At 55.7% G+C, this 57,671-nt stretch carries 55 protein-coding genes, 2 tRNA genes and 1 pseudogene (2 of these 58 cut by a window edge); 17 read left to right on the top strand and 41 right to left on the bottom strand.

Annotated elements, in window-relative coordinates:
• The 7 genes and pseudogenes from KI811_RS04090 to KI811_RS04060 form a co-directional block, all read right to left on the bottom strand.
• Positions 1-109 carry the beginning of a lysophospholipid acyltransferase family protein gene (locus KI811_RS04090; RefSeq protein ID WP_246551352.1) on the bottom strand. The gene continues 845 nt to the left of window position 1, outside the view, so the window shows 109 of its 954 coding nt (coding positions 1-109); it begins with the start codon at positions 107-109; the stop codon falls past the left edge of the window.
• Between the two features lie 208 nt (positions 110-317).
• Positions 318-1,076: pseudogene (locus KI811_RS18535) on the bottom strand (radical SAM/SPASM domain-containing protein); the annotation flags it as partial.
• Between the two features lie 363 nt (positions 1,077-1,439).
• Positions 1,440-2,102 (bottom strand): glycosyltransferase family 2 protein, encoded by a 663-nt coding sequence (locus tag KI811_RS04080; protein WP_214185222.1) that lies wholly within the window; start codon positions 2,100-2,102, stop codon positions 1,440-1,442.
• Positions 2,087-2,908 carry a polysaccharide deacetylase family protein gene (locus KI811_RS04075; protein WP_214185221.1) on the bottom strand — a complete coding sequence of 274 codons (822 nt, stop codon included), beginning with the start codon at positions 2,906-2,908 and terminating at the stop codon, positions 2,087-2,089. Before KI811_RS04075 ends, KI811_RS04080 begins: the two co-directional genes overlap by 16 nt.
• 169 nt (positions 2,909-3,077) lie before the next feature.
• Complete coding sequence (locus tag KI811_RS04070; RefSeq protein WP_214185220.1) at positions 3,078-3,518, bottom strand: DUF2721 domain-containing protein; 441 nt, start codon at positions 3,516-3,518, stop codon at positions 3,078-3,080.
• 33 nt (positions 3,519-3,551) lie between these two features.
• Positions 3,552-4,511: a signal peptide peptidase SppA gene (sppA, locus tag KI811_RS04065; protein WP_214185219.1), complete on the bottom strand. Its 960-nt coding sequence runs from the start codon at positions 4,509-4,511 to the stop codon at positions 3,552-3,554.
• A gap of 105 nt (positions 4,512-4,616) precedes the next feature.
• Positions 4,617-5,501, bottom strand: a complete 885-nt coding sequence (locus KI811_RS04060) for a LysR family transcriptional regulator (RefSeq protein WP_214185544.1) — start codon at positions 5,499-5,501, stop codon at positions 4,617-4,619.
• 213 nt (positions 5,502-5,714) lie between these two features.
• Between KI811_RS04060 and KI811_RS04055 the strand changes: the two genes are divergently transcribed.
• Positions 5,715-6,920, top strand: a complete 1,206-nt coding sequence (locus tag KI811_RS04055; RefSeq protein ID WP_246551349.1) for a multidrug effflux MFS transporter — start codon at positions 5,715-5,717, stop codon at positions 6,918-6,920.
• Between the two features lie 44 nt (positions 6,921-6,964).
• Here the strand turns inward: KI811_RS04055 and cls are convergent, their stop codons facing one another.
• On the bottom strand, positions 6,965-8,353 hold the full coding sequence (gene cls / locus KI811_RS04050; protein WP_214185217.1) for a cardiolipin synthase: 1,389 nt from the start codon (positions 8,351-8,353) through the stop codon (positions 6,965-6,967).
• 219 nt (positions 8,354-8,572) lie between these two features.
• Between cls and KI811_RS04045 the strand changes: the two genes are divergently transcribed.
• Positions 8,573-9,886, top strand: a complete 1,314-nt coding sequence (locus KI811_RS04045; protein WP_214185216.1) for an ATP-binding protein — start codon at positions 8,573-8,575, stop codon at positions 9,884-9,886.
• 17 nt (positions 9,887-9,903) lie between these two features.
• Here the strand turns inward: KI811_RS04045 and KI811_RS04040 are convergent, their stop codons facing one another.
• The 8 genes from KI811_RS04040 to KI811_RS04005 form a co-directional block, all read right to left on the bottom strand.
• Positions 9,904-10,500 (bottom strand): hypothetical protein, encoded by a 597-nt coding sequence (locus KI811_RS04040; protein ID WP_246551347.1) that lies wholly within the window; start codon positions 10,498-10,500, stop codon positions 9,904-9,906.
• A 372-nt stretch (positions 10,501-10,872) separates the two neighbouring features.
• Positions 10,873-10,949: transfer RNA gene (locus KI811_RS04035), tRNA-Met, on the bottom strand.
• A gap of 60 nt (positions 10,950-11,009) precedes the next feature.
• On the bottom strand, positions 11,010-11,801 hold the full coding sequence (locus tag KI811_RS04030; protein ID WP_214185215.1) for an SPOR domain-containing protein: 792 nt from the start codon (positions 11,799-11,801) through the stop codon (positions 11,010-11,012).
• A 12-nt stretch (positions 11,802-11,813) separates the two neighbouring features.
• Positions 11,814-13,502 (bottom strand): arginine--tRNA ligase, encoded by a 1,689-nt coding sequence (argS, locus tag KI811_RS04025; protein ID WP_214185214.1) that lies wholly within the window; start codon positions 13,500-13,502, stop codon positions 11,814-11,816.
• 17 nt (positions 13,503-13,519) lie between these two features.
• Positions 13,520-13,675 (bottom strand): hypothetical protein, encoded by a 156-nt coding sequence (locus KI811_RS04020; protein WP_214185213.1) that lies wholly within the window; start codon positions 13,673-13,675, stop codon positions 13,520-13,522.
• A 51-nt stretch (positions 13,676-13,726) separates the two neighbouring features.
• Complete coding sequence (locus tag KI811_RS04015) at positions 13,727-14,059, bottom strand: FtsB family cell division protein (RefSeq protein WP_214185212.1); 333 nt, start codon at positions 14,057-14,059, stop codon at positions 13,727-13,729.
• A gap of 14 nt (positions 14,060-14,073) precedes the next feature.
• Positions 14,074-15,015 carry a UDP-glucuronic acid decarboxylase family protein gene (locus KI811_RS04010; RefSeq protein WP_214185211.1) on the bottom strand — a complete coding sequence of 314 codons (942 nt, stop codon included), beginning with the start codon at positions 15,013-15,015 and terminating at the stop codon, positions 14,074-14,076.
• A gap of 12 nt (positions 15,016-15,027) precedes the next feature.
• Positions 15,028-16,380: a UDP-glucose dehydrogenase family protein gene (locus KI811_RS04005; RefSeq protein ID WP_214185210.1), complete on the bottom strand. Its 1,353-nt coding sequence runs from the start codon at positions 16,378-16,380 to the stop codon at positions 15,028-15,030.
• Between the two features lie 241 nt (positions 16,381-16,621).
• On the opposite strand from KI811_RS04005, the gene KI811_RS04000 reads away from it, so the two are divergent.
• Positions 16,622-17,188: a Slp family lipoprotein gene (locus tag KI811_RS04000; RefSeq protein ID WP_214185209.1), complete on the top strand. Its 567-nt coding sequence runs from the start codon at positions 16,622-16,624 to the stop codon at positions 17,186-17,188.
• A 68-nt stretch (positions 17,189-17,256) separates the two neighbouring features.
• Here the strand turns inward: KI811_RS04000 and KI811_RS03995 are convergent, their stop codons facing one another.
• The 6 genes from KI811_RS03995 to KI811_RS03970 all read right to left on the bottom strand — a co-directional run bounded on the left by KI811_RS03995 (position 17,257) and on the right by KI811_RS03970 (position 26,217).
• Positions 17,257-18,456 (bottom strand): cofactor-independent phosphoglycerate mutase, encoded by a 1,200-nt coding sequence (locus KI811_RS03995; protein WP_214185208.1) that lies wholly within the window; start codon positions 18,454-18,456, stop codon positions 17,257-17,259.
• A gap of 47 nt (positions 18,457-18,503) precedes the next feature.
• Entirely contained in the window at positions 18,504-19,391 is an 888-nt protein-coding gene (xerD, locus tag KI811_RS03990; RefSeq protein ID WP_214185207.1) for a site-specific tyrosine recombinase XerD, read from the bottom strand.
• Between the two features lie 7 nt (positions 19,392-19,398).
• Complete coding sequence (gene glnD, locus KI811_RS03985; protein WP_214185206.1) at positions 19,399-22,098, bottom strand: [protein-PII] uridylyltransferase; 2,700 nt, start codon at positions 22,096-22,098, stop codon at positions 19,399-19,401.
• A 12-nt stretch (positions 22,099-22,110) separates the two neighbouring features.
• Positions 22,111-23,382: an N-acetylmuramoyl-L-alanine amidase gene (locus KI811_RS03980; RefSeq protein ID WP_214185205.1), complete on the bottom strand. Its 1,272-nt coding sequence runs from the start codon at positions 23,380-23,382 to the stop codon at positions 22,111-22,113.
• A gap of 1 nt (position 23,383) precedes the next feature.
• A complete protein-coding gene (gene mutS, locus KI811_RS03975) occupies positions 23,384-26,002 on the bottom strand; it encodes a DNA mismatch repair protein MutS (protein WP_214185204.1) in 2,619 nt (872 codons plus the stop codon).
• A 140-nt stretch (positions 26,003-26,142) separates the two neighbouring features.
• Positions 26,143-26,217, bottom strand: a tRNA-Cys gene (locus KI811_RS03970).
• A gap of 166 nt (positions 26,218-26,383) precedes the next feature.
• Here KI811_RS03970 and KI811_RS03965 point away from each other — a divergent pair.
• Positions 26,384-26,572 (top strand): hypothetical protein, encoded by a 189-nt coding sequence (locus KI811_RS03965; RefSeq protein ID WP_214185203.1) that lies wholly within the window; start codon positions 26,384-26,386, stop codon positions 26,570-26,572.
• A gap of 15 nt (positions 26,573-26,587) precedes the next feature.
• Here the strand turns inward: KI811_RS03965 and pgsA are convergent, their stop codons facing one another.
• Both pgsA and KI811_RS03955 read right to left on the bottom strand, forming a co-directional pair.
• Entirely contained in the window at positions 26,588-27,181 is a 594-nt protein-coding gene (pgsA, locus tag KI811_RS03960; RefSeq protein ID WP_214185202.1) for a CDP-diacylglycerol--glycerol-3-phosphate 3-phosphatidyltransferase, read from the bottom strand.
• A 14-nt stretch (positions 27,182-27,195) separates the two neighbouring features.
• The gene (locus KI811_RS03955) at positions 27,196-27,807 is read right to left on the bottom strand and encodes a lytic transglycosylase domain-containing protein (RefSeq protein ID WP_214185201.1); all 612 of its coding nucleotides are present in this window, start codon (positions 27,805-27,807) and stop codon (positions 27,196-27,198) included.
• 203 nt (positions 27,808-28,010) lie between these two features.
• On the opposite strand from KI811_RS03955, the gene nadB reads away from it, so the two are divergent.
• The 3 genes from nadB to KI811_RS03940 are packed head-to-tail and all read left to right on the top strand — an operon-like array spanning position 28,011 to position 30,124.
• On the top strand, positions 28,011-29,606 hold the full coding sequence (gene nadB, locus KI811_RS03950; RefSeq protein ID WP_214185200.1) for an L-aspartate oxidase: 1,596 nt from the start codon (positions 28,011-28,013) through the stop codon (positions 29,604-29,606).
• A 12-nt stretch (positions 29,607-29,618) separates the two neighbouring features.
• Entirely contained in the window at positions 29,619-29,915 is a 297-nt protein-coding gene (locus tag KI811_RS03945; protein ID WP_214185199.1) for a chorismate mutase, read from the top strand.
• A complete protein-coding gene (locus KI811_RS03940; protein ID WP_214185198.1) occupies positions 29,915-30,124 on the top strand; it encodes a hypothetical protein in 210 nt (69 codons plus the stop codon). Before KI811_RS03945 ends, KI811_RS03940 begins: the two co-directional genes overlap by 1 nt.
• Positions 30,125-30,166: 42 nt before the next feature.
• Here KI811_RS03940 and amrB read toward each other — a convergent pair whose 3' ends face one another.
• From amrB to KI811_RS03915, 5 genes are all read right to left on the bottom strand, one after another.
• Positions 30,167-30,970, bottom strand: coding sequence for an AmmeMemoRadiSam system protein B (amrB, locus tag KI811_RS03935; protein WP_214185197.1), 804 nt, complete (start codon positions 30,968-30,970; stop codon positions 30,167-30,169).
• Positions 30,971-31,037: 67 nt separating this feature from the next.
• Complete coding sequence (gene scpB, locus KI811_RS03930; protein ID WP_214185196.1) at positions 31,038-31,625, bottom strand: SMC-Scp complex subunit ScpB; 588 nt, start codon at positions 31,623-31,625, stop codon at positions 31,038-31,040.
• Complete coding sequence (locus KI811_RS03925; protein ID WP_214185195.1) at positions 31,612-32,412, bottom strand: segregation and condensation protein A; 801 nt, start codon at positions 32,410-32,412, stop codon at positions 31,612-31,614. The genes scpB and KI811_RS03925 overlap by 14 nt, the downstream gene beginning before the upstream one ends.
• Positions 32,409-33,395 (bottom strand): tryptophan--tRNA ligase, encoded by a 987-nt coding sequence (gene trpS, locus KI811_RS03920; protein WP_214185194.1) that lies wholly within the window; start codon positions 33,393-33,395, stop codon positions 32,409-32,411. Before trpS ends, KI811_RS03925 begins: the two co-directional genes overlap by 4 nt.
• Positions 33,396-33,426: 31 nt before the next feature.
• Positions 33,427-34,107 carry a site-2 protease family protein gene (locus KI811_RS03915; protein ID WP_214185193.1) on the bottom strand — a complete coding sequence of 227 codons (681 nt, stop codon included), beginning with the start codon at positions 34,105-34,107 and terminating at the stop codon, positions 33,427-33,429.
• Between the two features lie 200 nt (positions 34,108-34,307).
• Between KI811_RS03915 and KI811_RS03910 the strand changes: the two genes are divergently transcribed.
• From KI811_RS03910 to rlmD, 6 genes are read left to right on the top strand one after another with little or no spacing between them, the layout of a single operon-like run.
• Complete coding sequence (locus KI811_RS03910; protein ID WP_214185192.1) at positions 34,308-35,687, top strand: hypothetical protein; 1,380 nt, start codon at positions 34,308-34,310, stop codon at positions 35,685-35,687.
• Positions 35,668-38,358: a tetratricopeptide repeat protein gene (locus KI811_RS03905; RefSeq protein ID WP_214185191.1), complete on the top strand. Its 2,691-nt coding sequence runs from the start codon at positions 35,668-35,670 to the stop codon at positions 38,356-38,358. The genes KI811_RS03910 and KI811_RS03905 overlap by 20 nt, the downstream gene beginning before the upstream one ends.
• 1 nt (position 38,359) lies before the next feature.
• On the top strand, positions 38,360-39,469 hold the full coding sequence (locus KI811_RS03900) for a HEAT repeat domain-containing protein (RefSeq protein WP_214185190.1): 1,110 nt from the start codon (positions 38,360-38,362) through the stop codon (positions 39,467-39,469).
• Complete coding sequence (locus KI811_RS03895; protein ID WP_214185189.1) at positions 39,469-40,887, top strand: glycosyltransferase family 2 protein; 1,419 nt, start codon at positions 39,469-39,471, stop codon at positions 40,885-40,887. The genes KI811_RS03900 and KI811_RS03895 overlap by 1 nt, the downstream gene beginning before the upstream one ends.
• Positions 40,862-41,383, top strand: a complete 522-nt coding sequence (locus KI811_RS03890; protein ID WP_214185188.1) for a protein-tyrosine phosphatase family protein — start codon at positions 40,862-40,864, stop codon at positions 41,381-41,383. The genes KI811_RS03895 and KI811_RS03890 overlap by 26 nt, the downstream gene beginning before the upstream one ends.
• A 40-nt stretch (positions 41,384-41,423) precedes the next feature.
• A complete protein-coding gene (gene rlmD / locus KI811_RS03885) occupies positions 41,424-42,926 on the top strand; it encodes a 23S rRNA (uracil(1939)-C(5))-methyltransferase RlmD (protein WP_246551345.1) in 1,503 nt (500 codons plus the stop codon).
• Between the two features lie 40 nt (positions 42,927-42,966).
• Here rlmD and KI811_RS03880 read toward each other — a convergent pair whose 3' ends face one another.
• The 3 genes from KI811_RS03880 to KI811_RS03870 form a co-directional block, all read right to left on the bottom strand.
• A complete protein-coding gene (locus KI811_RS03880; RefSeq protein WP_004511872.1) occupies positions 42,967-43,833 on the bottom strand; it encodes an NAD(P)-dependent oxidoreductase in 867 nt (288 codons plus the stop codon).
• Between the two features lie 111 nt (positions 43,834-43,944).
• A complete protein-coding gene (locus KI811_RS03875) occupies positions 43,945-44,601 on the bottom strand; it encodes an endonuclease III domain-containing protein (RefSeq protein WP_214185186.1) in 657 nt (218 codons plus the stop codon).
• Positions 44,598-44,828 carry a hypothetical protein gene (locus tag KI811_RS03870; protein ID WP_214185185.1) on the bottom strand — a complete coding sequence of 77 codons (231 nt, stop codon included), beginning with the start codon at positions 44,826-44,828 and terminating at the stop codon, positions 44,598-44,600. Before KI811_RS03870 ends, KI811_RS03875 begins: the two co-directional genes overlap by 4 nt.
• A gap of 201 nt (positions 44,829-45,029) precedes the next feature.
• On the opposite strand from KI811_RS03870, the gene KI811_RS03865 reads away from it, so the two are divergent.
• Both KI811_RS03865 and KI811_RS03860 read left to right on the top strand, forming a co-directional pair.
• Positions 45,030-45,911 (top strand): PHP domain-containing protein, encoded by an 882-nt coding sequence (locus KI811_RS03865; RefSeq protein WP_214185184.1) that lies wholly within the window; start codon positions 45,030-45,032, stop codon positions 45,909-45,911.
• Positions 45,912-45,922: 11 nt separating this feature from the next.
• Positions 45,923-46,129, top strand: a complete 207-nt coding sequence (locus KI811_RS03860) for a hypothetical protein (RefSeq protein ID WP_214185183.1) — start codon at positions 45,923-45,925, stop codon at positions 46,127-46,129.
• Positions 46,130-46,246: 117 nt separating this feature from the next.
• Here KI811_RS03860 and KI811_RS03855 read toward each other — a convergent pair whose 3' ends face one another.
• Entirely contained in the window at positions 46,247-47,068 is an 822-nt protein-coding gene (locus KI811_RS03855) for a cytidylate kinase family protein (RefSeq protein WP_214185182.1), read from the bottom strand.
• A gap of 127 nt (positions 47,069-47,195) precedes the next feature.
• Here KI811_RS03855 and KI811_RS03850 point away from each other — a divergent pair, with 127 nt between their 5' ends.
• Entirely contained in the window at positions 47,196-47,786 is a 591-nt protein-coding gene (locus KI811_RS03850) for a methyltransferase family protein (protein ID WP_214185181.1), read from the top strand.
• Between the two features lie 43 nt (positions 47,787-47,829).
• On the opposite strand, the gene KI811_RS03845 is transcribed toward KI811_RS03850, so the two are convergent.
• From KI811_RS03845 to nadC, 8 genes are all read right to left on the bottom strand, one after another.
• A complete protein-coding gene (locus KI811_RS03845; RefSeq protein ID WP_214185180.1) occupies positions 47,830-48,507 on the bottom strand; it encodes an MgtC/SapB family protein in 678 nt (225 codons plus the stop codon).
• A 60-nt stretch (positions 48,508-48,567) separates the two neighbouring features.
• A complete protein-coding gene (locus tag KI811_RS03840; RefSeq protein ID WP_214185179.1) occupies positions 48,568-49,443 on the bottom strand; it encodes a GTP-binding protein in 876 nt (291 codons plus the stop codon).
• Between the two features lie 13 nt (positions 49,444-49,456).
• Complete coding sequence (locus KI811_RS03835) at positions 49,457-50,260, bottom strand: hypothetical protein (RefSeq protein ID WP_214185178.1); 804 nt, start codon at positions 50,258-50,260, stop codon at positions 49,457-49,459.
• Positions 50,261-50,351: 91 nt separating this feature from the next.
• Positions 50,352-51,464 carry an SPOR domain-containing protein gene (locus tag KI811_RS03830; RefSeq protein WP_214185177.1) on the bottom strand — a complete coding sequence of 371 codons (1,113 nt, stop codon included), beginning with the start codon at positions 51,462-51,464 and terminating at the stop codon, positions 50,352-50,354.
• A gap of 29 nt (positions 51,465-51,493) precedes the next feature.
• Complete coding sequence (gene fusA, locus KI811_RS03825) at positions 51,494-53,587, bottom strand: elongation factor G (RefSeq protein ID WP_214185176.1); 2,094 nt, start codon at positions 53,585-53,587, stop codon at positions 51,494-51,496.
• Positions 53,588-53,652: 65 nt separating this feature from the next.
• A complete protein-coding gene (locus KI811_RS03820) occupies positions 53,653-54,420 on the bottom strand; it encodes a type III pantothenate kinase (protein ID WP_214185175.1) in 768 nt (255 codons plus the stop codon).
• 35 nt (positions 54,421-54,455) lie between these two features.
• The gene (locus tag KI811_RS03815; RefSeq protein ID WP_214185174.1) at positions 54,456-55,472 is read right to left on the bottom strand and encodes a biotin--[acetyl-CoA-carboxylase] ligase; all 1,017 of its coding nucleotides are present in this window, start codon (positions 55,470-55,472) and stop codon (positions 54,456-54,458) included.
• Positions 55,469-56,299, bottom strand: a complete 831-nt coding sequence (gene nadC, locus KI811_RS03810) for a carboxylating nicotinate-nucleotide diphosphorylase (RefSeq protein WP_214185173.1) — start codon at positions 56,297-56,299, stop codon at positions 55,469-55,471. The genes KI811_RS03815 and nadC overlap by 4 nt, the downstream gene beginning before the upstream one ends.
• 177 nt (positions 56,300-56,476) lie before the next feature.
• Between nadC and KI811_RS03805 the strand changes: the two genes are divergently transcribed.
• Positions 56,477-57,671, top strand: partial view of a GGDEF domain-containing protein gene (locus KI811_RS03805; RefSeq protein WP_214185172.1) — the 5' portion only. The gene runs 134 nt beyond the window's last position; 1,195 of the gene's 1,329 nt are visible here — the first part of the coding sequence; the start codon lies at positions 56,477-56,479; its stop codon lies off the right edge, out of view.

Genomic DNA, 57,671 nt, shown 5'->3' with positions numbered 1-57,671 from the left:
GGGTGAACAGGTTGATAAGGAACAGGTTGACGCTGCTGTACAAAGTCACCGCTTGAGGTTCCGGGCTTTCTTCCCGGACCGGCCGGTATCGACGAATTCCCGCTCCCATGCGGGATCGGCAATCCCGGCATACTCTGCGGCGAGGCATCCACCTGCCCGGCAAGGCCGGAAAAAATATCGGCAGCGCCCTCATGGGTCGGATAGACCCCTTCGGAGTTGAAGAGTTCCCGCCCCACTTCGGGGTGGTCAATCAGCATGCAGGGACGGAGGAGATTCTCATGCTCCCCCTGCTGTTGGCGAATCTTCTGGAAGAGCGGCGACCGGAGCGCTTCCTTGAGGGAAGTGCGGCGGATGTTGTCCACGGCGAAGTGACAGAAAACGCACGGTTCGATGTCGCCGTTGGCGTTGATATGGAAATACTTTCGACCGCCGGCGATGCAGCCGCTGATGATGGGGCCGTCGTTCCAGAAATCGATGAAGAGCATCGGCTTGGTGGCGCGGAACTCGGCGACCCTCGTTCGCAGCAGGTCCCGCTGCTCGGGCGTGGCCATCAGCTCCAGGTTCGGCTCCCGCCCCACCGGCACGTAGGTGAAGAGCCAGAGGGCGAAGACCCCCTTCTCCAGGAGCATGTCGATAAAGCTTCCGTCGGTGATGACGGGAGTGTTCCTGCTGGTCTGGGTGAAGGAGCCGCAGAAGGAGAGCCCTGCCTCCCGCAGAAGATCCATGGCCCGCATGACCTTGCGGAAGTGGCCGGGACCGCGCCGCTCATCGGTCTCCTGTTCATACCCCTCAAGGGAGAAGGCGGGCATCACGTTCCCCACCTCGATCAGCCGCTCCACCATGGCCTCGTCAATGAGTCCGCCGTGGGTGAAGACCAGGAAGGCCATATCAGAATGCTTGCGGAAAATTTCGAAAATATTCTGCATGAAAAACGGCTCGCCGCCGGAGATGACCGCGAAGTAGACCCCCATCTCCTTCATCTGCGTCAGAACCGAGTCCACCTCCTCCAGCGAAAGCTCCAATCCCTTGCCGTAATCGCCGGCATAACAGCCATAGCAGGAAAGGTTGCATTTCATGGTGGGGCTGATGACCACCGTGGAGGGGGGATAGTACCCTTCCCGGTCGGCCCAGGCCTTCCGCTTATTGGTACCTATCAGGAGGTGGTTCATCGCCAGGTTGGTGATCCACTTGTCGCGCTGGTTGGGGTGGAGGTCGCGGAGGATCCGGCGGGGAAACTCGATACTCGGATGGTTTTCCCGGATGAGCTGCCTGATCCACCGTATCCGCTCCCGGTAGTAGTCCTTTTTCGGGATCAGCTCCATCAGGTGGGTCATCCGGGCCAGGGTCTCGTTGGACGAGTTGGTGGCCAGGGAGAGCAGCAGCGAAACGATCTTTTCCGTTGAATAGTTTTTAAGGCTTTGCAGCATGGCTAGAGTTCCCTACATGTACCGAAGAAATGTCATGCAAATGTTCCAGGTGTCGCGCACCGGCCGGAAATGGCTGGTGGCCCGGCCGTCAGCCACCCGGGCCGGTACCGGCAGCGAGCCGATAGTGCAGCCGGCCTGCCAGGCCTTCATCAGGATTTCCATTTCCAGGTCGTAACCGTCATTCCCGAGAGACACCATCCGCAGGAGACGGGCCGAGTAATAGCGGAAGCCCGACTGACTGTCGTCGATCTGAAAGCCGGTCCGCTTCTTCATGCACCAGGCACCGAACCGGTTCCAGTGGCGCCGCAGCCCCGCCATCTGATCGAACTGGGCGAAGCGGGAAGCCACGAGGATGTCCCATCTGCCGCTCTTGGCCGTTTCGGCCAGAAGATGAATGGCCGTGGGGTCGTGCTGTCCATCCGAATCCAGGGTGATCACGCCGGAAAAACCGTGATCCAACGCCCATGCGAAGCCTGTCTTCAGGGCTGCCCCTTTGCCGCGATTTCTCCCGTGGCTGATCAGGTTCACCGGCAGCCCCCTGACGCAGTCTACCGTGCCGTCCTCGGAGCCGTCATCGACGACCACGAGGGGCAATCCCTGCTCCAGGGTCTCCCGAACAACTGCTTCGATTGTCAAAGCAGCATTGAATGCCGGTATAACTACGCAGATTCCCACTGATCCACCAGACTGCCCAAAGAAGTAAAACGAAACCGCTTCATGAGCGGAACCAGCCGTTCCAACGCATCGGTCCGCGGGCCATAGGCCACGAACTGTCGAAAGAGCGACAACGGAAGGCGCGGACCACTGGGGTCAATCTCCCGGGGATGAAGATAGAAAACAGCCGATTGTCCCTCTTCATTGAGACGCATCACGGTCCGCTCGATCATCTGCTGCGGAAAGAACCTGAACCCCCACCCCCCGCCGGTCGGCAGGTTTCCCAGCATCGACGGTGTTACCATCGGGGGAATCTCCCAGAGACTTTTCCCAGCCATCCCGATTTTGTAAGGAACGCGGGAACCAGACCGCTCCCCCACAAAAGGGAGCGGGTTGCAGCTGGAATCGTAGCGGAATCCCTCTTCATGCAGAATCTCGAATGCCCACGGTGTCACAGTACGCGAAAGAGACCACTGGGGGGCACGAAACCCCATGGGCCGTTTGCCCGACTGACTAGAGAGAATATCATTGGTGCGGCGCAGTTCGTCACGGAATGCGGCCGGTGACAACACTGTAATCATCGTGTGGGAGAATCCGTGCGATGCAACCTCGTGGCCGGCCGCGGCTATTGCAGGGACCAGCGACGGCAAGGCTTCGGCAACCGAACCGAGCACGAAGAAGGTGGCCGTGACGCCCGACGCTGCGAAACACTCGAGCAGCCTGTCAACATTCCGCAGGACGTGCGACGGGTAAGTTCCGTAACCGCAACCTGCAACACCACAGACATGAAACCATTCCTCCACGTCAATGGTTAGAGCATTATCCATTCCCAGGCTTGTTCCCCTCACCTAAATCATCAAGTTTGCAAAAATATCAATTTTACATTGGTGAAGTCAAGAGCCGGGACCTTGGCGCGGCCTACCCTGGTGAGACAGCTTGAAGGAATTCATGAACGCCGGGAATGAATGTTTCTTCGGTGAGACATTGCCCAGAGCGTCAATGCATCCCCATTCGGGCAATTGCAATTGCCAGGTATATCTCCCGGAGAAAGCTCAGCAATCCACCGATCAGAGCGAGCATAGCAACGACGAATAATATGGCAGCAGCATAAGATACGTTCATATTGATAAAAAAACTTACAAAGAGCATAGCGATAACCAAGCATACAAGGAGAGCACAGGTTATACACAAGCTGATGGCCCAATTGATCAGCCGCATCCGCCGGCCGAGCGTCGTCAGCTCAAACCGTAGCGATGCTTTGTCATCCCTGGCTGAAGCGATAAGTTTCTGATCGACCACGCGTATGCGGTCTACAATGCGCCCGAGTCGGTTGATAAGCACAGAAAGAATTGATCCTACCCCGGTGAGGAGAAAGACCGGGGCAACTGACAGTTGAATGACATGGGATATGTTCGAAATGACCGGTTCGGGTTGCATGATGCTGTTCTCCGTGAAACGTCACCCTTGCAGTTACGGCTTCCAGAGGTACATGAACTGCCCACTGCTCGCTGCCTCGAATCCCCCAAACAGATCTGCCATGGACGGTTCGTCGGCTGCTTCGGCATAGATGCTCCCCCTGTAGCTGCCAGGACGGTGGTAGGTAACTACCCGGGCATCGGGGTCGCCAACCTGCTGGCGCATGGAGGAGATCACATCGTCCAAGTAGCCGATCCGGTCAATAAGCCCGGACTTCACAGCATCTCCGGCCGAGAAGACGCGGCCGTCGGCCAGGGAAAGCAACTCCTCTCGCGTGAGCCGATTGCCCTTCCGCTCCAGGATCATTTCAACGAAGCGCCCCTGGAACTGATCGATGATCCCCTGCACCAGCCTCTCCTCGTCAGGTGTCGCCCGCCGGAACGGCGAAAGGAGGTCCTTCCGCTCCCCTGACTTGATGGTCTTCTCCTCGACGCCGATCTTCCCCAGAAGTCCCTCGACGTTAAAGGTCATGAGCATCACCCCGATGCTGCCGGTGACAGCCGTGGGGTGGGCGATTATCTCGTCTGCAGCGGTGGCTACGTAGTATCCTCCCGATGCGCCGAGCCCCATGATGCAGGCGAAGACCGGAAGGTTACGGCGCTTCCTGAACTCGGAGATGTCGTGGCGTATGATGTCGCTGGCCGTAACCGTTCCCCCCGGTGAATTGATCCGCAAGATCAGGCCAGCCACCTTCGGGTCCCGCTCGGCCTTATGCAGCGATTCCCGCACTTGTGAAACTGTGGAGGGGATTCCCTGCCCCAGAAGGCCACTCCCCTTGGCCTGCTCACCGATGGTACCGCTAATGTCAACAATCAGGAGTTTCTTTGTTCCCTTCCCTTCCAGCACCTTCTCAGCCAAGGGCTCCGGCGCTCTCAACAGGGATACGTTCACATGGGCGCACCCCGTCACCATGGCAGCCACAAGGAAACTGACCAGAAAAACGGTAATTCTCATGAATCCTCCTTGGTGCACGATGAAAGACAGTTCTCCCATTGAAACTGTAGCATAATCAGATCTCAGCCGCTCGGGCGTCATCGATACCACAAAACAAACCGCTTGTTACATTGCCGCATGTGAACCCTTCTCAAGGAGGAAATCGGCAAAGGCGCGGTTTGCCCGAGACAGATATCCATGCTTTTTCCAGGCGATGAGAAGATCGAGATACAGCGGTGGGTCCAGGGATATTGCCGTGAGATCGTCATCTTCAGCAACCACCATCTTCAAGAAGACCGAAATTCCCATACCCTTCTGGACCAGCGACTTGACCAGAGTGTAGAGGTTTGTTTCAAATTTGATAGCGGGGCTGAGGCCTGCCCCTCTCAGAACATCAAGGATGAGTTCCCTCAGATAGTACCCCTCCCGGTAGAAAATCAGCGGGTGCCCGGCGAACTCGTGCAGCGTCAGGCTCCCCTTTGACGCCAGCGGGTGGTTCCTGGGCACGCAGACAATCACCTCTTCCCGCAGGAACCTTCTCACCTCAAGCGTTTCGGGGAAGCTCGCGCCGGCTATGACCCCCATGTCCAGTTCCCCGTCAATGATCATCTTCTGAATTTTTGAGGCTCCCTCACCCGACACCGTAAGGTGCAAGTCGGGATAGCGGTTAGAGAAGTCACGGATGATCTGCGGGAAGAAATACGCACTCATCATCGGAGGGATTCCCACCCGCACCTCGCCCTTGGCAAGCCCCCGAAGTTCTTCCATTTCCGTCTCCGTCGATTTCACCTCATCCAGTATCTTCTCCGCATGTCGCAGAAAGATCTCTCCTTCGGCGGTCAGGGAAATCCTCCGCTCCTGACGGTTGAAGAGTACAAGGTCAAGCTCCTCTTCCAACTTCTTCATCGCCATGCTCACTGCCGGTTGGGCTACGTGCAACCGTTCCGCAGCCTTGGTGAAGCTGCCGTATCTGACGATCTCGGCAAAAAATTGCAACTGGCGGATATCCACTTGAAACCTTTCCATAAAAAATAATTATGACAAACATAAATATTATATATTTTATTTATATTTTATCCATTGGTATCTTGATCTAATGAATAAAGTTACCAACGCATCGAAATTCCCCTTTCATACTCGCGCCATGATCGCCTAAATGTTTTGAGCCTGGATAAAGGATTTATTATGGAAATGACCGCTGCCCCGGCTATACACCCAGAAGACATGACCCGACGTCAACTGGCACGACTGGTCCTTATCCTCGGAGCGCTGACCGCCTTCAGTTCCATGTCCATCGACATGTACCTCCCCGCTTTCCCGCAGATCGCCCGGGATCTCGCCGCGCCTCTCGGTACGGTGCAGCTCTCCATCTCCGCCTTCCTCTTCGGTTCGGCCGCCGGGCAGCTGTTTTACGGACCATTGGCAGACCGGTGGGGAAGGCGAACGCCGCTCCTCCTGGGACTGACGCTCTACGTCGCGGCAGCGTTCGGATGTGCCTTCGTCCACACGGGTGAGGGACTTCTCTTCTGGCGCGTGGTAATGGCGGTCGGAGGGGGAGCCGGCATGGTGATCTCGCGCGCCGTGGTACGCGACCTCTACGATACCGCCGAAGCGGCGCGGATGTTTTCGCTCCTCATGCTGGTCATGGGCGCCGCACCAATACTGGCTCCTATCGTGGGAGGACAGCTCCTGCTGATCACCGGCTGGCGCGGCATTTTCGGCTTTCTGGCAATCTTCGGCCTCCTTTCCCTCGCCGCGGCGGCAATGTGCCTTCCCGAATCCCTGCCGGCGGAACGACGCAGCCGGCGCGGCGTTGTCGAGATGGCTACCATTTATGCTCACCTTCTCCACAACCATCGTTATCTCCGCTACGCCATCGCCCTTGGCTGCGTCGCCGGGGTCAATTTCTCCTACATCTCGGGCGCACCGTTCGTCTTCATCGAACTGCACGGCGTCTCCCCCCAGCATTTCGGCCTTTTCTTCGGCGCCAACGCCTGCGGACTGATCGGCGCATCCCAGGTCAACCGCCGCCTTCTTCGCCGCTTCAGCGCCCAACATATCCTGGGCACCGCATCCACCGTCAATGCGGTGGGAGCCCTTCTTCTCGCGGTTGCAGGATACACGGGGATCGGTGGTTTTCCTGTCCAAGTCGCACTCCTGTTCGTCTGCATTTGTACGTCCGGGTTTCTCTATCCCAACGTGACCGCCCTCGCCATGGCCCCCTTCGACAAGGCGGCAGGGAGCGCGTCGGCGCTTCTGGGGACGATTCAGTACACCCTCGGGGCAACCGCGGGTGCGCTCGTGGGGATGTTCCACAACGGGACGGCGGTACCAATGACCGCTACCATGGCTCTCTGCGGGGTGCTGGGCTGGTGTGCCATTGTCGGGGTTGCCCGTGCATCATCGGCTCGGCGTGCGCCGGCGCAATAAACAATTGGTATACCTTCAGTTATCACCCGAATCGTATCGTGCCCTCACAGCATGGGGGAAAAGAGGTGCGAAAACCATTCCCTGGCTCTGATGGACCAGGGCCTCTTTTCCCACGACTCCTCGATGATCTGATCCGACTCGGCCAAGTCTCTCTCGAACATCCGCTCCATCTCCGCTGCAAAATCGCTCCCCAGCACGACCGTGTTGATCTCGAAATTTTTTGAAAAACTCAGGAAATCCAGATTGGTTGAGCCAACTGTGGCCCAGACTCCGTCGATGACCGCCGTCTTTGCGTGAAGTACAGCGTTGCGCCGCTCGTACAACTTCACCCCGGCCTCCAGCAACTCGTCGTAATAGTACCTTCCGGCATAGAGGGCCAAATTCTGGTCGCTGCTTTTCGGCAGGATGATCTTGACGTCCACGCCGCTTCGTGCGGCATCGCGGAGCGCCTGTATCATCTGCCCGTCGGGAACGAAATATGATGCCGTCAGGTGGATCGATTTCTCGGCGAAAGCGACGGCCGACACGTACATGATGAAGGTAGTCCGGCCGGCTTCACCGGGGTGGTTCGTGATGACCTGCACCAGGTTGGTGCCGCGTTCCTGCTGTGACGGGAAATAGTCTCGCTCATCCAGGGCTGGTCGTCCCTTCTGCTTCGCCCAGGCGCGGAGGAACGCCTTTTGAAATTCTACCGCTGCCGGGCCTTCGATCAGGATGTCGGTATCGCGCCAGGGGATGACGGGCGATGTCTCGTCTTCGCCGATAAACTTGCTCGAATAGGCCCGGCTGATGTTGACGCCGCCAGTGATAACCGTACTGCCATCCACAACCAGTATCTTGCGGTGATCCCGCAGGGTCAGGCGCCACTTCTTGGATGTTTTCAGCGGATTGACGGGATTGAACTCGACGACATTGACCCCCTTGTGCCGTAGCTGCTTGAAAAAACTTGCAGGTATTCTCAGGCAGCCGACACTGTCGTAGATGAGATTGACCTTGACCCCTTCCTCCCGCTTCCGGATCAGCAGATCCGCCAACCTGCGCCCCGTCTCGTCGTCTTCGAAGATGAACGTTTCCATGTTTATCGAATGCCTGGCTCTCTCGATCGCTTTGAACATGGCCGCGTACGTCGCAGGACCGTCGACAAGGAGCGTCACCCGATTCCCCTTGATGAGGGGGCTCCCGCTGACCGCTTCGTTCACCACGACCTGGCGCTCCAACATCTCCGTCGGCCCGGTCGGCAGGGTGAGCCGCTTTATTATGGCGCTGCTCTGAGTCGGGGATAACAGACCGTGAATGGAGGCGATGCGCGGCGGCTTGCCGTCGGACTGGACTTTGCCGATGACCGCGGATGCATCGGGCAGGCGGGCGCAACCGGATACCCAGCCGACGCAGGCCAGTGCAATGAACAGTGCAGGCAATCGCAGAGTGAGCATGGGTGAACTCCAAGGGGACAGGAAGTAGTCGCTATCAGAGAGTACTATAGCAGAGGAAAGCGGACTCGACACGGAAGGACGGCAGATGCTAGCGAGAGGCACCAGAATCGACCATTTCAAAAGAATGATACGATTGCACACTTTGATAGGTACCGCTATGCTGGTTCGGCATCTGCTCGGAACTCATCGTTGCTGGATAGAGAAGGAAGGAGAACGGCCATGGGGCATCTTGTTGGGAAAGACATTTTTCGCGAACTTGGCAGAAAGATCGATGGGATGGAGATGCGGGCGCCATGGAATGAGCGGCTTCATGCAATCCTGAAGGAACTCTACACGAGCGAAGAAGCCGATGTAGTCATCAAGATGCCCTATGGGCTGTCCACCTTTGAGCAGCTGGAACAGGCCACCGGCTATGAAAAGGGCAAACTGCTGCGGCTTCTCGAAGGATTGACGGAAAAAGGTCTGGTCGTGGACCTGTGGTTACAGGGGTCATACCACTACACCCCTGCTCCTCTCGTAGTTGGTATCTTCGAGTTCACCATGATGAGAATGGGGCCGAATGCCAGCAGCAAGGAATGGGCGAGGCTTTTTCACGACTACCTGTCCGGGGATGATTCCTTTCTTGCGGCAAACTTCGGCCACGGCGAACAAATCTCATTCGTGAGGGCCTTGCCCCATGACGAAACGGTGAGAAGTCCCGATTATGTCGAAATTCTGGACTACGAAAAGGCATCGTCCCTGATCGCCCAATCTGACCGATTCGCCATCGGGATCTGCAGCTGCCGCCATGAAAAGCTGCATCTCGGTGTGAAGAACTGCGATGCGCCCCTGGAAAGTTGCACCCAGTTCGGCTATGCGGCGGATTTCATGATCAGGCACAACCTGGCCCGTGAAGTGAGCAGGTCGGAAATGGAAGATCATTTCGCGCGATCGAGGGAACTGGGGCTCGTGATGGCCGCGGACAATGTCCAGAAGAACATGAAGTTCGTCTGCCACTGCTGCAAGTGCTGTTGCAACGTCCTGAGAGGCATCAGCGAGCACGGCTATCCGAACTCCCTGGTCACCTCGAATTATCTGGCCGAGATTGACGGTACGAACTGTATCGGCTGCGGAAAATGCGCCAAGGTCTGCCCGATTGAGGCTATTTCAATGGTTGAACTGGAAGCGCCTGAAGCGGGAAAGAAAAGGAGGGTCCTGGTCGACACTTCCATCTGCATCGGCTGCGGAGTATGCGCCCTTACCTGTCCGACCAAGGCCTGCAGGCTTGGGAAACGAGGGCAACGGGTCATTCATCCCGAGACCACCTTCGAGCGGATCATGCTGCAGAGTCTGGAGAAGGGAACCCTCCAGAACCAGATTTTTGCGAACCCGCAGAGCTTTAACGAGAAGTTTGCGCGCGCCTTTGTCGGCGCGTTCCTCAAGTTGCCCGCCGTGAAAAAAGCACTTTTGGGGGAAAGCCTGCGGTCTCGATTCCTCCAGGCCATGAAAGCGGGTGCAAAACGGCAGGGGAAGGAATGGATGACCCAGATCTGACAGGAATAGGTCAGCCCTTACGTCCTTTGATACAACAATCGTCTTATCCGGATACGGCGTACCAGTGGAGGGATGCCGAACATCGCAATGAGGACTATCACCATTGTCGTGTTGGGATCTCGAATGTACGAATTCAGATGCAAGGTCGTGATCGCGATGACCGTAAAGTAAAGCATGTCGCCAGCGATGGCAAAACCCCACCCTGCAACGAAACCGTGACCGGAGGCGAGCGCCGAGGCGCGCCCCGTCATGGGATCAACACCGAACGCGATCATGATGAGCGCAATCGGACCGGCGCCAGTCCCGGCGAAATGCGACGTGCTGCGAGCGGTAGCCGATTTTAGGGCTGCGCTGACGCGAGCCAGGAATGGAACTTTCCCGCACACCGTCGTGATAAGGCGAAGGATTGGTTCAAATGCAAAGGCCAGGATAACATCAGACACGAGATAGAGCAGAGTGGTGACGGGCCAGGCCAAGCCTTTTGCATGGGCAAGCAAAACGCCGGAAGGTATTCCGCCCCCGACGGGGAGAAGAAAAAGCTTCAACACGGAAAGCATCACGAATTCCGACTGGCCTAAACCTGGAATTTGGCTGGATTGTGAAAAAAGATCCATAAAGACTCGCTGCTTGGGTGATAATTACGATAAGAGGGGTATGGCAGTCTTGTTTTCACCATGAATCGCGATATTGTTCTAAACATAGCTCTTTCATTGCATAGTTTCCCAAAGGAAGACTCCTTGCACCGCGGTCCGGTTTCACGGCGACTTTGCTCCGTAACGGGAAAGTGCTGGTCGCGTGTCGGTTTAGACCCAGTTCAAGTTACATTTATAGTGGCTATCAGACATACAGGATAGCAAGCCGAAGGATTTGGTTGCAGGAGCTGACTAGCTTCGCTAGCTCGACGGGCTTCATCAGCATTTACATCAACTTTTACATCAGTACAAACAAAAAAGGGTTAGCCATTACGGCTAACCCTTTGATTTGTTTGGTTGCGGGGATAGGATTTGAACCTATGACCTTCGGGTTATGAGCCCGACGAGCTACCTGACTGCTCCACCCCGCGTCACAAGAGACCTGTTTATACTATGAGCCAAATCCTAAGTCAACAAAAAAAATCACACCTCTATTCAGGAATTATTATTGCTGCTTTGCCGAGCTGTTTTGCAAGTTTTGCGGCAGCCACGGGATCCATTTGTTTTCCTACCCTTACGCGGTACCATGTCCCCTTGCCGGAGATGTTAGACTCGACAACATAAGCTGCAAAACCCTTTTCCACCAACGACGATCTAATCGCATCTGCTTCCTTGCGCTCTTTTGCAGATGCTACCTGAACGGAGAATTTTCCCTTTACTATCGGCGTTTTTTTCGCCGTCGCTTCTTTGGATGTTTCGCTGACCGCCTTTGGATGTTCAGCATTGTCCGTGGCAGAACTTAGGGGTGGCGCAGGCATGTCAGTCTTCGCAGGTTGTTGCGTCCCCGCTTCAGTCTGTCGCGGTGATGCCTGATCTTTTTTTGGTAAAGCTTCGGCGGATGCTTTAGCCGGAGATGCGTGTTGCATCGTTGGCTGTTTTGGATTTATGCCGCTCCCGAGAATGACTTTACCGCCTTTAGGCAATGTTTCGTAAAAAGTCAGTGATGGTTCCTGCAGCGAAGCAGGAGCTCCCTGCTTGCCAGTGACCGAATCCTTGGCCGTTGAAGACGGTTGCTCCTGAGATTTGTTCTTCGTTGCTATCGGTTGAGGTGGCTGAACGTTGTCAACCTTATTGCGCGGTGGAAGCAGAAAGCGATCCGTCAGTACTCCAAGGGCAAAGGAACAGGCGGCAACCAGGCCAAATGCTATAACAAAGAGGCCGACGGGTTTCGATTTTGGCCGGTTTTTGTTGACCGGTTTTCGTTCACGATAATCAAGGACCATAAACCCTTCCAGCTACATCTTTTCCGGTGCCGAGACACCCAGGAGTGCAAGCCCGTTCTTCAGTACCTGAGCAACGCACTTGAGGAGGAAGAGCCGTGCCGAGCTCAACTCTTTCTCTTCGCCTATGACGCGATTTTTATTGTAAAAAGAGTGGAAAGCCCCTGCCAGCTCCTGCAGGTAGTAGGTGATCCGGTGTGGCTCGAAGGACAAGGCGCTTCCCTCGATAACCTCAGGGAAAGAGCCGATGAGCTTGATGAGTTCAATTTCTTCCGGCGTTCCGAGAAGATACACATGGGCATCAGGGAAGGACGGAACGCTGATTCCCCGGTCACAGGCGGCCTCGAAGATGCTGCAGATCCGTGCATGGGCGTACTGGACGTAGTAAACCGGGTTTTCGAGGGATTGCTGTTTGGCCAGATCGATGTCAAAAACCAGTTGAGAATCAGGTTTCCTCATGAGGAAGAAGAATCTCGTGGCATCACGGCCCACTTCGTCGATCAGATCCCGCAAAGTAACGTAGCTGCCGGCGCGCTTGGATATTTTCACCTCTTCGCCGCCGCGCATGACCGTAACCATCTGGTGAAGAACGTACTCAGGCCACTCTTGAGGAATTCCCGCATTGAGGGCCTGAAGGCCGGCACGCACCCGGGTTATGGTGCTGTGGTGGTCCGCTCCCTGCTCGTTGATGACGCGGGTGAAGCCACGTTCCCACTTGGCCAGATGGTAGGCAACATCGGGGACAAAGTAGGTGTAACTGCCGTCCGACTTGCGCATGACCCGGTCCTTGTCGTCTCCGAAGTCCGTGGTCCGCAACCAGAGGGCGCCGTCCTGCTCGAAGGTGTGGCCGTTCTCGATCAGGCGCCTGACTACCTCTTCGACACGACCTTCGGTATAAAGACTCGATTCAAGCGAGTAGACATCGAAATGCACGTCGAAGGCCAGGAGGTCCTGGTCCTGTTCGCGCCGCAGGTAGGCCACGGCAAAGCGGCGGATCGCGTCAAGGTCATTCGGATCGCCAGCGGCAGTGACGTGCTGGTCACCGGCATCTACGGTTTCACGATTGAGATAGGAGCGGGCCACGTCCTTGATATAGTCGCCCTGATAGCCATCAGCCGGCCACCGGGGGTCCCCCGGCTCAATGCCGAGACAGCGTGCCTGAACGGAAAGCGCCAGATTGGCGATTTGGGCGCCGGCATCGTTGTAATAAAACTCACGGGTCACATCGAAACCGGAAGCTGACAGAAGACGACAGATGGTGTCACCGATGGCAGCACCCCGTCCGTGGCCGATATGGAGTGGCCCCGTGGGGTTTGCACTCACAAACTCCACCTGCACCTTATGCCCTTCACCCGCGCAGCTACGCCCGAAGTTCGCCCCTGCCGCTTCCACGGCCACAAGCGTTCTGCTCCACGCCTCGTTCTTGATTCTGAAGTTGATAAAACCGGGGCCGGCTATATCGATTTCCCCGATGATTCCACCCTCACCATTTTCAATATGCTTGACGATTGTCTCTGCAATCACCCGCGGCGCCTTGCGCTCGGCCTTGGCCATGGACATGGCAACAGTACAGGCAAAGTCGCCGTGCTCGGCATGGGCCGGTTTCTCTATGACTATGGCCGGCATCTGGTTCGAGGCAAGAGAGCCGTCGGCAAAACACCGCTCGATGCCCTCGGCGACCAGAGAACGAACCCTATCCTTCATTGTTCCCTCCAGTTGACTCATTGTATTTCATCCGATTCTTCGTCCGGAACCTTAATGGAAACGTCACGGCTGAAATCGGGACAGCGCGCGCCGCCATCGGTGACGCAGAATTTCTTCGCACATGTTTCGCGCCAAGCACAAACGGCACATGCCTGCCTCTTTGAACTGCTCATGGCTTCATCTCCTGATGACAAAAAGGAAAGAGCGGAATTTCTCCGCTCACCCTATCGCTTCTTCTCGACCGCCGATGAGACCGGCTGCTGGGTCTTGGCCTGGGCCTTGTCCGACGACGGGAACTGATAGACGACTTCATTGGGCCGCACAAGCCCGAAATCCTTTCGGGCGATACTTTCCAGGTAGCGCCGGTCGGTTTTGAGCGCTTCTATCTCACGTTTGAGTTTCTCATTCTCACCCCTGACCTCGGTCACCTTCTGCGCAATTTCCTGTTTTTCCCTGCTCAGGTGATAGATGCGCAGAAGTCCCCGCTCGCCGAAAACGGTGAAGAAGAGGATGAAGAGTATGCAGCCGGCAGGGATGAGGTACATCCGCTTCCGCATGCTTCCTCCTTTGGTCATGAACCCGAACCGGCGCCAGGGCCGGAGAAATAATCAACTGTCTTTGTGAGTCCCGTTTCCAGGGGCACGATGGGCTCCCATCCAAGCGTCGTCCGGGCGAGGGTAATATCGGGCTGGCGCTGCTTGGGGTCATCCGACGGGAGAGGCCTGAATACAATCCGCGACTTGGAACCGGTCAGCGCGATTATGCGCCGGGCAAATTCCAGGATAGTAGTTTCAGCGGGGTTGCCCAGATTGACCGGACCGGTGAAGCCTTCACATGACATCATCCGGACAAGCCCTTCCACCAGGTCGCTCACATAGCAGAAGGAGCGGGTCTGGCTGCCGTCGCCATAGACTGTTATGTCTTCCCCTTTGAGGGCCTGGACAATGAAGTTCGACACCACCCTGCCGTCATGCTCTGCCATGCGGGGACCGAATGTGTTGAATATCCGGACTATTCGGATGTCAACGCCATTCTGGCGATGGTAATCCATCATGAGGGTTTCCGCAACCCGCTTCCCCTCGTCGTAGCAGCTGCGGATCCCGATGGGGTTCACGTTCCCCCAGTAGGTTTCGGGCTGTGGATGCACTTGGGGATCGCCGTAGACTTCAGAGGTGGAGGCAAGAAGAATTCGCGCCCGGACCCGCTTGGCGAGGCCAAGCATGTTGATGGTCCCCATGACGCTTGTCTTGATGGTCTTCACCGGGTTGTACTGATAGTGGACCGGCGAAGCAGGACAGGCCAGATGATATATCTGGTCCACCTCCAGGAGAATCGGCTCGGTTATGTCGTGGCGGATCAGCTCGAAACGGGGGTCGCCCAAAAGTGGCAGGATGTTATCCTTACACCCCGTAAAGAAATTGTCGATGCAGAGGACCTCGTGGCCATCACTAACCAACCGCTCACACAGATGGGAGCCGATGAACCCGGCCCCGCCGGTTACCAGAACACGCATTGATGGCCCCTGCTAACCGGTAAAGCCCGAGCCGTTGCGGCCGATGGAGTGGTAAGTAAAGCCGATCTCCCGCATCCGCCGGGGGTTGTAAAGGTTCCTGCCGTCAAAGATAACCGGGGCAGTGAGGCTCGCGCTGATGCGCTCGAAGTCGGGATTGCGATACTCGTTCCACTCGGTAATGATGGCCAGCGCGTCGGCTCCATTGAGAATCTCGTACTGGTTGGTACTAGTGCAGGTTATCCGGTCGGCGAAAATCTTTTTAGCTTCCTTGACCGCCTCGGGATCATGTGCCCGGACCGTGGCACCCATTTCGAGGAGTTTGCTGATGATGACGATCGAGGGAGCTTCGCGCATATCATCGGTACGTGGCTTGAATGAGAGCCCCCAGACGGCGATAGTCTTTCCTGCGAGGGGTGCTGCCCCACATTCCTTTGAGAAATGGGCGATCATCTTGTCGATGAGGACCCCTTTTTGCCGTTCATTGACATCCTCTACCGCTTTAAGCAGGACAAAGTCGTAATTGCATTCCTCGGCGGTCTTGATAAGGGCCTTCACGTCCTTCGGGAAGCACGAGCCGCCGTAACCGACGCCGGGAAAAAGGAAATCGTAGCCGATCCGCGAATCGGAACCAATTCCCTCGCGCACGGCTGACACATCCGCCCCCATCCGCTCACAGAGGTTCGCTATCTGGTTCATGAACGAGATGCGGGTGGCGAGCATGGCATTGGCGGCATATTTGGTCATTTCGGCGCTTTGGACGTCCATAACGATAAGGCGGTTGGTCTTTCTCATGAAGGGAGAATAGAGCTCTTTCATGATCTCTGCGGTACGGACATTGTCGGCACCGATAACGACCCGGTCGGGCTTCATGAAGTCGTCGATTGCGGCGCCTTCCTTGAGAAACTCAGGGTTCGACACCACATCGAACTCGTAGGCAACACCGCGGCGGTCGAGCTCCTCCTGGGTAGCCCGTCTCACTTTGTCCGCGGTGCCAACCGGTACCGTCGACTTGTCGACGATGATCTTGAACCCCTCCATGTTGCGACCGATTTCCCGGGCCACGGCAAGAACATGCTGAAGATCGGCCGAACCGTCTTCCCCCGGCGGTGTCCCTACGGCTATGAAGCAGATGAGTGATTCCTTCACCGCTGACGCCAGGTCGTTAGTGAAGGAAAGGCGCCCCTCGGTGCTGTTGCGAAGAACCAGCTCCTTGAGGCCCGGTTCGTATATGGGAAGAAGCCCCTGCTTGAGCCCTTCAATCTTCTCCTGGTTAATATCAACGCAAATGACCGTGTTGCCGCTTTCGGCGAAGCAGGTTCCAGCGACAAGGCCCACATATCCGGAGCCAATGACACAGATTTTCACAATGCAACTCCTCGGACAGAATTTAGCGTTTCAACATAGCATAAAAAACGCTGAAACTTCCAGTAATTTTCCTCAGAAATGGTATCCACGCCTACCTCCACGTCTTAATTTGACATTCACCTGACCGGAGCTAATCTTGCTTCATGTCAGTGGGTAGACTGCTGGACGCCCCGGACAGGCGAGGATGTCTGAGCGACACAGCAGAGGAGCGGAAAATATCGCTCGATCGGGAGGTGCTACGATGTATTTACAGAGAATTTCAATCCTTATAATCCTGCTCACAACCTTGTCAGGGTGTGCTCATGTCATCAGTGAGCAGTCACGGTCTCTGGTTGACCCCACCATTACCTACACCATGCTCAAGGGAAAACCCGATGCGTTTGTCGGGAAGTACGTGCAACTGGGAGGGGTAATTGTCGGGGTCAAGAACACTACCACAGGAAGTCAATTGGAGATAATGCAGGTTGCTCTCGACACGACGGGTATGCCGGAGGATACATTTCGCTCAGAGGGAAGGTTTCTCGCCATTTCCGAGTCGTTCCTCGACAGCATGATCTATAAACCGGACCGCCTCGTTACCCTGGTCGGGGAAGTGAAGGGCAAAAAAGTAATGCCGGTCGACGAAGTTGAGTACACCTATCCCGTCGTTGCCATCAAAGAGATTTACGTCTGGAAAAGCTACGACTATGAGAAGGGCTACCCCTACCCCACTCCGCCACCCTACTCCTTTTATGATCCATACTACTACGGATACTGGCCCGGGCCGTACTGGTACCGACCCCTGGGGCCGGTTTATCGGCGCTGGTAGCGCAAAAAGACAGGGCGGATTCCATAACCCGCCCTGTCTCTCTCCTCACCTAACAACATCCTGCCTGGTCACTTTTCAAGCATAAGCTCCATGAGCCGGTGCCCTTCCTCCAGCACAAGGCCGGAAGCCCGGGCAGAATCTTCGTCATAGCCCAAAATCGAATCATTGTCCGATTCTCCTCCATCGTAGATGATGAAGGGAACGGGCGCGTCCGTATGTGTCTTCAGCCTGATTGGGGTTGGATGATCGGGGGTACAGAGTATCCGGAACGAACCAAAACGCCTGATCCCTTCCATGACGGGCCCGACAACCCTGGCATCGAAATCTTCGATGGCCTGGAGCTTGTGGGAAAGGTTTCCCGAATGGGAAGCCTCGTCGGGCGCCTCCACGTGAAGGTACACGTAGTCATGGGTCTCCAGGGCTTTCAAGGCTGCCTGAACCTTACCGTCGTAGTTGGTGTCAAGGTAACCGGTGGCCCCCTCGACCCGAATCACGTCGAGGCCCGCGCCGATGCCAATGCCGTTTATGAGATCGACCGCAGAGATAACCGCCCCGGAGAGACCGAATTTTTCCCTGAAAGGCTCCATCTTGGGCGCTTTGCCGTGCCCCCAGAGCCAGATGGAATTCGCCGGGATCTTGTCTGCTTCAAGGCGCCGGCGGTATTGGGGATGATTGTTGAGAATCAACTGGGAGGAGTTCATCAGATAGATGAGCTTGTCGGCCCCCTCTCCCTTCGGAAGATAGTCGAGGATGCTTTTCCCCGATATATCATGGGGAGGGGTGGCGGACATGCCGCTCTTGCCGTTGCGCCATACCATGAGATGACGGTATCCCACGCCGGGGTAGAACTGGAACTCGTCATCGCCGATCTGCTGCTGGATGGCCTCGATGAGTTCGCGCCCCTCTTCGGTGGAGATATGCCCCGCCGAGTAGTCGTTCATGATGAGCGTCCCCTTGGTCGGCAGGAGATTCACGAGATTCACCCGGAACGCCACATCATCAGGCCCGAGCTGAACCCCCATGCTTGCCGCTTCGAGGGGTGAACGGCCCGTATAGCAGGTACGCGGGTCATAGCCGAACACCGAGAGGTTTGCCACATCGCTTCCCGGAGGGAGCCCTTTCGGCACGGTGTGGGCAAGGCCGATCCTCCCTCGCCGGGCCATGGCATCCATGTGCGGCGTCCTGGCCGCCTGCAGTGGTGTCTTTCCGTCCAGATCCTTCACGGCCTCGTCCGACATCCCGTCACCGAGGAGCACGATATACTTCATTGCCCTGTCCTTTCCTGAGTGAGTTTTCCTGTCTGCACCGACCCTCCCTATCCCCGTGGATGGTATTCCTCGTGGATGCGTTTCAATCGCTCCCGGGTCACGTGGGTGTAAATCTGTGTTGTCGCGAGGTCCGCATGGCCGAGCATTGTCTGCACGCTCCGCAGATCCGCGCCGTTTTCCAGCAGATGGGTTGCGAACGAATGGCGCAGGGTATGAGGGGAAATGGTTTTTCTTATTCCCGCCTCAATGGCCCGTTTTTTTATTATATTCCAGAACGCCTGCCGAGTCATCCGGTCTCCCAGCCGGGTGAGAAACAGATTGGCGTTGTCGCCGTTTCGATCCATTTCGGGGCGCGCCTCGACCAGATAGCCAGAAACGGCTGCACAGGCGGATTCACCCATGGGGACAAGCCGTTCCTTACCCCCCTTGCCGAAAGCCATGAGGTATCCCGCAGTTACATTCACATCGCGCACCCCGAGGCCCACAAGCTCGGAGACCCGCAGTCCCGTGGCATAGAGAAGCTCCAGCATGGCCCGGTCCCGCACATCCAGCGCACTGTCGCTTCCGGGGGCGGCCAGAAGCGCCTCGACCTCCCGGCCGGTGAGGATCTGGGGAAGCTTGGCCAACGTCTTAGGCGCCTCAATTATCGCAGTAGGGTTCGCCTCGGCATACCCCTCCACAAGGAGAAACCGGTGGAACATACGAACGGCGGAAAGGGCCCTGGCTCTGCTTCGGGGGGCGAGACCACGCTCCTTGAGATGGGCCAGAAAATCCGCCACATCCACGGGACGAACCGCAGACGGTTCTCCGCAACCCCGTTTTTCAAGGAAATCCAGATACCGGACCATGTCGTGGCCGTAGGAATCGAGGGAATTTTTCGCCAGCCCCTTCTCCACCAGAAGGTAATTAAGAAAGAGATCAAGGTACTGGTTCACGTTCTCCTCACTCCACGGCCTTCAAAAGTCTCTCCCGTATTTCTTCGAGCCGCTCCGGATTGGTGATCTTGTGGCCGAATATGTCCTTCACGTAGAAGACGTCGGCCACCTGGTCCACCTTGGTGGAAATCTTGGAAACACCGATGTAAAGCCCCAATTCTGTCAGAGTACTCGTGATCTGGTAAAGGATTCCCACCTTGTCATGGGTATAGATGTCGATGACCGTATAGTCCGATGATACCTCGTTGTCGATTTCGACCCGCGCGGAAAAACGGGGCTTTGCCTTTTCAGCAAGGAGTGTTGGGCGCTGGCGCTTTGCAACGAGCGCAGCCACCGGGGTCTTGCCGGTCAGCACCTGCTGGAGATCCTCATTCACCCGCTTCCACCTCCCCTCATCGGTTATGATGAAGCCTTGGGGAGAGTTAACCTGCAGGATATCCAGGGCTTTGCCGTTGGAGCTGGTGTGGATCTGAGCGCCGAGGATATTTATCCCGTTTGCCGCCATTACTCCGGTAATCATGGAAAAGAGTCCCGGTACATCGAAGGTGCAGATGGTGAAATTGGAGTATCCCCCGTCGGACTCATGGTCCAGATGGGTGATAATTTTTTCGTGTTCAAGGGCAAGGAGCAGTTTCACATGCTCGGCGATAATCTGTGGAGCATTGGAGAGAAGATGCCGGTTGGTCATCGCTTTCAACTCTTCTTTCACTGCGGCCACTGGGTACTCGTCGCCAAGGAGTTCCAGCACCGTTCGCTTCACCTTCTTGACCCGCTCACTCCTGGCCTCCAGCCGGAAATCTCCACGCTCCAGCACGTTGAAACTCTTCTCGTACAACTCTTGGAGGAGCATCGCCTTCCACTCGGTCCAGACATCAGTCCCGACAGCTCGTATGTCGGCATAGCTGAGGAGGTAGAGCATCTTGAGGTTCTCACTCTTCTCCATCTGCCGGGCAAACTGGATGATCATCTTGTCATCATGGAGGTCGCGGCGTTGAGCAATGTGCGCCATGAGAAGATGGCTCCGCACCATGAATTCGAGCCGTTCCGAGTCCTCCTTGCAGAGCCCCATCCGGCGGGCAATGGTGGGGATCATGTCAGCCCCCTTGTCGGCGTGTCCCCCACCTTCTCCCTTGCCGATGTCGTGGAAAAGTACCCCGAGGATCAGGAGTTCCCTCTTGTCCACCTCTCTGGCAAGCCGGGTAAGAAGCGGCAGATCTTCGTCATGGTCCCCCCGCAACAGCTTTTCGATCTCTTCCACCGCAAAGAGCGAGTGGGTGTCAACGGTGTAGATGTGATAGAGGTCATGCTGAACCTTGCAGTAGATATTGCCGAACTCGGGGATGAAACGGTTCAGGAACTCCAGGTGATGCATGAGTTGCAGAGTTTCGGAGGCCCCCTTCTCGCTGCGCAGGATCGCAAAGAAGGACTGGTTGACATCCTTGCTTCTCCTGAACTTGTCGTTAATGAGGTGAAGATTCTTCCGGATCAGCGACTTCACCGTGACACTTATGGCAACGCCATGCTTCTGGGCATACTCGAATATTTTCATGAGCCGGGTCGGCTCCTTGTGGATCGCCGATTCATCGGGGATTACCAACTCGCCCTTAATGATGTAAAAGCCCTCACCCACATGCCGTCGGACAAAGTAGCCGATGATCTTCAGCGCCCTCTCCTCCCGATGTGAACATTTCGTGATGAGGGAGGAAGAAAGATGTTCAACCCGGGTTGCATGGAGGTAGTAGTCACGCATGAACTCTTCCACTGCCAAAGACTTTCCGACGTCCTTGTAGCCGAAGAACCCGGCCAGATTGATCTGGGCATCAAACGTGAGCTGATCATTCTTGCGGCCGGCATGGAAATGGAGTTCGTTTCGGATGCGCCAGAGATAGGAAAGCGCCTCGCCGTAAGCCGAGACCTCCTCCTCAGTCATGACCCCCTTAACGATCAGTTCGCGGATGTCGGAAATCTTGTACTTGATTTTCGCCACCCAGAGTGCCGTGTGAAGGTCCCGGAGCCCCCCTTCGCTCTCCTTGACATTGGGCTCGAGGAGATAGACCGATGAGCCGTACTTCTCCCTTCGCTTCCCCAGTTCCGCGATTTTCTCTTTAATGAAAGAGTCGCTCCGCTTAGAAAGGATCTGGGTCAGTATGACCTTCTCGAATTCCTTGAACAGCAAACGGCTTCCGGTAAGGACGCGTGCATCGAGCAGAGCCGTCCGCACCGTCAAGTCGGAGGCTGCCATCTCTACGCAATCCTGCAGGGTACGCACCGAATACCCAACGTCAAGCCGCATGTCCCACAGAAAATAGAGGAGCTTCTGGGCGATATCCTCCACCCGGGCCTGGTCTTTGCCTCCGTAGAGAAACATCAGGTCGATGTCCGAGTAGGGGTTGAGCTCCCCCCGTCCATAACCACCGATGGCCGTCAGGGTCAATGGTTCCCTCACCCGCCCCCTCTGGGCCACATCCCTTGTTATGCTGCGAAAGAGCTTGCGGACCAGGGTATCGGTCATGGCAGTGAGGTTGCGCACCACAACGCTTCCTTGAGCGCCGGCATTGTGCATCGCCTTGATCTCTTCCCGGTAGTGGTTCAGGAAGTGCTTGCTCGCAGCCAAATAAAGGGGACGCTTCTCCTCAAAGGAGGCACGGCCGGCATCGCCAGTCTCCTGCGAGGTGTCGGGAAAGTAGCGGTCAATGTTGAATTCCATAAAATCCCTTACCTATCGCCCGGTGCCGATTGTACGGATATACCCCTTAATTCCTTCTACAATGCCATCGGCGGCCCGATCAAGAAAGGCCTTGTCCCGAAGCCGGGCCTCCTCGGTTTCGTTGCTGATGAAAGCAGTCTCCACGAGGATGCTCGGCATGGTGGCACCCACAAGGACGTAAAATGGCCCCTGCTTGACCCCCAGGTTCCGTGTTCCCGGATAGTGACCGTTGATCTTTTTGTAGAGGGCCTTCTGGACTTCATCGGCCAGGTGGGCGGAATCGTTGAGCTTGTAGTTGGCCATGAGGTCGAAGAGAATCGCTTGCAGGAGGCTCACCTTATCCAAAGATGTGCCGTTTTCCCGGGCGGCAAGCTGGGCAGCCTTCTCGGTCTTGGCAAGATTGAGGTAATAGGTTTCTATCCCCGAAGTACCGCGGTTGAGGGATGCATTGGCATGGACCGACACGAAGAGATCGGCATTCACCTTGTTGGCGATGGCAGTGCGCTCTTCAAGGGGGATAAATACATCGGTCGATCGGGTCATGACCACGTCAATGCCCAACTCTTCCCGAATCTTCATCGCCAGTTGAAGCCCGAGGGCAAGCACAACGTCCTTTTCCTGGGTCCCCCCTGCGCCAATCGCTCCGGGGTCGTGACCGCCGTGACCCGGATCGACCACAATCCGCCGGATCTTTCCCGGCTTGAATTTGGCCACAGGCTTCGGGCTCGGTTTTTCATCACCGGTATCGGCCGCTTTCGTCGCGGCAGCACTTGCCGGTGCCGGTGCGGGCTGGACCTGCTCCGTCAGTTTCGCGAATTCCAAGGGACGTTCTCCCTTCACATCCACGATGATCCGGAAGGGGTCCGAGAGGGAAAACACCTTGAATTCCTTGATCCGGTCAACATCGAGAACCACCCGCACCACATCCGGCTTGTACTGGCCGACCCTTGCCGACTTCAGCTGCTGATCGGCTATCTGAAGGTCGTGTACGCCGGGTCCAACCCTGGCGCCGGTTATATCGAGGTATATGCGTGACGGGAGAGCATCGCCCGGATGCTGCTTGATCTGGTGGGTTTCAAAATGTGCTTCACGGTCGACGGTGATGGCAATCCGGGTGTAATCGGGGTTCGACCAATGACGCATCTCCTTCACCACGGCCGTTGCCTTAACGCTGGAGCCCTTAACGCGGCGCACCTCCTTTGCCTCGGCAGAAGAAAAAAGAAACAGCACTCCTGCAAGGGCGAAAAGAAGGGGCTCTATCCGTAACCATCGTTGCATTCTCACGTCAGACCATCCTCTTTAACTCATCGAGAATATTGATCGCCTCAAGGGGAGTGAGTGCCGCGATATTCAACCCGGCCAGCCGCTGCCGAAGGAGATCGTCACCCTGCTCGAAGAGGGAGAGTTGGGGCGACGACTTAGGTGCAGCGACCTTCTTTCCCCGGGAGATCCGCGGCACTCCCCCCTCCACATACTCCCCCTTTTCAAGGTTGTGGAGAATTTCCTTGGCCCGCTCAATGACCTCGATCGGGAGTCCCGCAAGCCTTGCAACCTGGATGCCGTAGGAGTGCGAAGCTCCCCCTTCGACGATCTTGCGCAGGAAGATAACCTGATCGTTCCACTCCTTAACCGCCACATTGCAGTTCTTTATCCTCCCCCTGGTCACGGCCAACTCGGTAAGCTCATGATAGTGGGTGGCAAAGAGGGTCTTCGCAGCACACCGCGCGGTGTCGTGAAGATACTCAGCCACGGCCCAGGCGATGGAAACTCCGTCGAAGGTAGATGTGCCGCGACCGATCTCGTCCAGAACCACCAGACTCTTCGGCGTGGCGTTACGGAGGATGGCAGCGGTCTCCATCATCTCCACCATGAAGGTGGACTGTCCCCGGGCCAGGTTGTCAGAAGCACCAACGCGGGTAAAAATCCGGTCCACCACACCTATCCGAGTCTCAGTGGCAGGAACGAAGCTTCCCAACTGAGCCATGAGGACAATGAGGGCCACCTGGCGCATGAAGGTCGACTTACCGGCCATATTGGGGCCGGTAATAATGACGAGCTGGTTCTCGCCATTGTCCAGAAGCACGTCATTGGGAACAAAACGTTCGGATACGTTGAGGGCCTCCACAACAGGATGGCGCCCCTCGGAGATGGAGAGGGTGTCCCCGTCATCGATAATTGGCCGGCAGTAATTGCGCTCATGGGCCACGTCGGCAAGGGATGCCAGCACATCAAGGGTGGCGAGGCGATCAGCCGTTCGGGCAAGCCGTTCTCCCTCAGCGGCTACACTCAGCCTGATCTGCTGAAAGAGGGAATACTCCAGCTCCACGATCCGCTCTTCGGCTCCGAGAACTTTTTCCTCGTATTCCTTCAGCTCAGGGGTAATGAAACGCTCGGCATTGGCAAGGGTCTGGCGGCGGATATAGTCCTCGGGGATGGACCCGAGATTCGTCTTGGTGACCTCGATGTAGTATCCGAAGACCTTGTTGTAGCGAATCTTGAGGGAGGAAATGCTGGTACGGGCCTTTTCCTTTGCTTCCAGGCGTGCGATGAACCCTTTCCCCTCACGGCTGATGGCGCGCAACTCGTCCAGTTCGGCATGGTAACCGTCTGCGATGATGCCCCCTTCGCGCAACACAAAGGGGGGGTCTGCCACGATGCCGCGGCCGATCAGCTCCGCCACTTCATGCATCGGGTCAATGCCCTTGCATAACTCACCCAGAAGTGCAGTGCCCGTGCTTTCAAGCAGACTCAACAAATGTGGGATTCTCTGGAGCGATGCCTTGAGGGCGACAAGGTCCTTGGCACCTGAACTGGCCAGGCTGATCCTCCCGTTGAGGCGCTCAAGATCATAGACCCCCTCAAGGGCCTCCCGAATGCCTGCACGCAACACGGGATCATTAACAAGCTCACCGACTGCATCCTGGCGTTCTTTTATTTTTTCGACAATTACCAATGGATAATTGATCCACTGCCTGAGCTTTCTACCCCCCATGGCAGTGGCCGTACGGTCCAGCAGACCAAGGAGCGACCCACGTCGCTTCCCCTCTGAAAGGGTGGCGGTCAGTTCCAGATTGCGCCGGGTGGTTTCGTCCAGGACAAGGAACTCTTGGGTCCGGTAGGCGCGGAGTTCCCGGATGTGGTCCACCCTTCCCTTCTGGGTTTCCTGGAGATAGTGGAGGACAGCCGCTGCCGCCTGAAGACCTTCGGTATATCCGTCACAGCCCAAGGCACCGGGCGATGCTACACCAAAATGGTTTTTAATGAGCCTCTCGGTGTAGTCACGGTCATAAACCCAGTCATCCACGTAGGTGAACGTCCTGCCTGCAGCCAGATCTCCCCTGCCATCGACCCGCATATTCTCACGGAAAGACGCGGGCACGAGGATTTCACGAGGATTGGCGCAGGCCACCTCCCCCCAGGCCGCATCGTGTCCCTCTACCTCGGTCAGCCGAAACTCTCCGGTGGATATATCCAGATACGCCACTCCCCAGCGACCATTGTCACCATCAAAGAGGGAGAGGAGAAAATTGTTCTCCTTGGGGGAGAGGCTTTCGGACTCCACAACAAGGCCGGGGGTGACAACCTTGACGACCTGACGTTTCACGATCCCCTTGGTAGCCTTTGGGTCCTCCACCTGCTCGCAGATTGCCACCTTCTCCCCCGCTTCGATGAGCTTGGCAATGTAGGGAGCAGCCGAGTGGAACGGAACACCGCACAGGGGGACATCGGCACCGTCTCCCCCCTTGCCGCGGGAAGTGAGGGTTATGTCAAGGATGCGCGAAGCCTTGACGGCATCATCGAGAAACATCTCATAGAAATCGCCGAGCCTGAAGAAGAGGATCGAGTCCGGATGGTCGGCCTTGATCTCCAGATACTGGCGCATCATCGGGGTGAGTTCTGACATCGGTAAAGCCTTGGTGTTAAGGGAATTGGACAGGTATCGTAGCAGAAACGGACGCGCCTTGCAAAACCAAAACCCGCAACGCTAGCGGACTTGCAATGCAGCAACAAAAAAAGCTGACCCGATGGTCAGCTTTTTGATTCTGGAGGCGGCGACCGGATTTGAACCGGTGAATAAAGGTTTTGCAGACCTTTGCCTTACCACTTGGCGACGCCGCCCTGTTATGAAAGAGAATTTGCTTTATACCTTCTTTCACAGTCGGTGTCAACATTAAATTAATCTCAGAGGTAAACCGCCGCCAGCTTGACATGCTGCATGTTTTACGGCGAAAATAGCCACTGCATTTATCCGCACAAAATCCACCGTTACCCGAGGAGGCGATCCATGGCTGAACAGATGACGTGCAGTTGCGGCGAAAAGCACCAGGGACATCTCTGTGTTCTCAAGAGCAAGGGAATGATGAAAGAAGTTAGCCATCTCACTTCAAACCCGACTGTTGTCTGCTTTATCTGCGGGTCCAAAGCAAATTCAGGCGACAATGTTTGTGAGCCTATGACGCTGGAAGAGAAATAGGGTTCATGGAATGGTTCAGCGGGCTATTACCTTCATGAACTTGGCAAGGTAGTCGGCTCCGGACCAGACGGTCATTATTGTGGCGATCCAGAGGTAGAACATCCCTGCATTGTGCATATTGACGATGAGATAGGGATTGTCAACCCCGAAAAACCAGTGGTAGTCGTAGTGGAGAAGCAGCCCTATGATAGCCACCATCTGGAAGATGGTCTTGAACTTTCCCAGATCGCTGGCGGATATGACAATCCCCTCGCTGGAGGCAATCCCCCGCAGCCCCGTAATGATGATCTCGCGGCCGAGGATTACGAGAACCATCCAGGCAGGCACCCGATTGTAGGGGAGGATCATGATGAGTGCCGCCATCACCATAAGCTTATCTGCAATGGGGTCGAGGAACTTGCCGAAGACAGTAACGATACCCATCCTGCGGGCCAGATAGCCGTCAAGCCAGTCGGTGGTTGAAGCGACGGCGAACACTGCAGCGGCCCAGAATCCCGCTTCCCGGGACGGTGACAGAAGAAGTACCGCCAAAACGGGGATCAGAGCTATTCGCAGGAGAGTGAGGATGTTCGGGATGTTCCAGATGGTTTTGGCGTTGGTGTCAGGCATGGGTACACTGATTCTCAGTTGGTGGTCTGGTAGGATTTCCTGTAAGTAAGCACCCTGTCGACATAGGTGCGCGTTTCCTGATAAGGGGGAATGCCGTTATACTGGGCTACCCGCGAAAGTCCGGCATTATAGGCTGCCAGGGCCAAGCTCTCGTCTCCCCGGAACGTATCGAGCAGAAAGCGAAGGTAGCGGACACCACCGCGAATGTTCTCCCGCGGGTCGAGGCTGTTAGCCACTTTCAGATCCCGGGCCGTCTTGGGCATGAGCTGCATGAGTCCGCTCGCCCCCTTGGGGGAAACGGCGTTGGGATTGTATCCCGATTCGGCATGGATTACAGCCTTCACCAGCGATCTGTCGACGCCGAACTCCTGGGCGCACTGGGTAATGATCGGCTCGAATTCAGCAGGGTCACGGGTAAAGCGTGCAAGCTTGAAAGTGGTGCGAAGCTTCCGGTCCCTCTTGATATCCCTCATGAAAATCTTGAACCGTTTATCGGTGGGGGCGTCGGTAAAATGAACGACCCCCTCTTCATCTTCGTACCGGTAAATGTCTGCCTTGGCGTCAAAGTACCCCACCCCCCCCAAGAGCAAGAGGGCAAGGGCCAGAATGCTGGCAACTTTCGGCATGTTTCCTCCCAAACAGCGCTGATCGGCGTCCCTGCCGAAAGCCATTCAAAATATAGACCAACTCCGAAGGCAATGCAACCCCCGCGGCATCTCAAGGGTCGTAACTATCCTTAAATACCTTGACAAAGGGGGGAGGCAGGAGAATAATCGGCATTCTTCATAAATACTTACACATCCTTTACCCAATAATAAAGGAGAAGCCCATGAAATTAGCGACTGATTTTCTTGTTATCGGCAGCGGTATCGCCGGGCTCACCTTTGCTCTCCAAGCAGCACGACACGGCACCGTGGCCCTCGTCACCAAACGCGAAGTGACGGAATCCGCCACCAACTATGCGCAGGGGGGCATCGCCACGGTCTTTTCCCAGGAAGACACCTTTGATGCCCATGTTGAAGATACTCTTGTGGCTGGCGCCGGCATCTGCCATGAAGATGTGGTGCGGATGGTGGTCGAAGAAGGCCCAAAGGTCATCCGCAACCTCATCGAGTGGGGGGTCCAGTTTACCCGCAGTGGCGAGGCATTTGACCTGACCCGCGAGGGTGGCCACAGCCAGCGCCGCATCCTCCACGCAGATGATGTCACGGGACGCGAGATTGAGCGGGCACTGGTGGCGGCGGTCCGCGAAAACCCCAAAATACAACTCTACGAGCACCACATAGCCATTGATCTGATCACCATGTCAAAGGTGACCCACAAGCGAGTCAAGCCGGACCGTTGCCTCGGCGCCCATGTTCTGGACATCGCTTCCAACAGTGTTAAGACCTTTAGGGCAAAAATCACCCTTCTCGCCACAGGCGGCGCCGGCAAAGTCTACCTCTATACCTGCAACCCCGACGTGGCCACCGGCGACGGCGTAGCCATGGCGTACCGGGCCGGCGCTACCGTCGCCAACATGGAATTCATGCAATTTCATCCCACCACTCTCTACCATCCCCATGCGAAATCTTTTCTCATTTCCGAAGCGGTGCGGGGCGAGGGAGCCATCCTACGCCGCCGTGACGGAACTGCGTTCATGGAGAAATATCACAAACTGAAGGATCTGGCCCCCCGCGACATCGTGGCAAGGGCCATAGACAATGAGATGAAGACCCATGGCGACGACTGTGTCTACCTGGATATCACCCACAAAGACCCGGAATACGTCCGCACCCGCTTCCCCAATATCTACCAGACATGTCTGGAATTCGGCCTGGACATGACTAAAGAACCGCTGCCTGTGGTTCCTGCGGCCCACTACCTTTGCGGCGGTGTGGCGGTGGACATGAACGGTGAAACTGACGTAAGCCGTCTCTATGCCATCGGTGAGGTAGCTTTCACCGGCCTCCACGGCGCAAACCGCCTGGCAAGCAACTCCCTCCTTGAGGCGGCAGTATTAGCAGGACGTGCCTACAAACGGGCGGTTGAGGAACTGCAACAGAACCACTTCGAGTTTCCGGACATCCCCGAGTGGGATGCGGGAACAGCCACCGACAGTGACGAAATGGTCGTCGTCTCCCAAAACTGGGACGAAATCCGGCGGTTTATGTGGAATTACGTGGGAATTGTCCGTTCAGACAAGCGTCTCGAGCGGGCACAACACCGCATCCGCTTGATCCAGGAAGAAATTGACGACTACTACTGGGATTTCACCATCACCTCTGACCTTATTGAGCTGCGAAACATCGCCACGGTGGCTGAACTGATCGTCAAATGCGCCCTGCAACGGAAGGAATCCCGCGGCCTCCACTACACCATCGATCACCTGGAACGTGACGACGTGCACTGGAAGAAAGACACTTTCTTGAAAAAACAGTTCTGAGGAACCTCTTGCATGACGATAGACGAACTGAGACAGGAAATTGACCGGATGGACAGCGAGCTTCTCCGGATCTTCAACCGGCGGGCTTCCCTGGCGCTGGAAATCGGCTTGATCAAGAAGGAGCGCGGGCTTCCAGTCTACGACCCCAAGCGTGAAAAGCTTATCTTCGAGAGAATGAAGGCGGACAACCCGGGGCCCCTCGATGACGGTGCAATCGTGCGTCTCTTCGAGCGTGTGATCGACGAATCGCGCCGGCTGGAGCGGATCATGACCCACCCGGAAGAAACCACCGGCAAGGAGGAGCTGTAATGCTCATCATCATGAAGAAAAGTGCCACTGAAGAGGCACTTGTGGAGATAAAGGAATACCTGATTTCCCGGAATTTTGACATTCACCAGTCGACTGGAGTCAACCGGACCATCATCGGCGTCATCGGCGATACCGATTCCCTTGACTCCGCCGAACTGGAGCGGATGCCCGGCGTACTCCAGGTCGTGAGAATAGCGAAGGAAGAGTGATGAAAAGGGGGCCAGGGACAAAAGCTTTATTCTCAACCCCCCCTAATACACCGCCATTGCAGCATAAGCCACCACCCGCCGGTTGTCCCCCGTTACATCCCCGCTTGTTGCGTAACTGATCAATTCTGCCTTGCTAGCCCCCAAAGCCTTGGCTGCCACCAGCATGACCGTTGCGGGAATGACTCCGCACATGGTGATGTTTTTCCGACGGCAGATCTGCACCAGTCCCTCCGGATTCAGCGCCAGCACCTCGGCAATGGCCTGCTCATCCTTTGCCCGGGCAGCGTCGGCTGACTCATAGTGAGTCATGTCGGAACTCGCCACGATGAGGACATCTTCGCCGAACTCTCTGATCGCCCTCGCAATCCCCTCCCCCAAAATCCTGCACCGTTCATAATCACCGAATCCGAGACAGATCGGCACAATAGAAACATCAGTGCGACAATACTGGAGGAAAGGCACCTGAACTTCGAGGGAGTGTTCGAACCGGTGGGCCGACGTCTCTGGCTCCACGAACGGGACATGCGTCTGCACCAGTTGAGAGAGGCGAACGTCAATGGGGACGGAGCCAAGGGGGGTGAGCCATTCTCCCTCGGCATACAGGGCGGCGACGGCTCCGAAACCGTGGTGATTGGGGCCGAGGATGACAACGGTCGACGGTATCTCGATGGCACCGTACACGGCACCTGCAACGTGACCGGAATAAACGTAGCCTGCGTGGGGGGCCACAATACCCTTAACTCGCTGCTTCATGGTGTCGGCAGGTATCATCCGCTGAAGATCCCCCCGCAACCGTTTCGGCTCATCGGTGTAGAACTGTCCGGCAACTGCGGGCTGGCGTATCATCCGCACCCCCTCGTTCGACAAACGATCAGCACTAACTATAGCAGAGATTCGCCCAGACAACAGTGCCTTACAACAGCTCCCTGTCATCCTCGGGCTGCTCCAGCGGGAGTTCCTCCTGCTGTTCGTAGGACGCAGTTTCCGACAGGTCACGAATTTCCTTGAGGGTTGGCAGGCTCCGGAGGTCCTTGAGGCTGAAGAGCTCAAGGAACTCCCGAGTGGTACCGTAAATGAGCGGTTTTCCCGGAATGTCTTTCTTCCCGAGAATTTTGATGAGTTTCTTTTCCAGGATGGTCTTCAGGACACCGCCGCAATCGACTCCGCGCAGATACTCAATTTCGGCACGGGTCACCGGTTGGCGGTAGGCTATAATGGCAAGGGTTTCAAGGGCGGACTGGCTGAATTTGACTGGCCTGGTTTTTGTGAGGCGCCGAAGATAGTCGGCATTTTCTACGGGGGTGCGGAACTGGTAGCCGGAAGCCACCTCAACCAGGACAACTCCCCTCCCGTCCTGCCCGTACTCCTCCTGAAGCGCGCCCAGTGCATCCCGGATATCTCCCCGGTCAAACTCATCGAGGAAGGTGCAGAGACGGTCGAGGGTCATCGGGGCATCGGCAACGAACAGGATGCTTTCGACAATGGACTTAAGATTCGGCATCGACGAGACTCCCCTCCCCCTCCATGACCGCAGGCTGTATCCAGATAGAACCGTAGCGGTTTGCCTGGACCACCTTCACCATCTTGAGCTTACAGAGCTCAAGCACAGCCAGGAACGTGGCAATAAGGAAATCCCTGTTGAAGTGTTCGGGAAAAAGCTCGTCGAAGAGAAGTGATTCCTTCCCCTCCAGTAGCGAGAGGATCTCATTGATCCGCTCCGCGATGGTTATCGACTCGGCCCCCACCTCGTGGAAGCTCTCCTCGGAAACCCGGTCGAGAACCTTCCGGAATGCCTCTATCAGCTCGAACAGTTCCACCTCGACCGGTTCCTCCTCGGGCAGCATCTCCGCCAGCTCGGGGGAGATAAAGCTTCGGGCATAGGTATCCCGGCCGAGCATATCTCGCCCGGTCAGGGATAGCGCCGCGTCCTTGTACTTCTGGTACTCGAGAAGACGCCTTACCAGCTCGGCCCGCGGGTCTTCCTCCTCCTCTTCCGCGGCATCTTCATCGGCCGGTGTCGGGAGAAGCGTCTTCGACTTGATCTGGATGAGAGTTGATGCCATGACGAGGAACTCGCCGGCAATCTCCAGGTTGAGCTCCTTCATCATCTTGATGTACTCAAGGTACTCTTTCGTGATTATTGAGAGGGGAATATCATAGATGTCCACCTCATTCTTCCTGATGAGGTGGAGCAGGAGGTCGAGGGGCCCCTCGAAGACCTCGAGCTTCACCGTATAGGAGGAGCTCTCCTCATCCTGGTAGAGGTCAAGATTCCCGCCGTTGCTCATAGATTGAGGGCATCCCGCACCTCTGCCATGGTTCGCGCGGCCTCGGTTGCGGCACGGGCCTCACCTTCGGCGAGGATTTCGGCCACGAGCCCCGGCTTTTCGGTGAGTTCGTCGCGGCGTGCCCGGTAGGGGGCAAGGGTCTGGACCAGGTACTCGGCCTGGAGCTTCTTGCACTCAACGCAACCAATGGCGGCGCTGCGGCACCCTGCGTAGATGTCTGCCTTCTTCTCTTCGGGGAGGTAGAGACTGTTAAGGGAAAAGGCAACACAACGGTCAGGCTCTCCCGGATCGCTCCGCCGGACCCGCTGGGTATCGGTAACCATGGACATCACCTTCTTGCGGGTTTCGTCGGCACTCTCCGAGAGGAATATAGCATTGCCGTAGGACTTGCTCATCTTGCGGCCATCGAGCCCCAGTACCTTGGGCGTCTCGGTGAGAAGCGCCGCGGGCTCCGGGAAGACCTCTCTGTTGTAAAGGTAGTTGAAGCGCCGTGCGATCTCTCGGGTGATTTCCAGGTGGGGGAGCTGATCGTGTCCCACCGGAACCTTTGATGCCTTGTAGACGATGATATCCGACGCCATGAGGACCGGATAGCCGAGAAAACCGAAGGTGGAGAGATCCTTGGTGGAAAGGTTCTCCTGCATCTCCTTGTAGGTGGGGTTCCGCTCAAGCCACGAAACCGGCGTGATCATGGAAAGGATCAGGTTCAGTTCGGCGTGCTGGGGTACGCGGCTCTGCCGGAAGATAACGCACTTGGCTGGATCGACCCCGAAGGCAAGCCAGTCGAGGATCATCTCGTCGGTGTTCTGACGTATACCTGCGGTGTTGTCGTATTCGGTGGTAAGGGAGTGCCAGTCGGCGGCGAAGAAGAAGCATTCATACTCTTCCTGAAGCTCCCGCCAGTTGGCAAGCACGCCGTGAAAGTGGCCCAGGTGAAGTTTCCCGGTTGGCCTCATGCCGCTGACTATCCGCTTGTTGCTCATTCGTCTGCTCCTTTTTCGACGGCTGTGCCGTTTATCTCATGAGAAAATGGGTAACGCTGTACACTAGCCCGCTCTGAGGACCGGCAAGAATACGGATCCCCATGTCGAGGATCGGCGAAATGACCGTGCTGAAGATATTAGTAAAAAAGACCAGCAGGATAATGATGATCATGCCGTAGGGTTCCACCCGCGCCAGCATCTCCGCCTGACGATAGGGCAGCAACCCCACTGCCACCCGGCCGCCGTCAAGAGGAGGAACCGGGATCAGGTTGAAGATGCAGAGAAGCAGGTTGATGTAGACAGAAAAGGCCGTCATCAGAATCAGCGGGTCAAGGAACGTCAGAGCCTGGGAGCCGTCGGGAAACCCTGCGCCGAGGGCGGCAAGCCCTCGCATGACCAGGGCCGAGCATAGAGCAAGAACAAAGTTTGTCACCGGCCCGGCGCCGGCGACCCAGATCATGTCCCGCTTGGGGTTTCTCAGGTTGTTAAAATTGACCGGCACCGGCTTAGCCCAGCCGATGCCGACAAGAAAGATCATGAGGGTGCCCAGGATATCCAGGTGCTTGAGGGGGTTGAGAGTGAGCCGGCCCATGAAGCGTGCCGTCCGGTCGCCCAACCGGTCGGCCACGAAGCCGTGGGAGACCTCATGACAGGTGATCGCCATGAGGGCGGGGACAAGCATGATCGAAACCTTGAGGAAAAACTGTTCCATTGGGCGGGATTCTCCGGATACGTAAAAGCCGTTCATCTCTAACAGATTGGCTAGTGAAAGTCAATTCAGGCAAAAATCTAAAAAAATATTAAATTGCACATAAATACGTCCTGTTTTATAAATTTAGGCTTATGAATTTTCTGATTTTCCCGATAGTTTTGAGTTTACTGGCGTCTCCCCTCGTCCCGGAAGTCTCCCCCTTGCTGACGAAAACCATCGACCCGACCTTGGCATCCCGTGCTGATTCAGTCGAAATGGTTTACACCGATGGCAAATTTTCCCATCTGGAGTACGGATTCACAGAACAGCGACAGCCGGCATCCTACACCCCTCCCAGTACCGTTCATCGCATCGCAGCGCCTTCTCTTGTAACTTTTGGGCCCTGTGATCGCCACAGACAGACTCTGAAGCGAACTACAGCCCATTCTTGTGGTTTCATAATTGATATAGCGAGTGGCAAAAATCTAATTAATCTACTTCCTTTCGACACGCTTGTAATAAATGGAAGCAGTAAAGGAAAATGGACGGTTGCCCTTGCCGATGACTACCTTTCAGTGATGGAAGAGAATTACCCGATCGGTGAAATCAACGAAAAGGGCAAGATATCGTTCTCCCTTGATCAGGCAGCAACACATCTGGATTTGAAAAGAACGAAATACGTTGCTTTCATTCTTGAGTCATCTTCCGGCGATCTCAATGTTGACAGTCTCGATTTTTTCAGGACGCCTTCCCCTCCCCCTTCTCATGTAAACCCTGCCATGTGGGTTTGGGACAATCGACCGGCGAAGACGGATGCGTCGTCCATGGTAAGCAATCTCAAGGCTCTTCGAGTACGGCGGATTTATCTCCAAATATCCGACGAACTTGAGCCACTTGTCCCTTTTATCAGAGAGTCAAAAGCGGCTGGAATAGAGGTTTTCGCCCTTGATGGTTCACCCTCGTACCTGGACCATCCGGAGCCTTTACTCCGCAGAATACAGTTAGTCAAAGAGTTCAACTCAAAATATCCTGGCACACCGTTTGCAGGATTTCAAATAGATATTGAGCCTCATTTGAACAAGGATTTCCGGATTCGCCTTGACACCTATGGCTCACTTTATATCGAGTTACTGGACAGAATTCGCCGGATAACCAAGGAGGACCTTCCTCTTTCGACTGTTATACCTTTCTGGTATGACTCGCTGTTGATTAACGACCGGTCTCTAGCATGGCACCTGTTCAGGCAATCGGACGAAGTCGTTATCATGAGTTACCGTACTGATGTTGCGGAAATCGAGGCAATCGCCAGGGATGAGCTTCTTTACGGTGAACGCCTTTCCAAGAAGGTGCTGCTGGGAGTGGAGACGGGCCGGATTCCTGATGAAGTCCATATAACGTTCAAAAAATGTTTGGATGACACCCCTACAGCTGTAGAGGCAGGAAAGGCATTCTGGTGTCGAAGCAGTGATTACACGGTGCCGGGGAGCAGAATTTCGTTTAATGGCAAGGAAGATGCGTTTAAGAAGCAGTTGACACACTCACTACCCTATAAATCGTTTTCAGGATGGGTCATTCACAGCTATGAAACCGCGCCGCGATAAGACAACCCAGGAAAGTTGCCGTAAGAAAACACTTCGCTCGCTTGTTGTTGTGTGCACATTAGTTGTGACTCTGCAACCGCTCGTGAACATGCACGAGGCCTCTGCCAAGACCATTTCTTACGAGCGCGGCATCAGCAGGGTCAAGGGATTCATTGCTCGTAAACAGTTTGGCGATGCAGAACGCCTGCTCTCAGCCATGCTGCGCGATTATCCCGGAAACCCGGAAATTCTCTCGCTCCGCGGAAGAGTCTACCTTTGGAACGGTAAACCCTCGGCTGCCATAAGCGATTTCAACCGCGCACTCCGCCGACGGGAAGATCCTTCTGTCCGCAATGAGTTGGGAAAAGCAGAAACGGCCGAGCAAATCTCCCGTGCCAATATTTTTCTATCCCAAGGGAAAACCGCAGAAGCGGAAAGGATACTGATCTCTCTCTTCGACGCACGGCGCGACCGTTACACTACCGGTCTTCTTCTTGGCAAAATCTATACGAACTCTGCCAACTACGGGAACGCGCGCGATCTCTACCGAACCCTCCACCAGGACTACCCCCGCGATCATGACATAACTCTTCTCTACATACGCTCACTTATCATGGCAGGAAACCCCGAGAGGGCCGAGCAGGAAGTCGCCCTCCTCCCCGGCGAAAGTCATCCGTCATTGCACCTTGCACGCGCTGCGGTGTTAAAGACGCGAGGGGAATATGCCGAAGCAGTGGAGTCGTATCGGCGGGCCTTAAAGCTTCAGGATGACCCGTCAGTTCGCAAGGAAATGCAGTCTCTCGAAACACTTGTCAGTCTCCGGAAAGCTGATGCGGCCTTAACATCGGGCAAACCGGAATTGGCGGAAGGAGTGCTCCGTCCTCTCTACAGCGCGGGCATCAGCAGCTATGACGCAGGACACCGTCTTGCCCGCATCGCCGTAAACCGGAAGGATTATGATGAGACCCTTACCATCTACCGGCGCTTGCTCAATGACTATCCTTCCGATAACGACACCGTTGCTGCCTACCTTGATACTCTACTCATCGCCGGCAAGACCGATGCTGCCGGTGCCTATCTCGCAACACTGCCAGGCGAGAGGTCGCCAGAACTGCGTCTGCGTTATGCGCGTCTTTTGTACCGAACAGGCAGATATGCCGAGGCTGTCGAAGAGTATCGCCGCCTGCAGAGTGGGGCCACGGACCCGAGTGTCGCCGACGAAGCCGCGAAGGCAGAACGAACCGACGCCCTCTGGAGAGCCAACCGCCTTGACGCTGGGGGCAAAACCTCCGAGGCTGAACAAATCTGGCGCAATCTCTATGAATCGGGCAAGGAGCGTTACGAGTCAGGAGTGCGACTGGCGCGCCTTTATCAGAAACGGGGAGAATTCGACCGGGCTGCGACCACCCTGGGCGAATTGTGCAAAGCCTATCCAGCCGACCAGGACCTCAGGCTTGCCTTGATTGACGCCCTTCTGGCCGCAGGAAATCTTGTGTCGGCCGAACGTGAACTTACCCACCTTGCAGATGACCACTCGCCTCAGGTATCACTGCGCCGGGGGCGCCTCATGTACCGACTCAAGCGATACGAAGAAGCGGTTCAATCGTTCAAAACCGCCGGGGACACCCTTGAACCGACCGTACGCAAGGAGCGGGAAGCCGCGGAAAATTCGCTGGCCCTGAGTAAAGCCCTGACACTCATGCGTGCCGGTAAGCTGGAAGAAGCCAAGGCTCTCTGGAATGAACTCTTCCTGTCAGGGCGCGAACGGTACGAATCCGGCTACCAACTCGGAATGGCCTATCTTCGCCAGCGTGATTTCATGCGGGCTCGAGAGCATTTTACGGGCCTGAGCGAAGAATTCCCAAAAGACCCCGGCTTCTTCGCCCTTGCGGTTGAATCCAATCTGTTATCCAGGGATGTGAAAACAGCCTCCGCCATGGTGCGTGATGCGTCTCCGGAGCGTGCCGATTATCTCCGGCGCGAGCGGGAGGATCTCATCTACCGGGTTCATCCCAACTATGCGCAGATATCGGGACTTCTCGCCGGATATGATCACGGAATTTCGTCTGGACGAGAACTGGCGCTCACCATCTCGCAACGCATCGATCCAGCAACCGTTGTCATAAATGCCGCTACGGTCCACCGCTACGACAAGGATGATGCCGAATTCGGCGCAGAAGTGACATTCCCCCTACAAAACCGCCCATACTATGGCACTCTTGGCCTCACCTACAGCCCCGATGCCAATTTCCTCCCCCAGACAACCTTTCGGGGAGAAGGAACCTATGTTCGCAACGGCATGGAATACTCCCTCGGCTACACACGCATGAACTTTAGGGACGACGGCGTCAACATCTTAGTAGCCGGTGTCCTCGGGTATTTGGCGCCTACGGTGACCCTTAGCGAACGTCTCTACGTGGTTCCGGAAAAAGGAACTTTTTCGCTTTTATCCACACTCCATTACGAACCGACCCACCTCCTGCGCAGCTACTATTCGCTCGGTATCGGCACGGCCAGCGAAACAAACCACGAACTTAACGCCACAGATCGCTATTTCACCGTCTCGAACCGCCTCGGCGTCGAATATCGGCCCATTGCCTCCATCAGTGGTGGCGGTGAGATCTTCGACGAGTTCCGTGATGGCTTATACAATCGTTACGGGATCCAACTTTTCGTGAAATACTGGTGGTAAGATGATTGACATTTTTTCCTGGATATTCGGCCCATTGACAACATACCGGGCGGTTCTCGTAACGGCGATACTCGTGCTGGCATTATTGACCATCGTTCTGCTGGTGACCCTCGTTGTCCACAAAACCTACATTGAGTTGCGGGAGGCTCGATCCGCAAGACTTCGCAAAAAATTCGAAACTGTTTTTCCGGCATTTCTTGAAGGTCGAAACGAACACCTCTCTACTCCGAATGACTCGCTTGCCATTGACGCCTTGGCAGACGTCGCCATTGACCAGATAGCAGAGGTTGATCATAAGACTGCCAAGCGGATTCGTGCAGAACTCCGTGAGAGAGGTATTGTTGACGACCTGCTTGAACGACTCAACAATTCCCGCTCATGGGTGAAACGGTATCGGGCGTTGGAACGACTTGGTTTCCTGAAGCTTGTGGAGTTGCGTCCGATTTACCTGAAACTTCTTGAAACGGAAACCGATCTGCGCCTCGTTTCCAAAACCCTCTGGGCTGCAAGTTATGTTGCCGAAGAAGAGGACCTTCCGCTCATAACCAGCTTTTTGAGCAATTCGAATTTCATGTCGGCAAAATTCAACGAGTACCTGTTCACCAACCTGATTGAAGAATTCCGTATCAAACACGGAGATGATCCAACCGTCTCCATGCTCTCTGGCTTTCTCAATAATGAGACAGTACCCGTCCTTCTTAAGAGAGACATCATAGAGTCATGCGGAAAGATGGGTTACACCCCATCCGTTCCTCTTATTGTCGATGCATTCCATCGCTACCAGGATATTACTGAAATACGGATCACCACCCTGCGGGCACTGGGAGGATTGTCGGCCGATGCGCTTGCCGAAATCATAACGTCTGCTCTCAGCGATCCGGACTGGCGGGTAAGGGTGGTTGCTTCACGGAATGCCGGCCTCTGCAGTGAAAGCTGCGTCCCGCACCTCGAAGAGCTCATGCGGGACAAGAACTACCATGTCAGAATAAATGCTGCCAAGACCCTGTTTACGATGGGCGAAACGGGAAAAGCGGCTCTCAGACGCGCTCTCACCCGCAACGACCGGTTTGCTCGCGACATATCCAATTATGTATTGGGCGGATCCAGATAATGTACGATTTTGTTATTTACCTAGTGATTGCCGTGGAAGTAATCATTTTCATTTACTTCCTTTTTCTCAACGGCAGCTACACCATTCTGACCTTTCTCTCCCTGATCAACATTCGTGGTCAGTTGGCAGTGGCGAGCAGTCAATATATCGATGAACTATCGACTGGCGTTTTTTATCGCCCCATCAGTGTTCTCGTCCCGGCATTCAACGAGGAAAAAACCATAATCTCCTCAGTGTCCAACCTCCTTACGCTCAATTTCCCTGAATACGAAATTGTGGTCATAAATGACGGTTCCACGGACGATACCCTGTCGTTGATGATAGCGAAATTCGACATGATGGAAATCGAACGTCCGCTCAGCCTCAAACTTCACCATGAACCGATCAGGGCTCAGTACGTCTCACTTAGTCATCCGAACCTTTTTCTCATAGACAAGGAAAATGGCGGGAAGTCAGATGCCCTCAATGTCGGCATCAATGCAAGCCGTTATCCCCTCTTCTGCTCAATGGATGCCGATTCACTCCTGGAAAGCGATGCCCTGCTCCGCGCCTCGAAACTCTTCGTCGAAGACCGGGAAGTGATAGCAACTGGCGGAATTATCAGGGTGCTCAACGGTTGCACCGTGGAAAACGGTAAAATTACAAGCGTACGGGCACCGAAGCGCGCCCTCGAGTGTTTCCAGTCGGTTGAATACATTCGAGGATTTCTGACCGGAAGAACATCGTGGAATGCCTTCAATAGCCTGCTTATTATTTCCGGCGCATTCGGCATTTTCCGCAAGGACATGATTCAGGCAATCGGCGGCTATCGCAAGTCCGTCGGCGAGGACATGGACCTGGTTGTCCGGCTCCATCGGCACTGCAACAAAGAAAAGATCCGCTACAAAATACTCTTTGTTCCCGACCCGGTCTGCTGGACACAGGTCCCGTCGGACTATCGCTCACTCCTCAAACAGCGCAACCGCTGGCACCGTGGGCTTATCGACAGCCTCCGCTTCAGCAGAGGAATGTCCCTTAACCCGCGCTACGGAAAAGTCGGGCTGGTTGGTGTTCCTTATTTCCTCCTTGTGGAAGCTTTTGGGCCGACCATAGAATTTGCCGGATACTTTTCTTTCGTCTTCTTTTTCTTCTTCGGCTACATCAGCCGCGATTTCGCTCTGCTCTTCCTTCTTTTGTCTGTTCTATGGGGTACGTGGCTAAACATCGGTTCCATCCTTCTCGACAACCTCATTTACCGCCGCTACCACAGTGTCTGGGACCTCCTCAAGCTTTCCTTCTTCGGGCTCATAGAATTCATCGGTTATCGTCAACTTATTGTTGTTGAACGGCTCATCGCCACATTCACCTTTTGGAAAACGGAGTGGGGTAAGGCACACCGCCAGGAAATCAAAGATGACATTCCTCAAGAAGCTAATTAAAAAATTACTTTTCCTACTGCCGCGCGTTATCCTCGTAGGAATTTTTCTATTCACGCTGATAGTCACGGTCCTGAGCAACTTCGATTACTTCGAGCCATATCTTCCGCCGGTTTATCTCGCTCGAGCAAAGATGAGAAGCTATAACGACCGGATTCTCGTTGGCCCCTATCCGCATCTTGATGAGATGAAAGCCCTGAAAAGAAGCGGCGTTCAAACCGTCATCAGCCTGCTCGACACTTCTCTCCCCCAGGAAAAGGCGCTTGCCGAGCGAGAAGCAGAAAATGCTCAACATCTTGGAGTTGAGGTATATTTCTTCCCTCTGGGCTATATTCCGGTCAACAGCGAGCAAAACCGTAAGATGCGCGACAAGATCATCGCCCTTGTATCCAGCAACCAGAAAAAGCTGTATATTCATTGCTACTTAGGTCGGCACCGTGCGAACTACGTTGCCGAAGGCCTTTCCCCAATAGAACCACCATCAGTCCAAAAGCACTAAATGCCTTGACAGGAAATGGCAACTCATCGTTAATAGGCGAATGGCAACCAAAAACAAGCACTCTGAAAGCAAGAGAAAAGATCGTAGCAACTCTGCCCAACGAACGTTGCGTACCGGCCAAGTGGTAACACTCGCCATCACCGGTTTTGACGATGAAGGATTCGGAACGGCATCCCACGAAGGGAAAAAAGTCCTCGTGGCAGGTGCCCTCCCCGGTGAAACGGTCAGCATCAGGGTAACCCACAGCGGACCGCGGACCATGTTCGGGGAGGCAATCACCATACTCTCCCCTGCCCCCGACCGCATGGCGTCTCCTGCATGCACCACCTCCGCCTGCAGCAACTGTCCCCTCATATCCATGAACTACGGGGCACAGCTCACCCTGAAACACAACCTCGTCGAAAAGGAGATTCGCCCCTACGCCTCGCTGCGCGCAGTCCCCATAAACAAGGTCATCCCCTCTCCCCGCCCCATGGAGTACCGAAACTCCGCGAAGCTCGTTGTGGCGGGAACCTTCAGATCTCCGATCATCGGCATCTACCGGCGCAACAGCCACAACGTGGTCGACATCAGCGCCTGCCCCCTTCACCATCCACTCATCAATCGGGTGGTGGCTGCCGTAAAGGAAGGAATACGAAAGGGAAAGGTGCCGGTCTACAATCCCCGCACCGACACCGGCATCCTCCGCTACCTTGTGGTGAGAGTTTCCGAGCACACTGGCCGGGCCATGGCCGTCTTCGTCACTGCCCAGAGAAGTTACAATGAGATTCATCATCTCGCCAAGTTTGTAAAGCAGGTGGTCCCCGAACTGGATGTGGCGGTTCAGAACGTGAACACCTCCGAAGGAAATGTCATCCTCGCCCCCCATGACCATTTCCTGACCAAGGACCATGCCATCATTGAAGAGCTTGGCGGGGTCCGCTTTTCCATCTCACCCCGCTCGTTTTTCCAGGTGAACAGCGGTGGCGCCCGCATCATCTACGAAAAAGTCCGGGAATGGAGCGCCTTAACCGGCACGGAGATGGTCGTTGATCTCTATTGCGGCATCGGGGGGATTTCACTCTTCCTGGCCCCCAGCGCACAGGAGGTTCACGGCATCGAGTACGTGGATGCGGCGGTAGCCGATGCAGAACGAAACGCGCGCCTCAACGGGATTCGCAACTGCTCCTTCGAGGCGGGTGATGCGGCAGAGCTTCTGGAAGACTTAGTAGAAGAAGGAACTGAACCCGACGTGATCATCTTTAACCCGCCACGCAAAGGGTGCGACCGCCGTGTGCTTGAGGCTGCTGCTGACTCAGGTCCGGGCCGGATGATCTATGTCTCCTGCTCCCCCGCCACCCTGTCCCGCGACCTTGACATCCTCGCGGGACTCGGCTACCAGACACGGGAGATCCAGCCCGTGGACATGTTCCCCCAAACTCCTCACATTGAAAATGTGGCTCTTCTCGTTGATGCCCGTAGCGCCCGGGATGATCACGGAAAAACAACGCCCCCCCAAGGCCGGCAACATTTCACGCACAAAAGAAGAGGGGCATCCGCCTAAACGGGTGCCCCTCTCTCTACCTGACTATCGTGCCTGACAACTATTTTCTCAGAACCTTAACCACTGAGGAAAAGTCCTCTTCGCCGCGGCCGTCCTTGACCCCCTGCTCATAAGTCTTGCACGCCACCATGGCGGCCGGCAGATCCAGTCCCAATTTCTGAGACTTTTCGAGCACCAGTTCCAACTGTTCGTGAACGTACTTGAGGGCTAGATTACGGGTAAAGTCACCCCGGGCAATGACGCGCCCCTTGGAGTGGAACAGGGGCGAGGCAACGCCACCGGAATCGAGGACTTCAAGGATCTTGTCAACATTGAACCCCATCTTCTCGCCAAAGACAATGGCTTCGGCCAAGGTTTCCATCAACTCGGCCTGGACGAGATTGACGACGAATTTCATCCGGGTAGCGTCACCGATGGATCCAACGTGGATGATGTTGAGTCCGAAGAACGAAAAGAGCTCACGGCACCGACCGAGGAGCGACGGATCTCCGCCGGCGAGAATGGTGAGGAGCCCGTTGGCTGCGTGCTCCTTGGTTCCCCAGACCGGAGCATCAAGGAACATGACCCGGTGCTTTGCGGCCTCTTCGGCCATTTCCTTCGTACTCTCAAGGGAATGGGTTCCCATGTCGACGAGGATCGTGCCGGGATCGATTCCTGCGAAAATGCCGTCTTCCCCGTAAATGTCGGGCTTCAGCCGCTCCTTCTCGGGACGGATGTAGATGACGATATCTTGCCCCTTGGCAGCCTCCCGCGGCGTTCCGGCTCCGAGGGCTCCCTGCTTGACAAGTTCTGCAACGACTTCGGGATCCGAGTCGTAAACCGTAAGAGTGTAGCTTCCCTTGAGAAGATTGATGGCCATGTGCCGGCCGACGGTACCCAGACCCAAGAAACCGACATTTTTCAACATTGCATGCCTCCTGAATTTACAGTAAGTAATCACATCTCCGAACGGTGTTAATAGTACAATGTGTTTGCCTCTTGTACAATAGAAGAGTTTAAAAAAATAACGCTGTTTGCTTTAGCGCGATTTTGTCACGCCTACCCTGCCACAGAAAGGAACGAGAACGCAGGTGGAGCAGCGAGGCGAAACAGGTGTACACTGGTTCTGACCGAAAGTGACGAGATAATCGTTGATGACGGGCCAGTACTTCTTGGGAAGCTTGGCGCGAAGCGCAAACTCCGTCTCCGCCGGCGTCTTCGTGCTGGTGTATCCCCACCGGTTACAAATGCGGTGGACATGGGTATCGACACAAATGGCCGGTTTGCCGAAACCAAGAGTCAGAACCAGGTTCGCTGTCTTGCGCCCTACCCCCTTGAAAGTCAGCAGTTCATCCAGATCACTGGGGACCTGTCCGCCGTATTTATCCGCGAGGGTTCTGCAGATGTCGAGAATCTGGGTTGCCTTGTTTCGATAAAATCCCACCGGGTAAATGGCCTCTTCGATCTCATCCCTGGAGAGGGAAAGCATCTTCTCCGGGGTATCGGCCAGGCCAAAGAGTCGTTCCGATGCCGGACCGGTGGTCCTGTCCTGGGTACGGAGTGAAAGGATGCAGGAGACTAACACCTTGAAGGGATTTCCCTCCCGCTGCGAGACGATGGTAACTGCGGGAGACGGCCATGATTTCACAGCCTCCGCCAGTAAAGCCATCACATCGCGGATATCGCTGTCTTTCACGACAGGCCCCGGTTCCTGAATATGCGCATGAACAGGACCCCCATGACGGAGAGGCTGATACCCACGCAGAAGAAGAGATAACCGAGACTCCGCCCTTCGCCCCATCCGAGGACATCACTGCCGGGCATGAATACGATCAGATAAAGTCCGATGAAGGTAAGTATGCCCCCGATTATATAGAGTGCCATTGCTGCGATTCCCAGGGCGAGCCCTTGATTTTTTGCCATGATTAAATCCTCTCCAGTGGTGTTCAGCGGATGTTGCTGAAAAATGCTCCTGAAGCATCCGCTGTAGCAGAAAATACTACCGAAAGCGCCAAGTCATGGCAACCGCTATCTCCTTATTGCAAACGAAATAGTATGCTTCCGCTTGCAATCGACAGGGGGGCATGGTTTATTCTCTGATAACCCCATCACAGAGAAGAACGAATGATGACAACAATCGATCTCCATGTTCACTCAAACTATTCCGATGGCATCCACCCCCCGGCAGACTTGGTCAAGATGGCGGCCGAACGGGGCCTGGTCGCCATCGCCATCGCCGACCACGACACGGTGGATGGCATCGACGAAGCGCTGGTCGCCGGCGCTCGCATGGGCGTGGAGGTGGTTCCCGCCGTGGAACTTTCGGTCGAACACGGCCGTTATCGCGATATGCACATCCTCGGTTATCACCTTGATCACCGCGATCCCCGTCTCGTGCACATGCTTGCGGAATTCAGGACAAACCGTGAGATCAGGGGACGGGCCATCGTCGACAAGATAAACAAACGGCTCACTGATGGGCGGAAGTCGCCCCTCTCCTACGATGATGTGCTCAATCTGGCGGAAGGCGCAGTCGGCAGACCCCACATCGGCAGGATGCTCATTGAACGCGGCTACGCCAGGGATATGGATGACGCATTCCGCAGGTATCTCATCCCATGCAATGTCCCGAAACACTATATTCCCGCCGGGGACGCCATCACGGAAATCAGGAGGACCGGAGGTGTCGCGGTTCTGGCTCACCCGCTGACCGTCAGCGACGACCGGCAGGTGCTCCGCGGAATCGTATCCGACCTTGTCGCACTAGGTCTTGACGGCATTGAAGTGTTCAACAACATGTGCTACAAGGACGACATGCTGTTCCTGGAATTTTTGTGCAGGGAATTCGGTCTTCTCATGACCGGCGGCTCAGACTTTCACGGATTTGAGGATGATGTGGAAATTGGTACTGGTCGAGGCGGGCTCGCGGTTTCACATCGGCTCGCGGAAGCAGTAAAAAACCTGGCGGAATCACGGAGGATCACTCCACCGGGAAACCGTACCTGAAAGAATCCGATATGGCCGACGCGCGGGAAACCCTGGAAATGATGCGAGAGGTGGCACGGACGAGAATTGCCATGCTGCGTGACGGTATAACCTTCTATGACAACGACCGGCGCAGCTACTATCTCCGGCAGTACGAGGAAAAACTGACGCAGATTGAGCACCTGATCCGCCGCATCAGCATCAGGCTCGTCGAGCCGCCAACCGAAGAAACACCCTGATAACAATCTCTCACGATAAAAAAAGGACCCGGCATGCACATGCGAGGGTCCTTTTACGTATCTCCGATTGCCTATTCTATCTTGCTACTGAAAGCATCACCAGCATCACCAGACACATCACTCCTTGTAAGGCTTGTAACTTACCACCTGCAGGTCATCATCTATGCTCGTGACCCCCTTAACTCCCGCAACAATACGAAGAACGTCTTCCCTCTCGCCATCGGAATAAACGTGGCCGGCGAGACGGACTACGTCCTTTTGTGCGCTGATCTTGAAGTGAAGATTCTCGATGGTGCTTGAACGAAAGAGTTCAGTCTCTATTTTTTTGCACAGGACGATATCGTCGACGATCTCACGTGTCTTCTCTTCGCCGTTTTTCAATCGAGGATCCTTGGCGGCGGCAACAATGCTTTCGACAATCGCCCCCTGAGACATGCGCGAGGTATTGAATATAAGGTCATACCCCAAGGTATCGTTCCAGTCGCGGTTAAAGTAAAAATGTATGAAACCACCCCGCTGATGATCGCTCTTGCGGATGAGTACCCGGGCCAACTCCGGGTCAATCCATTCCCGCTCCGAAAGGCTTTCCACCCGATCCTCGAAGGGTGCCACAAAACGAAGCCGGAGGATATTTTCAACATCGGCAAGAAGATCCTGCGAACCCCTCCCGTAGAGAATCACATTCCCCTTGCGGGCACAGTCGAGCATGATAATCTCGATGGTGTTCAGATGGGCTGCCTGGAGCCTGTCCTCGGCGGTGATATACACTGGCGGTTTTTCATCAACCCGATTGAGTATTTCCCGGTCAAGGCCATACTGGGGGGCAAGCTCCGCAATCTTTGCACCGTCAACAAGTGTATGTTTCAGCCGTTTCGCCACCTCGCGAGCTATCTGGTAGGCGCCGGTTCCCATCTCTCTTGAAATAGTGATAATTGCCATAGTACCCCCGGTAGTGCAAAAAAGTGCTCGATATTACCATGTCATGGGTACGTATACAAGGGGGTAATTTGTATGGTACCATGAGCATCAATGACGCTGTTTCACGGAGTTTTCACCAAGGAGCCATATGGCTGATTTCGTTGCCCGTTTGTTTGTTTTCGCCCTGATGCACTCGATCCTTGCACTTCCCGAACTTCAAAGACGCATGGGGGATGTATTCCCGCGTCTTGGGCGCTTCTACCGGCTCGCATACAACCTAGTTGCCCTCGTGACGTTCGCCTGGGCACTGTCTGCATGGCACTTTTCACCGGTTGTTTATATTGTGCCAGGCATGGGGAGCCTCATTTTTTACCTTATTCAACTTGTCTTCATCGTTCTCCTTGCCCGGTGCGCGGCCCAGACCGGCATTGACGACTTGCTCGGGCTGAGTCAGCTGCGCGGCACTTCCGGCAGCAAGCGGTTAGTGATCACCGGATGCTACGCAAGGGTACGACATCCGCTTTACTCCCTGTCGGTCGTCTTTCTGGCTCTCAACCCGGTAATGACCCTCAAATGGTTGCTGCTGACCGTTTTCTCAGCGGTATATTTCGTAATTGGGGCACGAATAGAAGAGCGCAGGCTGGTTGCCGAATACGGCGAAACGTATCGGAACTATCAGAAAAATGTACCGATGTTCATTCCGGCAAAAAGGGAGATGCCATGGTTATCAGGCGAGTGACAGCGGACATGAAAAAATCCGCCAAGCAGAGGTAGATGCAACTTCAATCGAGACGCACTTTCCTCACGCCATCAACGGAGACGAGGGATTCCACGATGCCACCTTTGGCACCGCGCGAACTGAACTTCACATCAAATTCAAAGTACATGCGTGCAGAATCAATATCTTTTTCCACATTAACATCCAGAATCTCCAGTCCCCCAGTCTTCAGGACCTGTTCAATCTGGTCTGATAATCCCTTTATATCATCACTCCAGACCTTGACGGAGTAGTAGGAATCACGCTTCAAAACGCTTTCGACCCTCTTCAGGAGAAGCAGGGTTATCAGTGAAATTGCCGTAACGGCCAAAGAAACGGTGTAGAGGCCCGCCCCGCACGAAAGGCCAATGGCAGCGGCAATCCAGAGGCATGCCGCCGTGGTGAGACCGCGGATGGACGACCCCTCGCGAAGGATGGCACCTGCCCCCAAAAATCCTATACCGGTCACGACCTGGGCGGCAACCCGACCAGGATCGACGCCAATTGGGCCGACACCGGAAAAATTACCGTAAAGCCGATAAAATTCGATGGACGCGACCACAAAAAGGCACGAACCCAAGGACACGAGAAGATGCGTCCTGAAACCGGCCGGACGACCGTGAATCTCGCGCTCAAGGCCGATGAGCCCTCCGAGGAGCGATGCCAGGAGAAGACGGCCAATCATGTAGAGGTTGAATTCCATCACTTCACCTGTCCGAGGAAATGACCGAGAGCCGTGGGGAGTAAGAAAATAGTTCGATATTCATGCAACCACGGACGCGTCAGGGGTTAGCTTTATTGTGAGGACAAATCCCCTTTCGGTCCCACCGCAACCAACAGTGAGAGGTACCTGCAGAATGCCGTCCGCCGTTACCGTTACCGCCCCCCCCATGGCAAGGGTCGGCCCAGCTGCACTGGGGGGAGTATCGACTCTCTCCGTTAAATCGGGGGGACCGGCAGCCATCTCCTCGCCTCTCTCCACCGGCGCATGCTCATCCTCTGATCCCACTCCTTTCAGCACCACTGAAGAGTCCGCTGTCACACTCCCCACCGACTCCTGGTCCCGGAGCGCATTCATGACTCCTTTCACCACCGTGGAGAGAACCTGGAGGATACCCTCGCCTGTTCTGGAAGCAGATCTAATCACGGGGAGCCCCGCAGAATCGACCTGTTGCGCCATCTCTTCGGTGGCGAGGGCATCGGGCAGGTCGCTCTTGTTGCACTGTATCACACAGGGAAGCTTCTCCAAATCCTGCCCATAGCTTCTCAGGCACTCCCTCAGGTTTTCCATGCTCTCCCGGGTAACCGCGGCTGATTCCGGCGATGCGTCGGCAACGAATACTATGCCGTCGGCCCCCTTGAGAACGGTCTTCCAGGTGGAGCGATTGGTCACTTCTCCTTGAACCGTGTAGAGATGGAAGCGGACCCGGTAATCGTTAACCTCTCCCAGTTCGGGGGGCATGAAATCGAAGAAGAGCATCCGGTCCGACTGCCCCCCCATCGTTTTCACGGGACCGCGGCATTCCGGCTTCAACTTCCGGTGGATGAACTGAAGTGTCGTGGCCTTACCGGCAAGTGGGGGTCCGAAGTAAACGATCTTTGCGTTGATCTCACGCTTCGTTCTGTTAAACAGGGCCATTGCGGCCGTCCTCCTATTTGTCCTTTTTCTTGCTGAGAAGCAGCTTCCGCGCCTGGGTCGAGAGCACCGACGAGACGCTCTTGCTCTTGGCCAGATGGGCCAAGTCCTTCTCAGTCAGGGTCGCCAGGAAGCGCAACGCCGACGGAAGCGGCGTTTTGTTGTTTTCCACAAGCGCCTTGCGTATCTGGTAGTTTTTGATCCATTCCTTGTTGGCGCAGATGACACGGAGAATTTCGTCATTCTGGATCGACGACTTGCAGATTGTCAAAACTTCCTGCTCGGTAATCCGGGGGTTCTTGATGACGGTTCCCGACACGAGCTTGTTGGAATCACGGATAAGGATCATCCGCCACTCCTTGTCGCCTGTCTGGGCAATCTTGATTTTGTCGGACACCCCCATGACCTGGGCCAGCTGGTACTTTCCGCGGAACGCCTCGCTCTCTTCGTCGACCTCTCCCTCGCCAGCTTCGGGAAACTCCTGGGCAGCCTCTTCTTCGGTGCCGTGGGGGGACGATGCGGTGCGATGAGGCACTTCAATGCCCCGTTCGGCAAGAAACAGCCTGGTTTCTTCGGGGCAGTGGGGGTGTGAGACTATCAGCGATGCAATTTCCCGGTTCCGGAGATAGAGACGGGCTATGCCGTCAAGTATCCTTGGATGAAGGGATGGAGTTGAAACGGCCTCGCGGAGCACGCCTTCCGGCAGCTCCGCGAGACACCTGCGTGCTCCGGCACTGACCTCTCCGTCCGGGTCGTGGGCCAGAACAAAGAGAACTGTGGTCAGGTCCGGGGGAGAGAGTTCCACCTCTCCCCCGATCACCCGCAGCTTTTCCCCGCGCGATGCGCCGCCGGCAAGGAAAGCGGCAGCCCGTGGAGATATTTTCAGCGTTACTTTCAGGGAATCTGCTCCACTACTTTACATTTGCAATCACTGCCGCGGAAAGTCCCTTTTTCTTCAGACGCGACACGTCCTTGAGCGCTTCTTCTCGGCTGCCGTACTTGCCTGCGGTCAGGAGAAGGACCGGCACGGAAACGTTCGCTTTCCTGAGGGTAAGTTTATAGCCGAGTGCTTCCAGACGCTGCTGCTCTTGCGTTGCACGCGCTTTCACAAAGTAGGATCCGGCATAGACGCGGTATTTGCCTCCCTCGTTGAGGATAAACCCTTCAACCGTGGCGTCACGAAGCTTCTGAAGTTCCTTGCGAGCCGTTTCCTGATCGGCGAACTCGCCGAACAACAGTCTGATCATCGGCTCCTTCTTCTTGTTCCCCTCTTTCACAACCGGCGTAAGCCCTGCTGACCGAACCTTGGCATTGTCCTTTTCCATGGCCGATGGCACGACGTATTCACCGATCCGCAGAGTATACTCACCTGCCGCCGACACAGCGGAAGCCTTGATTGAGGACGCCTTGACTCCGGTTGCCGCCTTCTTCGCCACTTTCTTGGCAGCGACAGTCTTCGGCTTAACAGGAGCGGCATGTTTCGTCTCCTTGGAAGATGCAGCAGTCTGTTGTTTGTCATCCGCCTTGGCCTGAAGAGCCTTCTGTTTAGCCTCCACAGGGGCCTTCGCCTGTTCGGCAGGTTTCGGTTGTTCCTTCTTTGCCGCAGGGGATTTGGCAGGTTCAGCTGGTTTCGGCTGCTCTTTCTTTGCCGGGGGAGCAGCCGATTTAACCGGTGCCGGAGGCTCGGCCTTCGCCTTTTCCGGTGACTTCTGCTCTTGGGCCACCTTCGCGGGCTCCGGTTGACCCGCAGCAGGAGGGGTGACTGCCGCGGGTTTAGCCGGCTCGACGGGAGCGGCCCCAGCGGCCTGCTCCGCAGGTCTCGGCGGAATCGGCTGTTTGACCTGGCTCGTCTGAACCGGTGCCGGAGCCTGGACTTCCTGGCGAGGCTTTATAAGATCAGTGAAATAGAAAAGGTAGCCGAATACCGCCACAAGAAGCAGTAGCACCAACAGGAGGAGACGGGTACTGCTCCCCCCACCCTTTGATGATTTATCTCCGGGTTCCTGATCGAATTCGATGTTCATCTGATGCGTTCCTCCTGTTAGTGCCGTGGTCAGTGGTTATTCTTCTCATTGGCCTTGGCCGATTCGGCGATGACCTTCTGGGCCAAATGACTTGGCACCTCTTCGTAGTGGGAAAATTCCATGGTGAAAAGCCCCCGGTCGCTGGTCATGGATTTCAGGTCGTTGGCATAGGAAAGCACCTCGGCCATGGGAACCACGGACCTGATGATCTGTGAATTGGCCTTGGGTTCGACGCCGACCACCTTGCCGCGTCGGGAGTTAAGGTCTCCGATCACGTCACCCATGGTCTCTTCGGGAACCGTGATCTTCATATTCATCATCGGCTCAAGGAGTACCACCTTAGCCGTTTCCATGGCCTTTTTGAACGCCAGGGAACCGGCGACCTTGAAGGCCATTTCGGATGAATCCACGGTGTGGAACGATCCGTCATAGACGGCGGCCTTGAAATCCACCAAGGGATAGCCGGCCAGGAAACCGTCTTGGGAAGCCTCGAAGATCCCCTTCTCAACCGCCGGGATGTACTGGCGCGGGATGACGCCACCGACGATCTTGTCCTCAAACTGAAATCCCTCACCACGCTGCAGGGGAGCGAACTCAACCCAGCAGTCGCCGTACTGTCCTCTTCCCCCCGACTGTTTCTTGTATTTTCCCTGGGCCTTCACCTGTGCCTTGAAGGTTTCCAGATAGGGCACCTTCTGGGTCTTCATCTCCACATCGACATTGAACTTGCGCTTCAGCTTCTCGATGGTCACCTCCAGGTGCACCTGCCCCATGCCCGAGAGGATCAGCTCGTGGGTCTTCTCGTCACGCCGGACCTGAATGGTCTGATCCTCTTCCATAAGCTTCTGGAGAGCACCATGAATCTTGTCTTCATCGTTTTTCGTCTTGGGCTGGATGGCGTAGGAAATGACCGGCTGGAGCGGATTGGCCGGCTCGAAGATGATCGGCTTGTCCTTGTCGCAGAGGGTATCGCCGGTAAGGGTTTCCTTAAGCTTGGCCACGGCCACGATATCGCCGGCAACGGCCTGTTTGATAGACTTCTGCTTCTTCCCCTCCAGTTCGTAGATCTGGCCGATCCGCTCCTCGCAGTCGCGGACCGGGTTGTAGATGGTCGAGTCGGAGTTCAGGGTACCCGAGTAGACCCGGAAAATGGATATTTTGCCGGTGTAGGGATCCGACGTGGTCTTGAAGACGAGGGCAGAGAAGGGTTCCGTTTCGTCGGGCTTGCGTTCCGCCATTTCGCCGCTTTTGGGATTGGTACCGACCACCGCACCCCGGTCAAGGGGAGACGGGAGACAGTGGCAGATGTAATCAAGGAGGTGATGAACGCCGATGTTCATGGTGGCGGAACCGCAAAAAACCGGCGTAAAGGTATAACGGAGCGTCCCGATCCGCAGGCCGTCCAAAATCTCTTCCCGGGAAAGTTCGCCGGTTTCAAGGTACTTCTCGGTCAGGGCATCGTATGCCTCTGCAACGGTTTCCACGAGGATATCGCGGAGGCGCTGGGCCTCGTCCCGCTCCCCAGCGGGAATCTCCTCCTCCGTGAATGTGCCGGAACCATCCTTGGCATAGCGGTATGCCTTCATGTCGATGAGATCAATGATCCCCTCGAAGGTTTCAGCTGCGCCCAGAGGCATCTGGACCGCCACGCCACGGGCCTTGAGAGACTTCTCCATGTCGTCGATGGCCCGAAGGAAGTTGGCGTATTCGCGGTCCATCTTGTTAACGAAGGCGATGCGGGGCAACTCGAACTCGTTGGCCCACTCCCAGACCTCCTCGGTCTGGACCTTTACGCCGGAGATGGCCGAAAGGATAACGATGCATCCGCCCAAGGCACGCATGCAGGCGCGCGTGTCGGCGATAAAGTTTCCATAGCCGGGGGTATCGACAATGTGAAGCGAGTAGTCATTCCATTCACAGTGGTCAAGGGAGGACGAGATTGTGATCTTCCGCTTGATCTCCTCGGGCTCGAAATCCATGGTGGACGTGCCGTCGTCGACCCGGCCGAGACGGTCAATCATCCCCGTGGTGAAGAGTATGGCTTCGGTGAGAGAGGTCTTGCCTGCGCCGCCGTGGGCGACAATTCCGAGGTTTCTCAGCTTTGCGGTATCATACTTGCCCATACATCCTCCCGTGATGATAAGGTATAGGTCTATCGACCTTTTGACTTCCGCGCTATCTCGTCATCTCACTCCCTGTTTCGTTCGTACAGTATCCGCAGTCCCTCCAACGTGAGGTACTCCTCCACCGCCTCGATGGTTTTTGACTCAGGGGCGATCAGCCCGGCAAGCCCCCCCGTAGCGATGATCCGTGGAGTGTCCTTGCTCTCTGCTCTCATCCTGGTCACGATCTCGTCCACAAGCCCCACATAACCATAAAAGATGCCGGCCTGCATGGAATTGACCGTATTGCGGGCAATGACTGCCGGAGGCTTCACGATGTCGACGCGGGGAAGCTTGCTCGCCCTCTGGAACAGGGCCTCCATCGATATGACAAGCCCAGGGGCGATGGCGCCGCCGCAGTATTCTCCCTTGCGGTTCACGTAATCGAAGGTGGTGGCGGTGCCAAAATCGACGATGATCAGAGACGTCTTGTACTTCTCGTAGCCTGCCACCGCATTTACAATCCGGTCCGCCCCCACCTCCTTGGGATTGTCGTACTGGATCGGCATGCCGGTCCTGATCCCCGGCCCAACCACAACTGGACTGTAGCCGAAGTAGCTCTGGGAAAGCCGTTCCAGAACTCCGGACAGGGTCGGCACCACCGAAGAAATAATAATGGCTTTCACATCCTTGAAATCGATGCCGGCGCTACGGAAAAGCTCACGGATCAGGATGCCGTACTCGTCGGACGTTTTGGCCTTGTCGGTGGATATGCGCCAGTCACGCACAAGCCTCTGACCGTCATAGATGCCGAGAACGATATTCGTGTTGCCCACGTCTATGACGAGAAGCATGGATTTACCTCCAGAGCAGAAAACACGGCGCCACCTCACTCTTCAATTGTCACATCCCCTGCCAGAACCCGCTCAAGGGTGCCATCTGCGGTTCTCAGCAACAGAGCGCCGATCTCGTCAATCCCCTCGACAGTCCCCGCCATATCACCCTGATTGCCGCTTACCCGAACCCTTCGTCCCATGACGGCGCTCCGGCCAAGCCATGCCTGACGGAGCGGAGCGTAACCCTCTGCACGGTACTGTGAGTAATGCACATCAAGAGACTCGAGAAGCGCGCGGGTAAATGAGAGTCTGGAGACCTCATGCCCCGCCTCAATGGCAAGGGAGCTTGCGGGATGGCGCAGATCGGCCGGAAACTGATCGCGCTGCATGTTGATATTCACCCCGATGCCGAGGACAAGGAAATCGATCCGTTCGGTTTCGGCGCTCATCTCGTTGAGCATGCCGGCAACCTTGAAGCCGTTCACGAGTACATCATTGGGCCACTTGATGACGGGTGCAAGTCCGGCAGAACGCTCAATGGCCTCTGCCACTGCAACGGCCGACAGGAAGGTGAGCTGGGGCGCGTGAAGCGGCATTATGGGCGGGCGAAGAACAATGGAACAATAGAGATTCACCCCGGCGGGCGACTCCCACTGCCTCCCGAGCCGCCCCCTGCCACGGTTCTGGGCGTCGGCGATGACCACGGTTCCTTCGACGGCACCATCTTCGGCAAGACGATAGGCAAGGGTGTTAGTTGAGTCAGTTTCGCCGACAAAAACAAGAGATGTGCCGATCCTGGCGACGTTAAGTCCGACCGACAGTTCTGCGGGGGTGAGGATATCGGGAGTTGATACGAGACGATACCCCCGGGAGGGGACTGCCTCGATGCGGTAGCCGAGCCCATTAAGGGTCTTGATATGTTTCCATACAGCCGTGCGTGATACATCCAGAGACCGGCTCAATTCCTCGCCGGAAACAACGCCCCCGTCACGGCTCCTGAAGATTTCCAGAATCTTCCGGTCGATCTCCTTGCTGCCGATTGCGTCGGGGCGTGGCAACTCTCCGCTCACTCAGCCTCCAGAAGCATCGAGATGTCCATGGCTCGGGCAGAATGGGTAAGTGCCCCCACGGAAATGATGTCAACACCAGACTCGGCAATTCCTCTGACTGTTTCGAGGTTTACTCCCCCCGAGGCCTCCACCAGGGCACGGCCGCCAATGAGGGCCACCGCCTCGGCCATGGTCGGCAGATCCATATTGTCGAGCATGATGATGTCGGCACCGGCCTCGAGTGCTTCGGTCACCTCCGCGATGGTTTCGGTCTCCACCTCGATTTTCAGGGTGTGGGGAATGTATGACCGTGCACGACTTACGGCCCGGCTGATGCCGCCCGCGGCGGCGATGTGGTTCTCCTTGATGAGGACACCGTCATAGAGGCCGGTGCGGTGATTTATTCCCCCGCCAACCCGAACGGCGTATTTCTCCAGAACCCGGAGCCCCGGAGTTGTCTTCCGCGTATCAACGATGCGAGCCCGTGTTCCCGCCACGGCCTCCACATACCTGGCCGTAAGGGTCGCGGTGCCGCACATGCGCTGAAGCAGATTGAGAGCCACCCGCTCACCCTGAAGGAGGAGAGCGGAGTCGCCGGTAAGCTCGGCAATCAGATCACCGGCAGCAAGCCGCGCTCCGTCCCCATGTCGCGCCTCGAAACGGACCGAGGTGTCAAGGAACGTGAAGACCCGGGCCGCCACGTCAATGCCAGCCAAAATCAGAGGTTCCTTGGCGATGAGACGGGCGCGGGCCGGACGGCTCCCGGGAACCACCGCCAGAGTCGTGATATCCCCGGTATGGATATCCTCCATGAGGGCGTTTTCGATGATCTTGTCTATGCCGGTCATGGGCTCTCCGCATCAGAAAAATTAAGCCTCTATATAACACAGGAGACGGGAAGCCGCAACCGCAAAGAGGGCGCGGCTCGGGCTTCCCGCCCGTGCATTTCCAGAGTCGTGTTGTGTCGTATTGTTGACTTGACCCAATCACTGAACTACAATAGAGCGTTTTCGAGGAAAAACTGAATGAGCGACTCAACAAAACCCCTTCGACCCCGCACCCGCTTCACCCTTATCCAGAAACTCATCGCCAGCTACGTCGCGATGCTCTTTCTGACCACGACGGCCCTTGCCTTTTCGGTAATGGGGCTTTATTCCCTCAATCGTACCGCAAAGGAAATAGCGAAAACCGACCTTTTTATAATCGATTCCGCGAATCGTCTCCGGGAATCAATGCTGGCCCAAGAACGTATCGCGGGGAAATATGCAATCCTCAAGAGCGACGAATTCAAACTCCTCTACAGTCAGCGCCAGTCTGAATTTCTGGCAATTCTCGGCGAAATTGGCCAGCGGGACAACAACAGCCTCTTCCGCTCCCTAGTTACCAGCTACGATGCTTACCGGAAGGAAATTGAACGCGCCTTCGCCGCCAGCAACACTGAACCCTTGCCCGCCCAAAAGGAGGCCGACGCCGTCGTAAGCCTGATCGAAGATCTTTCCTCCTCCCGGCAAAAGCTCCTTGGGAAAAAACTTGCGGAAGCCGACCGGCGCGAGGCCGACACGGTAAAATTAACCCTCTTCCTGGCATTTTCAGGCTTTATTCTTGCCATTACCGTAGCGGCACTCAACGTACACTCCATATCCACCTCCATAAGAAAACTCAAAAAGGGAATGCACCGGATAGCAGAAGGAGATTTCGATTACGATCCCCAAATCCCCATCGGTGACGAAATTGGTGCCCTGGCAGAGGATTTCTCACGCATGGGGAAAAAATTGAAGGAACTGGAGCAGATCAGCCTCGACGCAAGTCCGCTGACTCGACTCCCCGGCAACATTGCCATCGAGCGAGTGCTGAACAAACTTCTCCAATCCGGTGAACCCTTTGCGGTCTGCTATGCCGATCTCGATAATTTCAAGGCCTACAACGACCATTACGGTTACATCAAGGCTAGCGAAGTAATTAAATTGACTGCAGAACTGATCCACGATACAGTTCGGGAACTTGCCGGTGGCAATGCTTTCGTCGGCCATGTGGGGGGCGATGATTTCGTAATGGTCGTGGCGGCCGAGCGGGGGGGCCCCCTCTCTGAAGCGGTCATCAACAGGTTTGACAACTTCATCCTGAACCATTATTCGGCAGAAGATCTGGCCCGTGGCTCCATTGAAGGTGTCGACCGCTACGGGGTTTCCCGCACCTTCCCCATCATGAGCATCTCTGTGG

This window comes from Geobacter hydrogenophilus (genome assembly GCF_018501225.1).
Taxonomy (GTDB): Bacteria; Desulfobacterota; Desulfuromonadia; order Geobacterales; family Geobacteraceae; genus Geobacter; species Geobacter hydrogenophilus.
This window is presented reverse-complemented; position numbering and strand designations above follow the sequence as displayed.

Coding starts and splice junctions, on each gene's coding strand:
- KI811_RS04075 (WP_214185221.1), bottom strand. CDS start 2,908: ATGGATAATGCTCTAACCATTGACGTGGAGGAATGGTTTCATGTCTGT.
- KI811_RS04070 (WP_214185220.1), bottom strand. CDS start 3,518: ATGCAACCCGAACCGGTCATTTCGAACATATCCCATGTCATTCAACTG.
- sppA (WP_214185219.1), bottom strand. CDS start 4,511: ATGAGAATTACCGTTTTTCTGGTCAGTTTCCTTGTGGCTGCCATGGTG.
- KI811_RS04055 (WP_246551349.1), top strand. CDS start 5,715: ATGACCCGACGTCAACTGGCACGACTGGTCCTTATCCTCGGAGCGCTG.
- cls (WP_214185217.1), bottom strand. CDS start 8,353: ATGCTCACTCTGCGATTGCCTGCACTGTTCATTGCACTGGCCTGCGTC.
- KI811_RS04045 (WP_214185216.1), top strand. CDS start 8,573: ATGGGGCATCTTGTTGGGAAAGACATTTTTCGCGAACTTGGCAGAAAG.
- KI811_RS04040 (WP_246551347.1), bottom strand. CDS start 10,500: ATGGATCTTTTTTCACAATCCAGCCAAATTCCAGGTTTAGGCCAGTCG.
- KI811_RS04030 (WP_214185215.1), bottom strand. CDS start 11,801: ATGGTCCTTGATTATCGTGAACGAAAACCGGTCAACAAAAACCGGCCA.
- argS (WP_214185214.1), bottom strand. CDS start 13,502: ATGAAGGATAGGGTTCGTTCTCTGGTCGCCGAGGGCATCGAGCGGTGT.
- KI811_RS04020 (WP_214185213.1), bottom strand. CDS start 13,675: ATGAGCAGTTCAAAGAGGCAGGCATGTGCCGTTTGTGCTTGGCGCGAA.
- KI811_RS04015 (WP_214185212.1), bottom strand. CDS start 14,059: ATGCGGAAGCGGATGTACCTCATCCCTGCCGGCTGCATACTCTTCATC.
- KI811_RS04010 (WP_214185211.1), bottom strand. CDS start 15,015: ATGCGTGTTCTGGTAACCGGCGGGGCCGGGTTCATCGGCTCCCATCTG.
- KI811_RS04000 (WP_214185209.1), top strand. CDS start 16,622: ATGTATTTACAGAGAATTTCAATCCTTATAATCCTGCTCACAACCTTG.
- KI811_RS03995 (WP_214185208.1), bottom strand. CDS start 18,456: ATGAAGTATATCGTGCTCCTCGGTGACGGGATGTCGGACGAGGCCGTG.
- glnD (WP_214185206.1), bottom strand. CDS start 22,098: ATGGAATTCAACATTGACCGCTACTTTCCCGACACCTCGCAGGAGACT.
- mutS (WP_214185204.1), bottom strand. CDS start 26,002: ATGTCAGAACTCACCCCGATGATGCGCCAGTATCTGGAGATCAAGGCC.
- KI811_RS03965 (WP_214185203.1), top strand. CDS start 26,384: ATGGCTGAACAGATGACGTGCAGTTGCGGCGAAAAGCACCAGGGACAT.
- pgsA (WP_214185202.1), bottom strand. CDS start 27,181: ATGCCTGACACCAACGCCAAAACCATCTGGAACATCCCGAACATCCTC.
- KI811_RS03955 (WP_214185201.1), bottom strand. CDS start 27,807: ATGCCGAAAGTTGCCAGCATTCTGGCCCTTGCCCTCTTGCTCTTGGGG.
- nadB (WP_214185200.1), top strand. CDS start 28,011: ATGAAATTAGCGACTGATTTTCTTGTTATCGGCAGCGGTATCGCCGGG.
- KI811_RS03945 (WP_214185199.1), top strand. CDS start 29,619: ATGACGATAGACGAACTGAGACAGGAAATTGACCGGATGGACAGCGAG.
- KI811_RS03940 (WP_214185198.1), top strand. CDS start 29,915: ATGCTCATCATCATGAAGAAAAGTGCCACTGAAGAGGCACTTGTGGAG.
- amrB (WP_214185197.1), bottom strand. CDS start 30,970: ATGATACGCCAGCCCGCAGTTGCCGGACAGTTCTACACCGATGAGCCG.
- scpB (WP_214185196.1), bottom strand. CDS start 31,625: ATGCCGAATCTTAAGTCCATTGTCGAAAGCATCCTGTTCGTTGCCGAT.
- KI811_RS03925 (WP_214185195.1), bottom strand. CDS start 32,412: ATGAGCAACGGCGGGAATCTTGACCTCTACCAGGATGAGGAGAGCTCC.
- trpS (WP_214185194.1), bottom strand. CDS start 33,395: ATGAGCAACAAGCGGATAGTCAGCGGCATGAGGCCAACCGGGAAACTT.
- KI811_RS03915 (WP_214185193.1), bottom strand. CDS start 34,107: ATGGAACAGTTTTTCCTCAAGGTTTCGATCATGCTTGTCCCCGCCCTC.
- KI811_RS03905 (WP_214185191.1), top strand. CDS start 35,668: ATGAAACCGCGCCGCGATAAGACAACCCAGGAAAGTTGCCGTAAGAAA.
- KI811_RS03900 (WP_214185190.1), top strand. CDS start 38,360: ATGATTGACATTTTTTCCTGGATATTCGGCCCATTGACAACATACCGG.
- KI811_RS03895 (WP_214185189.1), top strand. CDS start 39,469: ATGTACGATTTTGTTATTTACCTAGTGATTGCCGTGGAAGTAATCATT.
- KI811_RS03890 (WP_214185188.1), top strand. CDS start 40,862: ATGACATTCCTCAAGAAGCTAATTAAAAAATTACTTTTCCTACTGCCG.
- rlmD (WP_246551345.1), top strand. CDS start 41,424: ATGGCAACCAAAAACAAGCACTCTGAAAGCAAGAGAAAAGATCGTAGC.
- KI811_RS03880 (WP_004511872.1), bottom strand. CDS start 43,833: ATGTTGAAAAATGTCGGTTTCTTGGGTCTGGGTACCGTCGGCCGGCAC.
- KI811_RS03870 (WP_214185185.1), bottom strand. CDS start 44,828: ATGGCAAAAAATCAAGGGCTCGCCCTGGGAATCGCAGCAATGGCACTC.
- KI811_RS03865 (WP_214185184.1), top strand. CDS start 45,030: ATGATGACAACAATCGATCTCCATGTTCACTCAAACTATTCCGATGGC.
- KI811_RS03860 (WP_214185183.1), top strand. CDS start 45,923: ATGGCCGACGCGCGGGAAACCCTGGAAATGATGCGAGAGGTGGCACGG.
- KI811_RS03855 (WP_214185182.1), bottom strand. CDS start 47,068: ATGGCAATTATCACTATTTCAAGAGAGATGGGAACCGGCGCCTACCAG.
- KI811_RS03850 (WP_214185181.1), top strand. CDS start 47,196: ATGGCTGATTTCGTTGCCCGTTTGTTTGTTTTCGCCCTGATGCACTCG.
- KI811_RS03845 (WP_214185180.1), bottom strand. CDS start 48,507: ATGGAATTCAACCTCTACATGATTGGCCGTCTTCTCCTGGCATCGCTC.
- KI811_RS03840 (WP_214185179.1), bottom strand. CDS start 49,443: ATGGCCCTGTTTAACAGAACGAAGCGTGAGATCAACGCAAAGATCGTT.
- KI811_RS03830 (WP_214185177.1), bottom strand. CDS start 51,464: ATGAACATCGAATTCGATCAGGAACCCGGAGATAAATCATCAAAGGGT.
- fusA (WP_214185176.1), bottom strand. CDS start 53,587: ATGGGCAAGTATGATACCGCAAAGCTGAGAAACCTCGGAATTGTCGCC.
- KI811_RS03820 (WP_214185175.1), bottom strand. CDS start 54,420: ATGCTTCTCGTCATAGACGTGGGCAACACGAATATCGTTCTCGGCATC.
- nadC (WP_214185173.1), bottom strand. CDS start 56,299: ATGACCGGCATAGACAAGATCATCGAAAACGCCCTCATGGAGGATATC.